Annotated in this window: 50 protein-coding genes and 2 pseudogenes (2 of these 52 cut by a window edge); 33 read left to right on the plus strand and 19 right to left on the minus strand. The window is 65.7% G+C overall.

Going from position 1 to position 57671, the window contains the following annotated elements; genetic code table 11:
- From QW881_RS24795 to QW881_RS24810, 4 genes are all read left to right on the plus strand, one after another.
- On the plus strand, window positions 1-555 hold the 3' end of the coding sequence (locus tag QW881_RS24795) for a DUF1800 family protein (RefSeq protein WP_315757343.1). It extends 966 nt beyond the left edge of the window; the window shows 555 of its 1521 coding nt (coding positions 967-1521); its start codon lies off the left edge, out of view; it ends in the stop codon at window positions 553-555.
- Entirely contained in the window at window positions 552-1775 is a 1224-nt protein-coding gene (locus QW881_RS24800; protein ID WP_315757342.1) for a DUF1501 domain-containing protein, read from the plus strand. Before QW881_RS24795 ends, QW881_RS24800 begins: the two co-directional genes overlap by 4 nt.
- A 137-nt stretch (window positions 1776-1912) precedes the next feature.
- Entirely contained in the window at window positions 1913-2233 is a 321-nt protein-coding gene (locus tag QW881_RS24805; protein ID WP_315733939.1) for an antibiotic biosynthesis monooxygenase, read from the plus strand.
- A gap of 565 nt (window positions 2234-2798) precedes the next feature.
- Window positions 2799-4781: an AI-2E family transporter gene (locus QW881_RS24810; protein ID WP_315757341.1), complete on the plus strand. Its 1983-nt coding sequence runs from the start codon at window positions 2799-2801 to the stop codon at window positions 4779-4781.
- Between the two features lie 161 nt (window positions 4782-4942).
- On the opposite strand, the gene QW881_RS24815 is transcribed toward QW881_RS24810, so the two are convergent.
- The 4 genes from QW881_RS24815 to QW881_RS24830 form a co-directional block, all read right to left on the minus strand.
- Window positions 4943-5404, minus strand: coding sequence for a GNAT family N-acetyltransferase (locus QW881_RS24815; RefSeq protein WP_315757340.1), 462 nt, complete (start codon window positions 5402-5404; stop codon window positions 4943-4945).
- A gap of 61 nt (window positions 5405-5465) precedes the next feature.
- Window positions 5466-5660, minus strand: a complete 195-nt coding sequence (locus QW881_RS24820; protein WP_315757339.1) for a hypothetical protein — start codon at window positions 5658-5660, stop codon at window positions 5466-5468.
- A gap of 513 nt (window positions 5661-6173) precedes the next feature.
- Window positions 6174-6824, minus strand: a complete 651-nt coding sequence (locus QW881_RS24825) for a glutathione S-transferase family protein (protein ID WP_315714112.1) — start codon at window positions 6822-6824, stop codon at window positions 6174-6176.
- A gap of 193 nt (window positions 6825-7017) precedes the next feature.
- Window positions 7018-8250, minus strand: a complete 1233-nt coding sequence (locus QW881_RS24830) for a glycosyltransferase family 87 protein (protein WP_316159083.1) — start codon at window positions 8248-8250, stop codon at window positions 7018-7020.
- Between the two features lie 191 nt (window positions 8251-8441).
- Between QW881_RS24830 and QW881_RS24835 the strand changes: the two genes are divergently transcribed.
- The 8 genes from QW881_RS24835 (at window position 8442) to QW881_RS24870 (ending at window position 17225) form a co-directional block, all read left to right on the plus strand.
- The gene (locus QW881_RS24835) at window positions 8442-9644 is read left to right on the plus strand and encodes a pyridoxal phosphate-dependent aminotransferase (RefSeq protein ID WP_316159082.1); all 1203 of its coding nucleotides are present in this window, start codon (window positions 8442-8444) and stop codon (window positions 9642-9644) included.
- Window positions 9645-9764: 120 nt separating this feature from the next.
- Entirely contained in the window at window positions 9765-10289 is a 525-nt protein-coding gene (locus QW881_RS24840) for a DUF992 domain-containing protein (RefSeq protein WP_315733932.1), read from the plus strand.
- A gap of 181 nt (window positions 10290-10470) precedes the next feature.
- Complete coding sequence (locus QW881_RS24845) at window positions 10471-10944, plus strand: DUF992 domain-containing protein (RefSeq protein WP_315757336.1); 474 nt, start codon at window positions 10471-10473, stop codon at window positions 10942-10944.
- 176 nt (window positions 10945-11120) lie between these two features.
- On the plus strand, window positions 11121-13169 hold the full coding sequence (locus tag QW881_RS24850) for an elongation factor G (RefSeq protein ID WP_315757335.1): 2049 nt from the start codon (window positions 11121-11123) through the stop codon (window positions 13167-13169).
- Between the two features lie 205 nt (window positions 13170-13374).
- Window positions 13375-13677 (plus strand): helix-turn-helix transcriptional regulator, encoded by a 303-nt coding sequence (locus tag QW881_RS24855; protein WP_315757334.1) that lies wholly within the window; start codon window positions 13375-13377, stop codon window positions 13675-13677.
- 93 nt (window positions 13678-13770) lie between these two features.
- Window positions 13771-15534 (plus strand): SulP family inorganic anion transporter, encoded by a 1764-nt coding sequence (locus QW881_RS24860; RefSeq protein WP_315733928.1) that lies wholly within the window; start codon window positions 13771-13773, stop codon window positions 15532-15534.
- 126 nt (window positions 15535-15660) lie between these two features.
- Window positions 15661-16503 (plus strand): shikimate dehydrogenase, encoded by an 843-nt coding sequence (locus QW881_RS24865; RefSeq protein ID WP_316159081.1) that lies wholly within the window; start codon window positions 15661-15663, stop codon window positions 16501-16503.
- A gap of 143 nt (window positions 16504-16646) precedes the next feature.
- On the plus strand, window positions 16647-17225 hold the full coding sequence (locus QW881_RS24870; protein WP_316159090.1) for a hypothetical protein: 579 nt from the start codon (window positions 16647-16649) through the stop codon (window positions 17223-17225).
- A gap of 281 nt (window positions 17226-17506) precedes the next feature.
- On the opposite strand, the gene QW881_RS24875 is transcribed toward QW881_RS24870, so the two are convergent.
- Window positions 17507-18643 (minus strand): alpha-hydroxy acid oxidase, encoded by a 1137-nt coding sequence (locus tag QW881_RS24875; RefSeq protein WP_316159080.1) that lies wholly within the window; start codon window positions 18641-18643, stop codon window positions 17507-17509.
- Between the two features lie 403 nt (window positions 18644-19046).
- Here QW881_RS24875 and glmM point away from each other — a divergent pair, with 403 nt between their 5' ends.
- From glmM to QW881_RS24895, 4 genes are all read left to right on the plus strand, one after another.
- Window positions 19047-20399 carry a phosphoglucosamine mutase gene (glmM, locus tag QW881_RS24880; RefSeq protein ID WP_315733925.1) on the plus strand — a complete coding sequence of 451 codons (1353 nt, stop codon included), beginning with the start codon at window positions 19047-19049 and terminating at the stop codon, window positions 20397-20399.
- Window positions 20400-20995: 596 nt separating this feature from the next.
- Entirely contained in the window at window positions 20996-21841 is an 846-nt protein-coding gene (locus QW881_RS24885) for an outer membrane protein (RefSeq protein ID WP_315757330.1), read from the plus strand.
- A 190-nt stretch (window positions 21842-22031) separates the two neighbouring features.
- Window positions 22032-22859: an outer membrane protein gene (locus QW881_RS24890; protein ID WP_315733923.1), complete on the plus strand. Its 828-nt coding sequence runs from the start codon at window positions 22032-22034 to the stop codon at window positions 22857-22859.
- Between the two features lie 28 nt (window positions 22860-22887).
- Complete coding sequence (locus QW881_RS24895) at window positions 22888-23343, plus strand: GNAT family N-acetyltransferase (RefSeq protein WP_315757329.1); 456 nt, start codon at window positions 22888-22890, stop codon at window positions 23341-23343.
- Window positions 23344-23348: 5 nt separating this feature from the next.
- On the opposite strand, the gene QW881_RS24900 is transcribed toward QW881_RS24895, so the two are convergent.
- Complete coding sequence (locus QW881_RS24900; protein WP_315757328.1) at window positions 23349-24200, minus strand: amidohydrolase family protein; 852 nt, start codon at window positions 24198-24200, stop codon at window positions 23349-23351.
- Window positions 24197-25183 carry an aldo/keto reductase gene (locus QW881_RS24905; RefSeq protein WP_315757327.1) on the minus strand — a complete coding sequence of 329 codons (987 nt, stop codon included), beginning with the start codon at window positions 25181-25183 and terminating at the stop codon, window positions 24197-24199. Before QW881_RS24905 ends, QW881_RS24900 begins: the two co-directional genes overlap by 4 nt.
- A 105-nt stretch (window positions 25184-25288) precedes the next feature.
- Here QW881_RS24905 and QW881_RS24910 point away from each other — a divergent pair, with 105 nt between their 5' ends.
- From QW881_RS24910 to QW881_RS24935, 6 genes are all read left to right on the plus strand, one after another.
- Complete coding sequence (locus tag QW881_RS24910; protein WP_316159079.1) at window positions 25289-25579, plus strand: hypothetical protein; 291 nt, start codon at window positions 25289-25291, stop codon at window positions 25577-25579.
- A gap of 144 nt (window positions 25580-25723) precedes the next feature.
- On the plus strand, window positions 25724-26896 hold the full coding sequence (locus QW881_RS24915) for a phosphoserine transaminase (RefSeq protein WP_316159078.1): 1173 nt from the start codon (window positions 25724-25726) through the stop codon (window positions 26894-26896).
- Window positions 26897-27111: 215 nt separating this feature from the next.
- Entirely contained in the window at window positions 27112-28701 is a 1590-nt protein-coding gene (gene serA, locus QW881_RS24920) for a phosphoglycerate dehydrogenase (RefSeq protein ID WP_316159077.1), read from the plus strand.
- Between the two features lie 433 nt (window positions 28702-29134).
- On the plus strand, window positions 29135-30796 hold the full coding sequence (locus QW881_RS24925) for a mucoidy inhibitor MuiA family protein (protein ID WP_316159089.1): 1662 nt from the start codon (window positions 29135-29137) through the stop codon (window positions 30794-30796).
- A gap of 134 nt (window positions 30797-30930) precedes the next feature.
- Window positions 30931-32787, plus strand: coding sequence for an ATP-dependent zinc metalloprotease FtsH (gene ftsH, locus QW881_RS24930; protein ID WP_316159076.1), 1857 nt, complete (start codon window positions 30931-30933; stop codon window positions 32785-32787).
- Window positions 32788-32904: 117 nt separating this feature from the next.
- Window positions 32905-34590, plus strand: coding sequence for a methyl-accepting chemotaxis protein (locus QW881_RS24935; RefSeq protein WP_315771877.1), 1686 nt, complete (start codon window positions 32905-32907; stop codon window positions 34588-34590).
- 72 nt (window positions 34591-34662) lie between these two features.
- Here QW881_RS24935 and QW881_RS24940 read toward each other — a convergent pair whose 3' ends face one another.
- Together QW881_RS24940 and QW881_RS24945 are read right to left on the minus strand one after the other, a co-directional pair.
- Complete coding sequence (locus tag QW881_RS24940; RefSeq protein WP_316159075.1) at window positions 34663-36018, minus strand: esterase-like activity of phytase family protein; 1356 nt, start codon at window positions 36016-36018, stop codon at window positions 34663-34665.
- 122 nt (window positions 36019-36140) lie between these two features.
- The gene (locus QW881_RS24945) at window positions 36141-37091 is read right to left on the minus strand and encodes a DMT family transporter (RefSeq protein ID WP_316159074.1); all 951 of its coding nucleotides are present in this window, start codon (window positions 37089-37091) and stop codon (window positions 36141-36143) included.
- A 199-nt stretch (window positions 37092-37290) separates the two neighbouring features.
- Between QW881_RS24945 and QW881_RS24950 the strand changes: the two genes are divergently transcribed.
- On the plus strand, window positions 37291-37896 hold the full coding sequence (locus QW881_RS24950; RefSeq protein WP_316159073.1) for a TetR/AcrR family transcriptional regulator: 606 nt from the start codon (window positions 37291-37293) through the stop codon (window positions 37894-37896).
- Window positions 37897-37938: 42 nt separating this feature from the next.
- Window positions 37939-38718, plus strand: a complete 780-nt coding sequence (locus tag QW881_RS24955) for a sulfite exporter TauE/SafE family protein (RefSeq protein WP_316159088.1) — start codon at window positions 37939-37941, stop codon at window positions 38716-38718.
- Between the two features lie 24 nt (window positions 38719-38742).
- On the opposite strand, the gene QW881_RS24960 is transcribed toward QW881_RS24955, so the two are convergent.
- Both QW881_RS24960 and mgtA read right to left on the minus strand, forming a co-directional pair.
- On the minus strand, window positions 38743-39672 hold the full coding sequence (locus tag QW881_RS24960) for a DMT family transporter (protein ID WP_315733912.1): 930 nt from the start codon (window positions 39670-39672) through the stop codon (window positions 38743-38745).
- Window positions 39673-39817: 145 nt separating this feature from the next.
- Window positions 39818-42376, minus strand: coding sequence for a magnesium-translocating P-type ATPase (mgtA, locus tag QW881_RS24965; protein ID WP_316159072.1), 2559 nt, complete (start codon window positions 42374-42376; stop codon window positions 39818-39820).
- Between the two features lie 130 nt (window positions 42377-42506).
- Between mgtA and QW881_RS24970 the strand changes: the two are divergent.
- The 6 genes and pseudogenes from QW881_RS24970 to QW881_RS24995 all read left to right on the plus strand — a co-directional run.
- Window positions 42507-42614, plus strand: a pseudogene (locus tag QW881_RS24970) (FtsX-like permease family protein); the annotation flags it as partial.
- Window positions 42613-43065, plus strand: a pseudogene (locus tag QW881_RS24975) (ABC transporter ATP-binding protein); the annotation flags it as partial. The pseudogenes QW881_RS24970 and QW881_RS24975, both read left to right, overlap by 2 nt.
- A gap of 347 nt (window positions 43066-43412) precedes the next feature.
- On the plus strand, window positions 43413-44705 hold the full coding sequence (locus tag QW881_RS24980) for an adenylosuccinate synthase (RefSeq protein ID WP_315733910.1): 1293 nt from the start codon (window positions 43413-43415) through the stop codon (window positions 44703-44705).
- A 36-nt stretch (window positions 44706-44741) separates the two neighbouring features.
- Window positions 44742-46385 carry a hypothetical protein gene (locus tag QW881_RS24985; RefSeq protein WP_315757318.1) on the plus strand — a complete coding sequence of 548 codons (1644 nt, stop codon included), beginning with the start codon at window positions 44742-44744 and terminating at the stop codon, window positions 46383-46385.
- A 54-nt stretch (window positions 46386-46439) separates the two neighbouring features.
- Complete coding sequence (locus tag QW881_RS24990) at window positions 46440-46886, plus strand: DUF5413 family protein (protein ID WP_315757317.1); 447 nt, start codon at window positions 46440-46442, stop codon at window positions 46884-46886.
- A 48-nt stretch (window positions 46887-46934) separates the two neighbouring features.
- The gene (locus QW881_RS24995) at window positions 46935-47486 is read left to right on the plus strand and encodes a DUF4112 domain-containing protein (protein WP_409999005.1); all 552 of its coding nucleotides are present in this window, start codon (window positions 46935-46937) and stop codon (window positions 47484-47486) included.
- 100 nt (window positions 47487-47586) lie between these two features.
- Here QW881_RS24995 and QW881_RS25000 read toward each other — a convergent pair whose 3' ends face one another.
- The 3 genes from QW881_RS25000 to msrA form a co-directional block, all read right to left on the minus strand.
- Complete coding sequence (locus tag QW881_RS25000) at window positions 47587-47871, minus strand: hypothetical protein (RefSeq protein ID WP_315733902.1); 285 nt, start codon at window positions 47869-47871, stop codon at window positions 47587-47589.
- A 396-nt stretch (window positions 47872-48267) separates the two neighbouring features.
- Window positions 48268-48678: a peptide-methionine (R)-S-oxide reductase MsrB gene (gene msrB / locus QW881_RS25005; protein ID WP_315757315.1), complete on the minus strand. Its 411-nt coding sequence runs from the start codon at window positions 48676-48678 to the stop codon at window positions 48268-48270.
- A 95-nt stretch (window positions 48679-48773) separates the two neighbouring features.
- Window positions 48774-49487 (minus strand): peptide-methionine (S)-S-oxide reductase MsrA, encoded by a 714-nt coding sequence (gene msrA / locus QW881_RS25010; RefSeq protein WP_409999004.1) that lies wholly within the window; start codon window positions 49485-49487, stop codon window positions 48774-48776.
- 217 nt (window positions 49488-49704) lie between these two features.
- Between msrA and QW881_RS25015 the strand changes: the two genes are divergently transcribed.
- From QW881_RS25015 to QW881_RS25025, 3 genes are all read left to right on the plus strand, one after another.
- A complete protein-coding gene (locus tag QW881_RS25015; RefSeq protein ID WP_315715219.1) occupies window positions 49705-51081 on the plus strand; it encodes an IS30 family transposase in 1377 nt (458 codons plus the stop codon).
- A gap of 775 nt (window positions 51082-51856) precedes the next feature.
- The gene (locus QW881_RS25020) at window positions 51857-52114 is read left to right on the plus strand and encodes a hypothetical protein (protein ID WP_315733898.1); all 258 of its coding nucleotides are present in this window, start codon (window positions 51857-51859) and stop codon (window positions 52112-52114) included.
- Between the two features lie 177 nt (window positions 52115-52291).
- Window positions 52292-52543 (plus strand): hypothetical protein, encoded by a 252-nt coding sequence (locus QW881_RS25025; RefSeq protein WP_315757314.1) that lies wholly within the window; start codon window positions 52292-52294, stop codon window positions 52541-52543.
- 10 nt (window positions 52544-52553) lie between these two features.
- On the opposite strand, the gene ppk2 is transcribed toward QW881_RS25025, so the two are convergent.
- The 5 genes from ppk2 to napA all read right to left on the minus strand — a co-directional run.
- Window positions 52554-53681 carry a polyphosphate kinase 2 gene (gene ppk2 / locus QW881_RS25030; RefSeq protein ID WP_315757313.1) on the minus strand — a complete coding sequence of 376 codons (1128 nt, stop codon included), beginning with the start codon at window positions 53679-53681 and terminating at the stop codon, window positions 52554-52556.
- A 146-nt stretch (window positions 53682-53827) separates the two neighbouring features.
- A complete protein-coding gene (locus tag QW881_RS25035) occupies window positions 53828-54937 on the minus strand; it encodes an ATP-dependent RecD-like DNA helicase (protein WP_315733892.1) in 1110 nt (369 codons plus the stop codon).
- A gap of 264 nt (window positions 54938-55201) precedes the next feature.
- Window positions 55202-55864: a NapC/NirT family cytochrome c gene (locus QW881_RS25040; RefSeq protein WP_315757312.1), complete on the minus strand. Its 663-nt coding sequence runs from the start codon at window positions 55862-55864 to the stop codon at window positions 55202-55204.
- The gene (locus QW881_RS25045; protein ID WP_315757311.1) at window positions 55861-56331 is read right to left on the minus strand and encodes a nitrate reductase cytochrome c-type subunit; all 471 of its coding nucleotides are present in this window, start codon (window positions 56329-56331) and stop codon (window positions 55861-55863) included. Before QW881_RS25045 ends, QW881_RS25040 begins: the two co-directional genes overlap by 4 nt.
- 5 nt (window positions 56332-56336) lie before the next feature.
- Window positions 56337-57671, minus strand: partial view of a nitrate reductase catalytic subunit NapA gene (napA, locus tag QW881_RS25050; protein WP_315757310.1) — the 3' portion only. The gene runs 1170 nt beyond the window's last position; only the last 1335 of its 2505 coding nucleotides appear in the window; its start codon lies beyond the right edge, outside the window; the stop codon is at window positions 56337-56339.

Raw genomic sequence — 57671 nt, forward strand, 5'->3', positions numbered from 1 at the left:
GACATCGCCCGCCATCCCTCGACGGCGAAGTTCATCGCCACCAGGCTCGCGCGCCATTTCGTCGCCGATGATCCGCCTCCCGCGCTCGTCGCCCGGCTCGAAGCCGTGTTCAAGAAGAGCGATGGCGACCTCAAGGCGCTGACCTTGGCGCTGGTCGACTCCGACGAGGCCTGGTCGGCGCCGCTGACCAAGATCCGTTCGCCCTATGAGTTCCTGGTCGCCGGCGGCCGGCTGCTTGCGCGCGTGCCGGAAGATCCCGGCTTCTATCTCAGTTCCCTGAACACGCTCGGCCAGCCGCTATGGGCGCCCGCAGGACCAAACGGATTTGCTGATACCAACGCGATGTGGGCTGCCCCTGAGGGCATGAAGCTGCGGCTGGACATTTCCGCGCAACTCGCCGCACGTCTCGGCAACAATCTCGATCCGCGTGACCTGCTCGATCTCGTCGCGGGCGATGCGACCTCGACGGAGACGCGGCGCACGATCGAGCGTGCGGAATCGCGCCAGCAGGCGCTGGCGTTGTTGCTGATGTCGCCGGAATTCCAGAGGAGATGACGATGGACCGGATCGCGACCTCGCTGTTGACCTCGCGACGCCATCTGCTGCTGGCAGGCGCGTCCTTTGCGGCCTGGGGCTATCTGCCGAAATTCGCGCGGGCCGCCGGCCAGCGCGACCCGCGGCTGATCGTCGTGATCCTGCGCGGCGCGCTCGATGGCCTCGCCACCGTCGCGCCGGTCGGCGATCCCGACTACGCCGGACTGCATGGCGCGATCGCGCTGACGACGGCGGGACCAAATCCGGCGCTGCCGCTCGATTCGTTCTTTGCGCTGCATCCGTCGATGCCGGAATTCGCGCGAATGTATCGCGACAAGCAGGCTGCCGTGGTTCACGCGGTCGCGACACCGTATCGCGAGCGCTCGCATTTCGATGGTCAGGACGTGCTCGAAAGCGGCTTCGCCGGTCCTGGCCGCGTGCAATCGGGCTGGCTGAACCGCGCAGTCGAGGCTCTGCCGCGCGGCCCCCGCGTCGCGGGCGCGCTCGCGGTCGGTCCGACGTCGCCGCTGGTGCTGCGCGGCGCAGCGCCCACCGTCGGTTGGGCGCCGGTGACGGTGCCGCAGGCCGATGACGACACTGCGATGCGGCTGGTCGACCTCTATGCGCATCGCGATCCCGCGTTGGCGGCTGCGTTGTCGCAAGGGCTCAAGCTCGAGAAGGTCGCGGTCGGTGACGACATGAAGCCGAAGCCGGGCGGCAACCAGATCGCGGCGATGCGCCAGGTCGCGCGCGGCGCGGCGAAGCTGATCGCCGCGGATGATGGTCCGCGCATCGCCGCGCTGGCGTTCGACGGTTGGGACACGCATGCCAATGAAGGTGGTGCGGTCGGTCGGCTGGCGCAGCTCTTGTCGGGTCTCGACGGTGCGCTCGCCGAGTTCGAAAGTGGGCTTGGCCCGTGCTGGCGCGATACGGTCGTGGTGGTCGCAACCGAGTTCGGGCGCACGGCAAGGATCAACGGCACCCAGGGGACCGATCATGGGACCGGGACGATTGCGCTGCTTGCCGGCGGTGCGGTGAAGGGCGGACGGGTGATCGCCGACTGGCCGACGCTGAAGATGGCGAGCCTCTACCAGGGACGCGATCTTGCGCCGACGACGGATCTTCGCGCGGTGTTCAAGGGCGTACTCGCCGATCATCTCGGCATCGGCGAGCACGCGCTTGGCGGCGCGGTGTTTCCGGACAGCGCGGCCGTGAAGCCGATCAAGGGGCTCGTAGCGTAAGGCTCGCTTGCGCCATTTCCTGATCAGGCGTCCTGAAGCCTTCCACATTGCGGCATCAGCGGCCGTCGTCGCAGGCGCATTGCACCGCGAAGTCTGCTACTCCTCGACCTGCGGCATTCATCCCTCAGGAGATCAGCATGTTCATCGCCATGAATCGTTTTCGCGTCGCCAAGGGCTCGGAGGCCGCCTTCGAGCAGGTCTGGCTGTCGCGCGACAGCCATCTCGACAAGGTGCCGGGCTTCGTCGAGTTTCACCTGTTGAAGGGACCGGAAGCCGAGGATCATACGCTCTACGCCTCGCATACGATCTGGGCGTCGAAGACGACGTTCGAGGACTGGACCAAGTCCGAAGCATTCCGCGCCGCGCACCAGCGGGCCGGCGACACCAAGGTGCACTATCTCGGCCCGCCGCAGTTCGAGGGGTTCGAGGTCCGCCAAACGGTGGGCAGCAAGACGTAGGACAAAGCCCACCATCGCGATCCGTGTCCGCGACCCGTCTTGGCTGAGCACGGCCGAGCGGACGCTCGTTTTGCGCTGAAGCGACGCGGCGGCCGACAGGACCCGGACGGCCGCCGGTCGTGCGCCATCGCAAGCTGCTCGCGCCGGGCCAGCCGGTCCGCCGGGCCTGCTGGCGTCAACAAGGACAACGCCATAGCGAAGGTCCGGCTGATTCGAGCAGGTGCGACGGCGCGCCGAAGCTGAGCAGTCGTAGCCGTCGGCAGACGCGCAGGCGACGTCAGGCGCTCTCGGGAACTGGAGCCTCACGAGGCTGTTATCGCGTGTCTGAAACAGGAAGCCGAATGTCCGGCAGGGCGGGCAGCGCCGGCCAGCGCCTTCGGTCGTTCTGTTCTAGCGAGGGCCGGGATGGTTGCTCGGATCGAGACGAACCTTTCGGCATATGACCACCGGCGCCGGCGACATCGTCAGAAGCTTCCCTCCGTTGCAACGCGCCACCTTCGTCGACGTTGACAGCCTGACCGCATGAGCGACGTGCGCCGCCCTTCCTCGTTCGCAGAGAGATTCGATGCTCATCAGACAGCCGCTCAAGGTCCGCACCCCAGAGGAAGTTCTCGGGCTGATCAGCGCGTTGGCCGTCGCCATTTTTGCGGTCATCATCATCGGGCTGCTGTATTTCGGTCGTGATATCCTGGTCCCCGTGGCCCTGGCCATCCTGCTCAGCTTCGTATTGGCGCCACTGGTCGCGCAACTGCAGCGGCTTCGCGCCCCGCGCGGACTGGCCGTCGTCAGCGTGGTCGTTCTCGCGTTCGTCGTGATCTTTACGCTGGGCAGCCTGCTCGCCACCCAGCTCACCCAGCTCGCCAGCGAGTTGCCGAACTATCAATCGACGATGAGCAACAAGATCCAGTCGTTCCGCGACACCAAAGCCGGGAGAGGGACGCTCGAGCGTGCATCGGACATGCTCAAGGATCTGGGTAAGGAACTCGACAAACCGAAAGAGCCGGAAGCGGCTCGGCCGCCGAGCGGACTTCGAACGAATTCCCCAGTCCCTGTGACCCCGATCCCGGTGGAGGTCCGGCAGCCCGATCCTGGAGCGCTGGACAGTCTTCGCACGCTGATTTCGCCGCTCATTCATCCGCTGGCGACGACCGGCATCATCATCATCTTCGTGATCTTCATATTGCTTCAACGCGAGGACCTGCGGAATCGGCTCATCCGCCTTGCGGGCTCATCGGACCTGCAGCGCACCACGGCGGCGCTCGATGATGCGGCTTACAGGCTCAGCCGGCTGTTCCTCACCCAGCTCGCCCTGAACGGCGGGTTCGGCGTCGTGATCGGCGTCGGCTTGTGGTTCATCGGCATCCCCAGCGCCCTCCTTTGGGGAATCCTCGCCGCAGCGCTTCGGTTCGTGCCCTATATCGGCGCCGTCATCGCCGCGGCGTTTCCGCTTGCTCTGGCGGCAGCGGTCGACCCTGGCTGGTCGATGCTGATTTGGACGCTGGCCCTGTTTCTCGTGGTCGAGCCGTTGCTCGGCCACGTCATCGAACCGATGGTCTATGGGCGCAGCACGGGCCTGTCCCCCGTGGCGGTGGTCGTTTCAGCCGCGTTCTGGACCGCGCTGTGGGGCCCAATCGGGTTGGTGCTCGCGACGCCGCTGACGGTCTGCCTGGTCGTCATCGGACGACATGTGGAGCGCCTGGAGTTCCTCGACGTCATGTTCGGTGATCGTCCAGCGCTGTCTCCTCCCGAGATCTTCTACCAGCGCATGCTTGCGAACGATCCGACGGAAGCGGCCGAGAAGGCAGAGGAGTTCTTGAAGGAGCGCTCGTTGATTGCCTATTGCGACGAGGTCGCGGTGAAGGGGCTGCAATTGGCCCAAGCCGACGCCGACCGGGGGGCGCTCGCCTATGATCGCCTTGCAACGATCCGTGACGCCGTCGCCGAGTTGACCGCCGATCTTTCCGATCAGAATGATGGTCCGCTGGCGAAACGCGAGACCACCAGCGATCCGGAGGCGGCATCGGCCGTCGACAGCTCGTCCAGCAGTGGGGCCATCGACACGATACCCATCCTCAGCAAGGACAATCTCGCCGAAGGATGGCGGAGCGAGCAGCCGGTCCTGTGCGTGGCCGGGCGAACCCCGATCGACGAAGCGGCGGCGGTGATTCTCGCGCAACTGTCGTCGGCGCACGGGTTGGGCGCGAAGGTCTCAGGAGCGGAGGCGCTCTCGACGGCGAACGTCATCAAGCTCGAGCCCGCAGGTGTTGCGATTGCCTGCCTGATCTATATCGGCAATTCCGGCGTCGCACATATGCGCTACTCCGTTCGTCGCTTGAAGCGACGGCTCCCCAGAGCAAAAGTGATGTTGGTCTGCTGCGCGGCCGACGTCGATCAGGAGGCCGCGAAGGTGCTGCAAGAAGCCACCAAGGCCGATCTGGTCGCGGCGAGCATGGGCGAGGCTGTCAGAATGTGCATCGAAGCCGCGCAGGCGAAGGCTTCTCAGCTGGCACCATTGGAGCAGCAGGACACGACGACGAACGTGGCGTGAGACGCGCCACGTCCAACGACCAAGGCCAGACAAAAAAATGCGGCCCCGGTCAGAGACGGCGACTGACGGGGACCGCTGAAACGCGTGACCGGTGACGGGGGATGATCAGGCGCTCGATGGAGCGTAGGCCGCCCCCGTGACGGCGGCGTGACACCGCCCGTTCACAGCGCCTTGCGGTAGACGATGAAGCCCGAGCGCTCGGCGATCTTGTCGTAGAGCGCCTGTGCCGTGGTGTTGGTCTCGTGCGTCTGCCAATAGACCCGCGGCGCACCGGCCTGACGCGCTTCGCGGTAGACCGCCTCGATCAGCGCCCGTCCGACGCCCTTGCCGCGGGCGGCCTCGTTCGTGAACAGGTCGTTGAGATAGCAAAGCGGCCCGATCGTGGTGGTGGCGCGATGAAACAGGTAATGCGCCAGGCCGATCAGCTCGCCGCCGCTCTCGGCGACCAGGGCATGCACCGGCTCGTCGGCATCGAAGAAGCGCGACCATGTCATCGCGGTCACCTCGACCGGCAGCGCCGTCGGCCCGGAACGGCCGTAGAAGGCGTTGTAGCCGTCCCAGAGCGGCAGCCAGCGATCATGGTCGTCGCGCGCGATGGCGCGCACAGTGAGTGCTTCGTGCATGAAGGATTCGTCGTCCCTTTGAATCTCGACGGACCTTCGATACGCGCAGCCGCGTTCGCGATCAATCAGGGATGGGCAGCACCGGTTCGGCGGTGGGCGGCCGCATCAGCTCGACGTAGGCCGACCGATCCTCCTCGGTCAGCGGCGAGAGCGAGAGCTCGCCCCGTCGCTCGATCAGGATCAGCAGTGACGCCGCCAGCAGGATCGCGAGTGCCAGGGTCACGGCAACGATTACGACCGTTGATTTCATCGCCATTTTGTGTGCGAGACAATCATCGCCTGTTGTCGCGAAAACCGCGAAGGGTTGTCAAAATGGCTTCCTGCTAAGCGGGCATCGACAAGACGGCGCGAATCGACACCACCGCAATGGTGACGCTGACACCCAATGAGAGCGTGCTGGCCGCGATCGTTGCGACCACGGCGGTGGTCAGGCTGGGCGAAAGGGTGAGCGTTGCGTGGTCGTGAAAGCCGCTGACGGGCGTGCGGAGCCCTCTACGGTGGTTCGACTCCTGCGGCGACGCGCGGCCGCGGACCCAACTGAACTTCGGAACGGAAGCACAACGCCACCGGGACATGAAGTCGAAATCCCTTACCCATACATCCGCGAGCGAATCACTCGCAGAGGTAAATTCTAAGGTCGCGCTGGGCAGGATTGCGGCGGCAAATCAGCAAAAAAGGCAAGAACATGGCGCTCGTGGTATTTGTTCCCGCCTAAACGTGTATTTTCCCCGCTGTTCTACGGGCGGTCGGTAGTCTTACGGTGTGCATGTCACCCGTAGTCGGCGGCGATGCCGGCCGAATCGATCAGCGCCGGCTGCCAGTCCATCGCGACGAAGCCGGGCGTCTGTTCGACGCGGCGCAGCCAGTTGCGGATCTTCGGGAAGGTCGACAGATCGAAGTCGCAGCGATCGGCGACGTGCGTGTAGCCGTAGAGCGCGATGTCGGCGACCGTCAGCTGTTTCGCGGCAAAGTAATCGTTGCTCTTGAGATGATTCTCCATCACCTGGAGCGCGGCATAGCCGCGCTCCATCCAGTCCTCCAGCGCATGGGTCTGCAGGTCGCGCCCGCCCTTGACCAGGAGCAGCCAGAAATAGGCGGCGCCGATGTTCGGCTCGAGCGCATGCTGCTCGAAGAACATCCATTGCAGCGCTTCGGCGCGCTCGATGCGCTGCTCCGGCACCAGCGGCGTGCCGCCGGCGACATACCAGAGGATCGCGTTCGATTCGGCGATGAAGCGGTCCTCGCCGACTTCCAGCAGCGGCACCTGGCCGCTCGGATTCTTGGCGAGAAAATCCGGCGTGCGGCTCTCGCCGCGCAGAATGTCGATCTCGATCGCCTGATAGGGCGCGTTCAGAAGCGCGAGCGCAAGGCGGACCTTGTAGCTGTTGCCTGACCGCTGCATCGAATAGAGCTTGTACATCCGGCCGATTTCGAGTTCGAGGAATCAAGGGTTGGACGCATCGCGCATCCGGACGCCAGATCGTCCCGCAATGCGGCCAGACAATGATGCCGATGAGCGCAGGCTGCAAGTGCCGGCGGATGGAAAAAGTCGAAATGCGCTACTGCACTGCACTCTCGAATAACAACTTTCCAATAGATTCAAACAATCGAGATCACGCTTGTGCGATGCGCGCGTGTCCACCGATCTCGACGGCGCGATCGGTGAGTGCGCGGCGGAGGGTCAGCGCGAACAGGGCCATCAGAATGATGAGGCCCAGCGGTATCGTCGTCAGCCCGGCGACGCTGCGCGAGAGCAGCGGCACGATCCAGGCGGCCGCGAGCACGCTGAGCTCGTAGTCGCGAAAGCCGTTCGCGAGGCCGTGCCGGACGAAGAAAATGATCGCAACCGCAACGACCACGAGGTCGTAGTCGAGCACGTAGGGCGTCGCCAGCAGGCTCGCGCTCGCCAGTGCCGAAGCCTTGAGATCGAACGCAGCCTCGCTCTGCCAGAGCCAGGCAAGTCCGGCCGCGAGCGACAGCGCCAGCAGGCTTTGCAGCGCATAGGCGGACCTGACATCGGCGCCCCAATGGCGCGCGGCGGAGAATACCGACTGGATCTTTTCCCAGCCGGTGCCGCCTTGCTCGAGCACGACGCTCTGTGTGAATGTCATGGACTGGAAGAAGGCGTGCCAGACCTCGTTGCCGAGCGCGGCGAAGCTGATCGCGACCAGCGCGGCCACCGTGGCGGCTGCAGCAGCGATCGTCGGCCAGCGCGTGCCTGCGAGCAGCGCCACGGGAATGAGGACGCCGAATTGCGGCTTGTAGGCGAGCAGGCCGATCAGGATGCCGGCCGCCCACGGCCGGCCGCGCTCCATCAGCAACAGCGCGCCGCCGAGCAGCGCCGCGGTGAAGAATGCGTTCTGGCCGTGACCGATGTTGATTAACACGGCGGGAAAGGCGGTCGCCACCAGCAGGGTCTCGGAACGCGGCAGGATCGCGCGCATGACCGCGAGGTATGCGAGCAGGCTCGACACGACCCAGAGCGCGAGCCCTCCGGCATAGGGCAGCAGGGCGGTGATGGCGGCGATCGCGAAGAAGAAGGGCGGGTAGTGCCAGCCGAAAAACGGCACGTCGCGGCCATCGAACACGGCCTTTTCCATCGCATGCTGCAGCGGCGGATCGTAGGCATCGGCCGCCTTGCCGTGAAGGGTCAGCACGCCTGCCGCATAGACGTTGGAGAAGTCGGTCCCGATCGGCTTGCCGTTGCGGTCGATCAGCCCGTCGGACAGCGCGACCCAGCCCACGATCGCAGCGATCGTGAACGCGAGCAGAATCCAGCTGTAGGACTTGATCCGCGCGGCCGTGAGCCAGTCGCCGGATCGCAGGGCGCACCCGATATCGGTCATTTCGGCCTGAAAATCTGGACAATCGTTCGGGCACGCTAGCGGGGCGGCTTTAACGTTCTCTAAAGTCTTGGGAGCCATGTGCCCAAGCTTCTTGCGATGCCGCGCCGCGGGCCTTAAAAGCAGGCGTTTCCCTGACATGACTGGTCGTGGCCCTGAAGGGGTGATCCACGACGCCTGCATAGGAGCTGATGATGTCCTTTCTCGCCGCTGCGCTCGACCGTGTGAAGCCGTCCGCGACCATCGCGGTCACGGATAAAGCGCGCGTCCTCAAAGCGGCGGGCCGCAACGTCATCGGCCTCGGCGCCGGCGAGCCGGATTTCGACACCCCGGACAACATCAAGGAAGCTGCGATCCAGGCGATCCGGGACGGCAAGACCAAGTATACCGCGGTCGACGGCATCCCCGAGCTGAAGGAAGCCATCATCGGCAAGTTCCAGCGCGAGAACGGCCTCACCTATAAGCCGAACCAGGTGATCGTCGGCGTCGGCGGCAAGCAGGTGCTGTACAATGCGTTGATGGCGACCATCAATCCTGGCGACCAGGTGATCATCCCGGCGCCGTACTGGGTCAGCTATCCGGAAATGGTGGCGCTCGCCGGCGGCGAGCCGGTGCCGGTGGTCTGCACCGCGGCGCATGGCTTCAAGCTGCAGCCGGAGGCGTTGGAGAAGGCGATCACGCCGAAGACCAAGTGGCTGATCCTGTGCTCGCCGTCGAATCCGACCGGCGCGGCCTATACCAAGGCCGAGCTGAAGGCGCTCACCGAGGTGCTGGTCAAGCATCCGCATGTCTGGATCATGACCGACGACATGTACGAGCACCTCGTCTATGACGACTTCGTGTTCACCACGCCGGCGCAGGTCGAGCCGTCGTTGTACGACCGCACGCTGACCGTGAACGGTGTCTCCAAGGCCTATTGCATGACCGGCTGGCGCATCGGCTATGCCGGCGGTCCGGCGCACCTGATCAAGGCGATGGCGACGATCCAGTCGCAGTCGACCTCGAACCCGTGCTCGATCGCGCAATGGGCGGCGGTGGAAGCCTTGAACGGTCCGCAGGACTTCATTCCCGCGAACAACAAGGTGTTCAAGGAGCGCCGCGACCTCGTGGTCTCGATGCTGAATCAGGCGAGCGGCATCGAATGCCCGCGGCCGGAAGGCGCGTTCTACGTCTATCCGTCCTGCGCCGGCACGATCGGCAAGACTGCGCCGTCGGGCAAGGTGATCGACAACGACGAGGCCTTCGTCACCGAGCTCCTGGAGACCGAGGGCGTCGCGGTGGTGCACGGCTCGGCGTTCGGCCTCGGCCCGGCGTTCCGCATCTCCTACGCGACCAAGACCTCCGACCTTGAGGACGCCTGCAAGCGCATCCAGCGCTTCTGCGGCAATCTGAGGTAATCGGGCAACATCCGTCTCGAAACTCCAGAAGCCAAGTTCCAGGCCGAAAGGCGCCATGTTTTGAACATGGCGCCTTTCTCTTGTCGGTCGATAAGTCTGGTGGCGTAGGGTTGGAGTTCGATGCGGCTGCTTCTGCTGTCGATCATGTTGCTTGTGTCGGTTGCTCCGTTCGCGCAAGCCCACGCAAATCGCCCCATGCGCGCCGGTGTGCTCGAGTGCGCGGGACGAAAGACTTCCGGCAAGCTCGTGATGTCCCAGTCACGCCTGCGCTGCGTGTTTCGCAGCCAGGGCCGCCAGCCGGAGCGCTATGTCGCCAAGGTCCGGCGCTACGGCCTCGATGTCGGGCTGACGGATGAGACCAGGATGGCGTGGGCGGTCAGCGCACCGGTCAACGATTTCGGCCGCAGCGAGCTGCGCGGGCGCTACGGCGGATTGTCCGCCAACGCCGCGGCTCTGGTCGGCTTCGGCGGCAGCTTCCTGGTGCGCGACACCGATCGCGCCGCCGCCCTGCAGCCGATCAGCCTGCAGGGGCAGACCGGCCTGAACATCGCTGCCGGAATCACCGAGGTCGAGCTGGTGCCGCTGCTGCCGATCCACCCGAGCCCAAGCCGTTCATCGTCCTATTTCTCGCGCTTCTATCGCTGAGCCGCGGAAGCGTTCGGGCGAACGCGTCGCAGTCGCTGCCTGCGTCGGCGCGCCGGCTCGTGCTGACGGCGCTGCGAATCTGGTGCGACCGTAAGGCTTGTGGCATAGATGTGATCGCCCGCGATCGTGCGTCCGATCGACGGAGCTGCATCACACGTTCATTTCAGCCGGAGTTTTATTCATGCGCTCGACCATCCTCGCCGGGCTCGCTGCTGCGGTCGTCCTCTGCATCGGCGGCGCTGCCCAGGCGCAAGATCGCGTGCGGGTCGGCGTCCTCGAATGCCGCGGTGGCGCCAGCGTCGGCTTCATCGTCGGCTCGGTCACCCATCTCGGCTGCGTGCTGCGCGCCGACGGGCTGCCGGAGGATCGTTACGTCGCGACCATCCGCAAGGTCGGCCTCGATCTCGGCATCACTCAGGAATCGCTGCTGGCCTGGGTGGTCTATGCCCCGGTTGCACGGCTCGGGCCGGGCGATCTCTCCGGCGACTATGCCGGCGCCCAGGGCTCGGCCGCGGTCGGCGTCGGTGTCGGCGGCAACGTGCTGGTCGGCGGTTCCGCCAACTCGATCGCGCTGCAGCCGCTCAGCGTCCAGGGCCAAGTCGGCCTCAGCGTCTCGGCGGGGCTGCAAAGCCTCGAATTGCGCCCGGGTCGGTGATCTTCCCTTTGCCGTGAATAGCCGCTCTTCCCGCCATCGTGCGGGAAGGCGGCGGACTCCCCGCACTGCAGCGACGTTTTTCGCGGGCCCCCTGCTTGCCAAAGCGGCAGCCGAGGCAGAGCATTCGGCTTTGCCGACCCAATCAAGGGCCGAGCTCCACAACGAGGAGGCGGCGAATGGGACAAGACCTGAGAAGTCCCCGCGGTCCACGGTGCATTGCGCTGGTGGGCCCTTTCCAAAGCGGTAAAACCACTCTGTTGGAGGCGATTCTGGCGCGGACGGGCGTAATCCCACGCGCGGGCAGCGTCGACGCCGGCACATCCGTCGGCGATGCCAGCCCGGAGGCGCGTCAGCACAAGATGAGCGTCGCCATGACGGCGGCGACTACGACCTTCATGGGCGACAGCTACACCTTCCTCGATTGTCCCGGCTCGATCGAATTCATCCACGACATGCGCGCGGCGCTGCCGGCGGTCGATGCCGCCGTCGTGGTCTGCGAGGCCGACGAGAAGAAGCTGCCGCAATTGCAGATCATCCTGCGCGAGCTCGAGGAGCTGCGCATCCCGCGCTTCCTGTTCCTCAACAAGATCGACCGCGCCAATGCGCGCATCAGGGAGACGCTTGCCACATTGCAGCCGGCCTCGCGCGTGCCGCTGGTGCTGCGCCAGATTCCGATCTGGAACGGCGAGCTGATCGAGGGCTTCGTCGACCTCGCGCTGGAGCGCGCCTTCATCTATCGCGAGCACAAGGCGTCGGAAGTCGTTGGGCTCGAAGGCGGCGATCTCGACCGCGAGAAGGAGGCGCGCTTCTCGATGCTGGAGAAGCTCGCCGATCACGATGACGCGCTCATGGAGCAACTGCTGGAGGACATCCCGCCGCCGCGCGACGCCGTGTTCGACGATCTCGCGCGCGAATTGCGCGAGGGGCTGATCTGCCCGGTGCTGCTCGGCTCGGCGCTGCGCGAGAACGGCGTGCTGAGGCTGATGAAGGCGCTGCGCCACGAGGCGCCCGGAATCGCCGAGACCGCGCAGCGGCTGGGCGTGAAGGACGCGAAGGAGGCGCTCGGCTACGTCTTCAAGACGTTGCACCTGCAGCATGGCGGCAAGCTGTCATTGACGCGCCTGCTTTCGGGCCATCTCGACGACGGCGCGACGCTGCATGCCGCTTCGGGCGAGGCGGCGCGCGTGTCCGGCATCCTGGCTGCGACCGGCGCCTATGACAGCAAGCGCGCGGGCGCCGAAGCCGGCGACACGGTCGCGCTCGGCAAGCTCGATGCGGTCAAGACCGGAGATACGGTTGCGACCGGCAAGACGGCGCCGCTGCCGCTGGCAAAGGTCGAGGCGTGCCCACCCGTGCTGGCGCTCTCGATCGCCGCCGTGGACCGCAAGGACGACGTCAAGCTCGGCCAGGCCTTGCAGCGGCTCCACGAGGAGGATCCATCGCTGACGATGGTACAGAACCCGCGCACCCACGACACGGTGCTGTGGGGGCAGGGCGAGATGCATCTGCGCGTCGCGCTGGAGCGGTTGCGCGACCGTTTCGGCGTCAACGTGAAATCGCATCAGCCTGCGATCGGCTATCAGGAGACCATCCGCAAGCCGATCACGCAGCGCGGCCGCCACAAGAAGCAGTCCGGCGGTCACGGCCAGTTCGGCGACGTCGTGCTCGACATCAGGCCGCTGCCGCGCGGCGAAGGCTTCCGCTTTGCCGAGAAGGTGGTCGGCGGCGCGGTGCCGCGCAACTACATCCCGGCGGTGGAGGAGGGCGTTGTCGACGCAATGGCCCGCGGCCCCCTGGGCTTTCCGGTGATCGACGTCGAGGTCACGCTGACCGACGGCTCCTATCACAGCGTGGATTCGTCCGACCTCGCGTTCCGCACCGCGGCGCGGGTCGGCGTCGGCGAGGGGCTGCCGCAATGCCAGCCGGTGCTGCTGGAGCCGATTCACACCGTTGAGATCGTCTGCCCCACGGAAGCGACCGCCAGGATCAACGCGATCCTGTCGGCGCGGCGCGGCCAGATCCTGTCGTTCGACACCCGCGACGGCTGGCCGGGCTGGGATTGCGTCCGCGCGATGATGCCGGAGGCCGAGATCGGCGAGCTGATCGTCGAATTGCGCTCGGCCACGGCCGGCGCCGGCAGCTTCACCCGCCAGTTCGACCACATGGCCGAGGTGACGGGCCGCGCCGCCGACCACATCATCGCCTCCCACCGCGACGCCGCCTGAGCCGAACGCTCCGCGCCGAGCAGCACCGGCCCGTCATCCTCTCTCGGGATGGCGGGCCGGATCGCGTCGGGACCTTTGCTCGGGCGCGCAGGGAACAGTGGGCGAGGGCCGGTTCCAGCTTGCCTCCGAAAGCAATTTATGATGTATTTTACATCATTGTCTTTGTCTCAGACATCATTTATGGTGTCTGCTACGTGAGGCCATCGTGATCACGTCGTTCCAGATGCGAGCAGCCCGTGCGCTGCTCGGGATAGATCAGAGAACCTTGGCCGAGCTGGCCGGCGTGTCGCTGCCGACGATCCAGCGGATGGAAGCCTCAACGGGCAACGTCCGCGGCGTGGTGGACTCGCTGACCAAGGTCGTCGATGCGCTCAATCGTGCGGGCGTGGATCTGATCGGTGAGCATTCCCGCAGCGAGAATGGCGGGCGTGGTGTTCGCCTGAAGGACCCGGGGCCGCCCCGCCGCATGGGCCGTCAAACTGACATTGTGCGCGATGACGCGAGCTAGGCTCATCGCGCGGCACGGGGCCCCTGGGCGCTTCGTGTGGGACGCATCGTCGGCTGCGCCGCGGCCCGATGAGGCGACGGGAGCGTGATGGGCATGAGCATCGCAAACGAACACCGTTCGCACGGGCGGGTCGGACATCATGAGCCGACCTTCGCCGAGCTTTATTCCCCCAAACTCCTGACGGTCTTGCGCGAGGGCTACGGCCTCAGCGACTTTCGCGCCGACGCGCTGGCGGGCCTGACGGTGGCGATCGTGGCGCTGCCGCTGTCGATGGCGATCGCGATCGCCTCCGGTGTCTCGCCGGGGCGTGGTCTCTACACCGCCGTGATCGGCGGCTTCCTGGTCTCGCTGCTCGGCGGCAGCCGCTTTCAGATCGGCGGTCCCGCGGGTGCCTTCATCGTGCTGGTCGCTGCGACGGTCGATCGCCAGGGTCTCGATGGCCTGCTGATCGCGACGATGATGTCCGGCGTGATCCTGGTGATCGCAGGATATTTGCGGCTCGGCACCTACATCAAGTTCATTCCCTATCCGGTCACGGTCGGCTTCACCGCGGGCATCGCCGTCATCATCTTTGCCAGCCAGCTGAAGGATCTGTTCGGTATCACGCTTGCGGGCAAGGAACCGGGCGAGCTGCTTCCGAAGCTCACGGCGCTCGCGCATGGCGCGCCGACCGCGAGCATGTCTGCGGTCGTGACGGCCGCGCTGTCGATCGCGATCATCATCGGCCTCAAGCATCTGCGGCCGACCTGGCCCGGCATCCTGATCGCGGTCGTGGTCGCGGCCATTATCACCTTCGCGCTGCAGCTTCCGGTCGAGACCATTGGGACGAAATTCGGCGGTATCCCGCGCGAGCTGCCGGCGCCGGCGTTGCCGGCGTTCTCGCTCGCCAAGGTCCAGGCGGTGTTCCCCGACGCGATCGCCTTCGCACTGCTCGGCGCCATCGAATCGCTGCTGTCGGCCGTCGTCGCCGACGGCATGACCGGCCGTCGCCATCGCTCGAACTGCGAGCTGGTGGCGCAGGGCTTTGCCAATGTCGGCTCGGCGTTGTTCGGCGGCATCTGCGTCACCGGCACCATCGCGCGCACCGCCACCAACGTTCGCGCCGGCGCACGCGGGCCGGTGTCGGGCATGCTGCATTCGCTGTTCCTGCTGGTGTTCATGCTGATCGCGGCTCCGCTCGCGAGCTACATCCCGCTGTCGGCGCTCGCCGCGGTGCTGGTGGTGGTGGCCTGGAACATGGCCGAGAAGCACGAGTTCGCCACCCTGATCCGATCGTCCTGGGGCGATGCCACGGTGTTGCTCGCGACCTTCGGGCTGACGGTCTTCCGCGATCTCACCGAGGGCATCCTGGTCGGCTTTGCGCTCGGCGCCGTGCTGTTCATCAACCGCATGGCGCAGATGACCGGCGTCGAGGACAGCACGCCGCTGGTCGCGCAGGACCGTGCGGATTTCGAGGACGGCGCGCGGGTGCCCTACAATCCCAAGCTCAGCACCGACAAGGACGTGCTGGTCTATCGCATCACCGGGGCGTTCTTCTTCGGCGCCGCCTCGACCGTTGGCACCGTGCTCGACTCGATCGCCGACCGCCGCAAAGCCTTCGTGGTCGACTTCGCCGCCGTGCCGTTCCTGGATTCGACGGCCGCCAACGCCATGAGCCGCGTCGCCGCCAAGGCCAGGCGCCAGGGCATCCGCCTGTTCATCACGGGTGCGTCGCCGACCGTGCGCCGGGCGCTGCTGACCCACGGCGTGCGGCCGCCGCTGGTGCGCTATCGCGAGACAATCGAGCGCGCCGTGGCCGACATCAAGGGCAAGGAGACGGCGCCGGCGGACGTCGCCGATGGGCTCGCCGCGAGCTGACACGCGACCTCAACGCCGCGTCGCCGTTGGGGCCATGGCGCCTCTCGGCCGCTGCGGCGCTTTCCCGGGGGGCGACTGCCGAGCCCCAGCATTGACTCCAGCCGGGGCTTGTCCGATGTCACGGCCATGACCCTCGCCGCCAAACCCCGCGCTGCGTGCCTGATCGGCTGGCCTGCCGCGCATTCGCGCTCGCCTTTGATCCATCATCATTGGCTGCACGAGCTTGGCATTGCCGGCGGCTACACCATAGAGGCGGTGCCGCCGGAAGAGCTGGCGGACTTCGTCATGCATCTCGACCGTCGCGGCTTCGTCGGCGCCAACGTCACGATCCCGCACAAGGAGCGCGTGCTGGAGCTGAGCGAGCCGGACGCGCGTGCCCGCGCCGTCGGCGCGGCCAACACGCTCTGGTACGAGGACCGCATCCTGCGGGCCACCAACACCGACGTCGAAGGCTTCATCGGCAATCTGGATGCCGCCGCCCCAGGCTGGGACCGCACCGACGAGGCGCTGGTGCTCGGCTCCGGCGGCTCGGCGCGGGCCGTCGTGTTCGGCCTGCTCGAGCGCGGCATCGGCCGCGTCCACGTCATCAATCGCACCGCGGCGCGCGCACAAGCCCTGGCTGATCAGTTCGGCAGCCATGTCGTTGCCGAAGGCTGGGACCGCGTCGGCGCGCTGCTGCCGCGCGCGGGCCTGTTCGTGAACACCACCTCGCTCGGCATGCACGGCCAGCCGCCGCTCGAGCTCGACGTCGAGCTGTTGCCGCCGCAGGCTGTCGTCGCCGACATCGTCTACGTGCCGCTGGAGACGCGGTTGCTCGCGGCGGCGCGGGCGAGGGGGCTGCGCACTGCCGATGGGCTCGGCATGCTGCTGCACCAGGCCGTGCGTGGCTTCGAATTGTGGTTCGGCCGCCGTCCGCAGGTCACGCCCGAGTTGCGCGCGCTGGTCGAGGCCGATCTCACAAGGGCTTGAGCGCGGAATAAGCGCAGATGGTCGGCGTCTCATTGATCGAGCGTCCGCGTAGCCCCGCATTGGACGCTGATGATCTTCTCTCGCCCTCGGAGCCCTGCATGTCCGCTCGTCTCGTCCTGATCCGTTCCGTCACTTCACTCGCCATGGTTGCGGCTGTATCCGCGCTCGCCATTGCCCAGCAGGCGCCGGTGCCGACGCGCGTCCGCGGCGCCATCGAAAGCGTCGACGCCGACATGATGACGGTGAAGGCCCGCAGCGGCGAGATCTTCAAGCTGCGCATGGCCGGTGATCTGCGCGTTTCGGGTGTCGTCAAGGCGCAGCTTTCCGACATCAAGCTGGGCTCGTTCATCGGCGCCACCACGGTGCCCGGCCCGGACGGCGCGCCGAAGGTGGTCGAGATCCACATCTTCCCCGAGGACATGCGCGGCACGGGCGAAGGCTCGCGGTCGTGGGACCTGAAGCCGAATTCGAGCATGACCAACGCCACTGTATCCGAAAGCTCGGTCTCGACCGACGGTCACTCGCTGCTCGTCAAATACAAGGGCGGCGAGAAGCGCGTCGACATCGCGCCGGACAGGCCGATCGTCACCTTCGTGCCCGGCGACAAGTCCGAGCTGACGGCCGGCGCGAAGGTGATAGCCACGGTCAAGCAGCTGCTTGACGGCTCGCTCGAGACCAGCCGCGTCAGCGTCGGCCGCGATGGGCTGACGCCGCCGATGTGATCCAGCTCATCTGGAGCGTATGCCGCATCCTGACAAAAGGTGTCGTCCCTGCGAACGCAGGGACTCATAACCCCAGGATGGAGTGTCGGGGCATGCCAGGGTGTCTTAGTCTGAGCAGATGCCCAAACGCACCATGCAGTGGCGCGACCGCCCGAAATAACTGACAGCGGTGGCTATGGGTCCCTGCGTTCGCAGGGACGACAGCTTTTGCTTGGCAAGCGCTTCGGATCATCACGGCGTGAGACCAGCGTCATGCTTTGCCCCAACCGGTTAAGTGTCGATCAATCCGCCAGCACCTTCCGGTCGATCTCGGCCACCGTGTTGACGCCGCACAGGCCCATCGTCGTCAGCAGCTCGTTGCGGATGATGTCGATCGCCTTGGCGACGCCGGCCTGGCCGCCGGCGCCGAGGCCGTAGGCATAGGCGCGGCCGAGCATGCACGACTTGGCGCCGAGCGCGAGCGCGCGCATCACGTCCTGGCCGGAGCGGATGCCGCCGTCGAACATGATCTCGATCTTGTCGCCGACCGCTTCCGCAATGCCGGGCAGCACGTGGATCGAGGACGGTGCGCCGTCGAGCTGGCGGCCGCCATGGTTGGAGACGACAAGCGCCTGCGCGCCGGTCGCGGCCGCGAGCTTGGCGTCCTCGATGTCGTGGATGCCCTTGATGATCAGCTTGCCCGGCCAGATCGAGCGGATCCAGTCGACATCCTTCCAGTTCAGCGAGGTGTCGAACTGCGCTGCGGTCCAGGCCGAGAGCTTGGTGAGATCCTCGGTGTTCTTCACGTGGCCGGCGATGTTGCCGAAGGTGCGGCGCTTGCCCTGCAGCACACCCTGCACCCAGGCCGGCTTGGTGGCGAAGTCGAACAGCTTCGACAGCGTCCATTCCGGCGGCACGCTCATGCCGTTCTTGATGTCCTGGTGGCGCTGGCCGATCACCTGCAGGTCGACGGTCAGGCATAGTGCGCTGCACTTCGCAGCGATCGCGCGCTCGACCAGGGCCTTGATGAAGCCGCGGTCCTTCATGACGTAGAGCTGGAACCAGAACGGCTTCTCGACGCTGCCCGCGATGTCCTCGATCGAGCAGATCGACATCGTGCTCTGCGTGAACGGGATGCCGGCGGCCTGGGCGGCGCGGCAGGCGTGAATCTCGCCGTCGCCGTGCTGCATGCCCAGAAGGCCGACCGGCGCCAGGATCAGCGGCATCGATGACGGCTCGCCAAGGATCGTCGTCGACAGATCGCGCTTGGACACGTCGACCAGGATGCGCTGGCGGAATTTGATCTTCTGCAGATCGTCGCGGTTGGCGCGCAGCGTCTCCTCGGCATAGGAGCCCCGATCGGCGTAGTCGAAGAAGGCTTTGGGTACGCGGCGCTTGTGCAGCAGGCGCAGGTCTTCAATGCAGGTGACGTGTTTCATCGCGCTCTTCGACTCCCCCACCGACGTCTCGTTTCTTGGGCTCGGCAGTCCTCTAGCATCTTTGCGGCGCCTGCCAAATCCAACTTGGGAACCGCCACGGCGGCCGGGCAAGACACGCAAACTGCGAGCGTGCCGCAACAGGACGTCAGCGGCTGCCGGAGCGAGCTCATTCCTGCCGCAGGGGCGCTCCGACGGGTGGCCCTCCGGAGCCGTCAGGTCGAGTGAAAAATTAGCCTTAACAATAACTTACGGAGGTCGTGGCGGTTTCGTGGTAATGATTGATCACATTTTTTGAAGCCATCTTAGCTTTAAGGCGACTATAACCCGCGGGCTGACCGGAGGGGCTTGCCATGTGATTCGCCCCCGCCGGTAACGAAATCCAGAAGCCGTTGCTGGGGGTCATATGAGCCGTAACTATTTCGGGACCGATGGGATTCGTGGCCGCGCCAACGGCCTGATCACGCCGGAACTCGCGCTCAAGGTCGGGCAGGCCGCAGGTCTTCTGTTTCAGCGCGGCGAGCATCGCCACCGGGTGGTGATCGGCAAGGATACCCGCCTGTCCGGCTACATGATCGAATACGCGATGGTGGCCGGCTTCACCTCGGTCGGCATGGACGTGCTGCTGGTCGGCCCGATGCCGACGCCGGCGGTCGCCATGCTCACCAAGTCGATGCGCGCCGATCTCGGCGTCATGATCTCGGCCTCGCACAATCTGTTCGAGGACAACGGCATCAAGCTGTTCGGGCCGCAGGGCTTCAAGCTGTCAGACGATGTCGAGAAGCAGATCGAGCAGCTGCTGGACGAGTCGCTCGACAAGAAGCTGGCGCAGAGCGCGAGCCTCGGCCGCGCCCGCCGCATCGACGGCGTGCACGATCGCTATATCGAATTCGCCAAGCGCACCCTGCCGCGCGACCTCTCGCTCGACGGCCTGCGCGTCGTGGTCGATTGCGCCAATGGTGCGGCCTACAAGGTCGTGCCCGAGGCGCTGTGGGAGCTGGGTGCCGACGTGATCTCGATCGGCGTGGAGCCGGACGGCTTCAACATCAACAAGGAATGCGGCTCGACCTCGCCGGAGGCACTGTGCCGGAAGGTACGGGAAATGCGCGCCGACATCGGCATCGCGCTCGACGGCGACGCGGATCGCGTGATCCTGGTCGACGAGCGCGGCCACATCGTCGATGGCGACCAGCTGCTCGCGGTCATCGCGCAGAGCTGGAAGGAGGACGGCCGCCTGGCGCGCGCCGGTATCGTCGCGACCGTGATGTCCAATCTCGGTCTCGAGCGCTTCCTGCAGGGGCAGGGGCTCGAGCTGGTGCGCACGCCGGTCGGCGACCGCTATGTTCTCGAGCGCATGCTGGCCGACGGCTACAATCTCGGCGGCGAGCAGTCGGGCCATATCATTCTCTCGGACTACGCGACCACGGGGGACGGCTTCGTCGCGGCGCTGCAGGTGCTGGCGACGGTGCAGAGGCTGCGCCGTCCGGTCTCCGAGGTCTGCCATCGCTTCGATCCGCTGCCGCAGATCCTCAAGAACGTCCGCTATCGCAGCGGCAAGCCACTCGACGCGGACGAGGTGAAGTCGGCGATCGACACCGGACAGAAGCGCCTCAACGGCCATGGCCGACTGCTCGTGCGCTCCTCCGGAACCGAGCCGGTGATCCGCGTGATGGGCGAGGGTGACGACCGCGATCTGGTCGAGGAGGTCGTCGACGAGATCGTTGCTGCGGTCGGCAACGCGGCTGCGGCCGCCGCATAATCATCAACCGTCATATTCGGCCCTTGCGGCCTGCCATCATCGTCTGATGGCAGGCCGTTTTGTTGGCAGCTTGTCTTCCTGCGCGCGAGAGCGGTGGGCTCGGGTCTGCCGGCGCGATCCGCAGCTCGTCGTAAAGCGGGCAGGGGCCAGGACAGGGCGATGCATCGATGAAATCGGCCAATCGCGGCGGGCAAGTCTGCCAATCTGTTACGTCGTGCCCGGGCTTGACCCGGGCATCCACGACGTTCCTTCCGAGCGCAACAAGGACGTGGCTGGCCGGGACAGGCCGGCCACGACGATGTGGGAGCAGACGGCACAAAACGCAGATCGCCATATGCGATCGCTCCGTCTGGAGAGAGCGACGTTGACAATTTTAAGTTGAACTAATTAGTTGATGTTTACCACGAGTGCGAGACGGAGATGACGAATTGTTAGGACGTGTTGCGCGGTCGTTAACGGTTCTTGTGCGCTCAGGAAATATCAACCTTAATAATTAGGGTTAAGCGCCGCTTAAGCATTTGGCGCGATTGTACGGTCGTCAGTTGTGATGTGGGGCCGGATTCTCGATCGCCTCACCGGCCAAAGGGACGAAGCCAATGCGTAGCGTTAAGTCTTTGATCGCCGCTGGAGCGGCCTCTCTGTTTTCAACTCTCGCCTTTGCGGCCGACATGCCCATCGCGCCTCCTCCGGTCTACGCGCCGCCGCCGGCGGCCGATTTCGGCGGCTGGTATCTGCGCGGCGACATCGGCTTCAGCAATCAAAAGGTCAAGGACGTTCATTACTCGCGCGAATCCGCCTACACGCCGATGACGTCGTTCAACCAGACCTCGGCGTTCGACACCGCGGGCATCTACGGCGTCGGCGTCGGCTATCGCTTCAACAGCTGGTTCCGCGCCGACGTCACCGGCCAGTATCGCGGCAATTCGAACTTCAAGGCCACCGACCGCTTCAATGCTACGGCGGGCGGCGTGCCCTATAGCGGCATCGACAATTACAGCGGCAGCAAGTCCGAATGGCTGGTGCTCGCCAACGCCTATGTCGATCTCGGCACCTGGTGGTGCGTGACGCCGTTCATCGGCGCTGGTGTCGGCGGTGCGCGGGTGACGGTCTCGAACTTCACCGACACAGGCATCAACAACCTTCCGTTCACGACCACGAGCTTCGCGACGGCGCCGACCTCCTCGAAATGGAATTTCGCCTGGGCGGCCCATGCGGGTCTCGCCTACAACGTCAATCCGAACCTGGTGTTGGAGCTGGCCTACAGCTACGTCGATCTCGGTCAAGGGCAGACCGGCGTCCTGTCCGACTATATCGGCAACACCACCGGCAACGTCTTCAAGTTCAAGGACATCACCTCGCACGACCTGAAGCTCGGCGTGCGCTGGAATTTCGACCAGCCTCCGCCGCCCCCGATGATGCCGCCCTTGATCCGCAAGGGCTGAGCCGAGCGGTCCTTGTCACTGTAAACAATCAAGCGGCGCGGGCGTCCCGCGCCGTTTGGCGTTTCTGATCCCGCTGTTCGAACGCCTCCGCGCTGAAAGAATTTCCGTGCTGAGCGCTGCGACAACGAATGATTAAGGTTAACGCGCGATGATCGGAACAGAGAGTTCAAGTGCTGATTGGAGCGTTGCGATGCGTAGCCTGGTGGTGGCGGTTTCGGTGTGCGGCATGATCTCCGCGGCGCAGGCCGCGGACTTGTCCGACCTTCCGATCCTGCGGGGCGGCCTGACCGAGGGTCTGAACAATTCGCGGGTCAACTGGGACGGCTATTACGTCGGCGTCCAGGGCGGCTACGGCTCGTCCGATGAAAATTTCAACGGCTCGACCAAGAACATCACGGCGGCGGTGCTTGCCAACACGCTGATCGAGAGCCAGATGCAGGTATCGTCGTGGAACCCCAATCTCGGCAAGCAGTCCTCGCGCGCATCTGGCTTCGGCGCCTTCGTCGGCTACAACAGTCAGTGGGACGACGTCGTGCTCGGCGTCGAGGCGAGCTATCTGCATGGCAAGTATGGCGGCATGGCCTCTTCGAGCCGCACGCTTGTCAGCACGGCCGCACTGTCTGACGGCAACTTTCACGCCGTGACCTCGACGCAGTCCTCGCAGATCTCGATCACCGACATGGCAACGATCCGGGGGCGTGCCGGCTATGCAATGGGCTGTTTCCTGCCTTATGGGTTCTTCGGCCTTGCGCTCGGCAATGCAGATCTCGGCCAGTCCGTGACGGTTCAGGATCGAGTCAGCACCACTTTCCTGGGGACCTACACGCCGCTCGCGCCGCTCAGCGCCAACAACATTCAGCACAATCACCTGATCTATGGCTACAGCGCCGGTCTCGGCGTCGACGTCAATCTCGTCGGCGGCCTGTTTGCGCGGGCCGAATACGAATACATCCGCTTCACCTCGACGGTCGACACCAGCATCAACACGGTGCGCGCGGGCCTCGGCTACAAGTTCTGAGCCGTCTGCAAGCCTGTCCTGAAAGCTCATGTCCATCATGATCCGGCCTGCGCAACGCGACGACGTCGGCGCCATTGTCGCCATGCTCGCCGACGATCATCTCGGCCGGGCGCGCGAGCGTGTCGAGCAGCCGTTGCCGCAGTCCTATTACGACGCGTTCGAGGCGATCGTGCGGGATGCGAATATCACCCTGGTCGTCGCCGTGGAGGCGGGCAGGGTGGTCGGCTGCCTGCAACTCTGCATCCTGCCCGGGCTCAGCTCGCAAGGTGCGTCGCGCGCGCTGATCGAAGACGTTCGGGTCGCAACCGACCGCCGCAGCCGCGGCATCGGCGAGCAGCTACTGCAATGGGCGATCGCCGAGGCCCGCAGCCGGCGCTGCAATCTGGTCGAGCTCATGACGCATCAGAGCCGCACCGACGCACAGCGCTTCTATGAGCGGCTCGGCTTCGCCAAGAGCCATTTCGGCATGGTGATGCGGTTCTGATCTAATCAGAGCGGCAGGCGGTAGGCTGCGACGGCGTTCGGGCCGAAGGCCTTGTCGCGGACCTCGGCACCGAGCCGGGTCAGGCAATGCTCGAGCGCCTGCTTGATTTCGCCATAGCTGCCGGCGAGCAGACACACCGGCCAGTCCGAGCCGAAGATCAGCCTGTCGGCGCCGAAGCAGCGTGCGACGTGCGCGACATAGGGAAACAGCCGCCCGGCATCCCAGTCGGTCCAGACGGCTTCCGTCGCCAGCCCCGACACCTTGCACCAGACATTGCCGCAGGCCCCGAGCTCGGCGATGCGATCGGCCCAGTCCTGATCGAACCCGGTTACGATCGGCGGCTTGGCGGCGTGGTCCAGCACGAAGCGTGCTCTTGGAAACGCGCGCACGGTCGCGATCGCCGCCGGCAGCTCGCGCGTGCGCACCAGCAGATCGTAGGTCAGGTCGTGCGCGAACACGATGTCGAGGCCGCGCCTGACATCGCCGCGATAGATCCACGCCGGATCGGCCTCGTCATGGACCTGGTGGCGGACGCCGACCAGCTTGTCGCCGCCGGGCAGGCCGCGCAGCCTGTCGATCGTCGACCCTACCGATGGATCGCTCAGGTCGACCCAGCCGACGACGCCGGCGACGAACGGCGTCGTGTGCGCGATGCGCAGGAATTCCTCGGTCTCGTCGAGCGACGACCGCGTCTGCACCAGGATGCTGGCCTCGAGACCATTCTCGGCGAGCAGCGGAGCAAGGTCGGCAGGACCGAACGGACGGCGGATCGGCGCCAGCGCGTCGCCGGCCATCCACGGATAGTCGGCGCGGCCGGGATCCCAGAAGTGCTGATGCGCATCGATGACGCGGCTCATGACGCCTCTCCCGGCAGCGGTGCGCGCGCATCGATCAGATTGCTGGCGCGCAGGTCGCGCCAGAACGTGTCGGGGATTCGCGCCTGCGCCAACGCGATGTTGTCGGCCGCCTCCTGCGCACTGCGCGCGCCCTGCAGGCCGACGGTGACGGCGGGATGGGCGAGACAGAACTGGATCGCGGCGGCCTTGAGCTCGGTGCCGTGTTGCTTGCACAGGGCGTCGAGCTGGCGCGCGCGGGCCACCAAGGCGGCATCGGCATCTTCGTAGTTGAACTTCGCCGGTCCGTAAGGATTGGCCAGGATGCCGCTGTTGTAGATGCCGCCGAGAATGATGGCGATGTTCTTCGCGCGGCAGATCGGAAACAGCGCCGTCAGCGCGCCCTGGTCGAGCAGCGTGTAGCGGCCCGCCAGGAGAAAGCAGTCGACCGGAACGGCCTCGGCGAAGCGCGTCAGCATCTCCGACTGGTTCATGCCGGCGCCGATCGCCTTGATGCTGCCGTCGTCGCGCAGCCGCTGCAGGGCACGGAAGGCGCCAGCCACGGCTTCGTCATAGTGATCGTCGGGATCATGCACGAGCAGGATGTCGACGCGATCCAGGCCGAGCCGAACCAGGCTCTCCTCGACCGAACGCATCACGCCGTCGTAGGAATAGTCGAACTGCGGCCGCAGCGGCGGCGTGCCCTTGTAGTGCGGATATTCGCCCAAGGCGGCCGGGTCCGGCCGCAACAGCCGGCCGACCTTGGTCGAGATCACGTAGCTGTCGCGCGGCTGATGGCGCAGAAATGCACCGAGCCTCTGCTCGGCGAGGCCGAAGCCGTAGAGCGGCGCGGTGTCGTAGAAGCGCACCCCGCGCGCCCACGCCGCAGCGATCGTGGCTTCGGCATCGCCATCGCTGACCGGATCGAACAGGCCGCCGAGCGGCGCCGTGCCGAGGCCGAGGCGGGTGATGTCGAGCGGGCTCCTCCCGAGGCGGACGCGTTCCATTGTTCTGTCCTTGTTGTTTGGCGCGTGCAGATCGCGTCATTGTGCATGGATGCGTTCGGCGAGACAATGACGTCGCTTGGTGCAGCACAACGAAGAGGAGGGACGATGTCGGCGATCAATCCACTGACGGCCTTCGGTGTCGTGCTGGCGACTGCAGCGACCGATGCGGTTTACGTCATGTTCACTTCGGCGGTCGTTGCCAAGCGGCGAGTGTCAGCGGCGACCTGGAGCTCGATCTGGTACACGCTCTCGTCCTTCGCCGTGATCAGCTACACCGAGAACTGGATCTACGTCGCGTTTGCGGCGGTCGGCTCCTGGATCGGCGCCTATGCCTCGATGACCTTCCTGCATCGTCCGCCGGCTGGTCAGGCACCGGTCGGTGCCGCACCGGAATGAATTGCATTCGCTTGCATGCCAGCACGACTGCGTGAACGCCGACAAGAGGGCGCGAAGTTCCTTGACGCGGAACGACCCTTCCCGTATTCACGCCGGCGGGACACCTCCCCCCAACGGGAGGCTTACTATCTGGAAGGATAGACGATGACTGCAGCGAAGCCTTCGCAGCGGCCTGCCGTGCCGCATTTCTCCTCCGGCCCCTGCGCCAAGCGCCCCGGATGGACCTCCGAAAATCTCAAGGACGCCCCCCTCGGCCGTTCGCACCGCGCGAAGATCGGCAAGGCCAAGCTCAAGCAGGCCATCGAGCTGACGCGCGATGTCCTCGAAGTGCCGGCCGACTACAAGATCGGTATCGTGCCCGCATCCGACACCGGCGCGGTCGAGATGGCGCTATGGTCGCTGCTCGGTGCGCGGCCCGTCACCACGATCGCCTGGGAATCCTTCGGCGAAGGCTGGGTCAGCGACATCGTCAAGGAGCTCAAGCTCAAGGACGTCACCAAGCTGCACGCCGGTTATGGCGAGATCCCCGATCTGTCGAAAGTCGATCCGGCAAGCGACGTGGTCTTCACCTGGAACGGCACCACGTCGGGCGTGCGTGTCCCGAATGCCGACTGGATCAGCGCGAGCCGTGAAGGCCTGACGATCTGCGACGCCACCTCGGCCGCATTCGCGCAAGCCCTCGACTGGCCGAAGCTCGACGTCGTCACCTTCTCCTGGCAGAAGGCGCTTGGCGGCGAGGCCGCGCATGGCATGCTCATCCTCTCGCCGCGCGCGGTGGAGCGTCTCGAGACCTACAAGCCGGCTTGGCCGCTGCCGAAGATCTTCCGCCTCACCAAGGGCGGCAAGCTCAACGCCGGCATTTTCGAGGGCGAGACCATCAACACGCCCTCGATGCTGTGCGTCGAGGACTATCTGGACGCGCTCAACTGGGGCAAGTCGATCGGCGGCCTCAAGGCGCTGATCGCCCGCGCCGACGCCAACACCAAGGTGCTGGCGGACTGGAAGGCGCGGACGCCGTGGATCGATTTTCTCGCCAAGGATCCCGCCATCCGCTCCAACACCTCAGTGTGCCTCAAGGTCGTCGATCCCGCGATCACATCGCTGTCGGCCGATGCCCAGGCGGAGTTCGCGAAGAAGCTGGTGTCGCTGGTCGAGAAGGAGAATGCAGGCTTCGACTTCGCGCATTATCGCGATGCGCCGGCCGGCCTGCGCATCTGGTGCGGCGCCACGGTGGAAGCGAGCGACGTCGCTCTGCTGACGCACTGGATCGACTGGGCATTCGCTGAAGCCAAGGCCGCGCTGCCGAAGGCGGCCTGAGGCGCATCCGTTCTTCGTAGGGTGGGCAAAGGCGCAACACGCCGTGCCCACCATCCATGTCACCTGACAAGAAAGAACGGCGGGCGCGCTCCCGCCTTCGCTTGAAGAGCTACGGTGGGCAAGTCGCTTTGCCCACCCTACGAGCAGACAGCTTTCACCTCATTCCGGCGCCATGCGCCGCCCCTCCGCTAAGGAGGGCGTGAAGGAACATCGTCATGTCCAAACCCAAAGTTCTCATTTCCGATGCGCTGTCGCCGGCTGCCGTGCAGATCTTCAAGGATCGCGGCATCGAGGTCGACTTCCAGCCCAATCTCGGCAAGGACAAGGACAAGCTCGCCGACATCATCGGCGACTATGACGGCCTTGCGATTCGCTCCGCGACCAAGGCCACGGCCAAGATCATCGAGCGCGCCAAGCGGCTCAAGGTGATCGGCCGCGCCGGCATCGGCGTCGACAATGTCGAGATTCCCGCGGCGACCGCCAAGGGCATCATCGTGATGAACACGCCGTTCGGCAATTCGATCACGACCGCCGAGCACGCGATCACGATGATGTTGTCGCTGGCGCGCGAGATCCCGCAGGCCGACGCCTCGACCCAGGCCGGCAAGTGGGAGAAGAACCGCTTCATGGGCGTCGAGATCACCGGCAAGACCCTGGGCGTGATCGGCTGCGGCAATATCGGCTCGATCGTCTGCGACCGTGCGCAGGGCCTGCGCATGAAGGTGATCGGGTTCGACCCGTTCCTCACCGAGGAGCGCGCGCTTGATCTCGGTGTCGAGAAGGTCGAGCTCGAGGAGCTGCTGAAGCGCGCCGACTTCATCACGCTGCACACGCCGCTGACCGACAAGACCCGCAACATCATCGATGCCGCGGCGATCGCCAAGATGAAGCGGGGCGTGCGCATCATCAATTGCGCGCGCGGCGGCCTGATCGACGAGCAGGCGCTGCTCGAGGCCCTCGACAGCAAGCATGTCGCGGGTGCGGCGCTCGACGTGTTCGCCGAGGAGCCGGCGACCAGCAATCCGCTGTTCGGTCATGCCAATGTGATCTGCACGCCGCATCTCGGCGCTTCGACCACGGAAGCGCAGGAGAACGTCGCGCTGCAGATCGCCGAGCAGATGTCGGACTACCTGCTCACCGGCGCGATCTCGAACGCGATCAATTTTCCGTCGATCACCGCGGAAGAAGCGCCCAAGCTGAAGCCGTTCATCGCGCTCGCCGAGAAGCTCGGCTCGTTCGCGGGCCAGCTCACCGAAAGCAGCATCACCAAGATCCAGATCACCTATGAAGGCCACGTCGCGGAGATGAAGACCCGGGCGCTGACCTCGGCGGTGCTGGCCGGGCTGCTGCGGCCGATGCTGGGCGAGGTCAACGTCGTGTCGGCACCGGTCATCGCCAAGGAGCGCGGCATGGTCGTCGACGAGGTGCTGCGCGCCGGCGAGAGCGACTATGAGAGCCTGATCACGGTCGCGGTCACCACCGAGCATCAGGAGCGCGCGGTGTCGGGCACGGTCTACGCCGACGGCAAGCCGCGTCTCGTCGACATCAAGGGCATCCGTGTCGACGCCGAGTTCGGCAAGTCGATGATCTACGTCACCAACGAGGACAAGCCGGGCTTCATCGGCAAGTTCGCAAGCCTCCTGGGCGACGCCAAGATCAACATCGCGACCTTCCATCTTGGCCGCGTGGCGCCGGGCAGCGACGCGATCGCGCTGGTCGAGGTCGACGGTGCGGTGCCGGCCGAGCTGCTCGGCAAGATCCAGGCATTGCCGCAGGTCAAGCAGGCCAAGGCGCTGGCGTTCTGATGACGCGCTGGAGCGCGCGGTGCTTCTTGGTTGAATCGACTTAGCCGCTGGCTCAGTTCACCTCTCCCGCTTGCGGGGGAGGTCGGCGCGAAGCGCCGGGTGGGGGCTCCCTCCACTCGGGCAGCCTCAATCGAGGAGACACCCCCACCCCAGCCCTCCCCCACAAGCGGGAGAGGGAGCGCACATCCTTCGCGGTTCGCAACCAGACCTCAACTCTTCACGCGCTGGGCCAAATTGACCGACCGGAAAGGGCCAGCACGGCACCGTGGCCGTGCTGCCCTTTTCTGTGCTCGTCTGTGCTCGGCGGAATTTCAACGGCAAGCTTTGCGGTCGCGCGATTTGAACCCGCGGACCTCTCGTGGCGTCTAACGCCCCGCAAGGGACCGGCTCATCCGGTTCTCAGGGGCGCTGGAATACGGAGAGATCGATGGCAATGCGAACGACGTGGCTGGTTACGACAACTCTCGTTCTCGGTGCCTCGCTGGCGGCAGCGCCGGGCCATGCGGCAAACCTCGACACGACGTCCACCGTCGATGCCGTCACCGTGTATCCCGACGGCGCGACCGTGACCCGGGTCATCTCGCTCGACCTTCCCGCCGGCGACACGACGGCGATCGCCAAGGACTTCCCGCTCGGACTCGATGCGTCCTCGCTTCGTGTGGAAGGCGAGGCCGGCGCCAAGCTCGTGATCGGCACCGTCGACGCCAAGCCACCGCGTGCGGCGCCGCCGGTCAACCTGCCCGATATTGACAAGCGCATCGAAGCGCTGAAGGACGAGCGCGCCAATCTCGATGGCACGATCGCCGCGGCCCTGGCGCGCAAGAAGTTTGCCGAGCGTTTTGCCGAGGCGTCACCGGCCGGGCTCGGCGAGAAGGGCGAGGCGCGTCCGATCACAGAATGGCGTGCCGCGTTCGCCGCCGTTGCCGACGAGGTTGGACAGGCCGACGCGGCGATCCGTGATGCCGAGCGCAAGCAGCGCGAGATCGATCGCGAGATCGCGCGCCTGCAGGACAATCTCACGACGAAGCCCCCGAGCAAGCTGGAGGTGCGGATCGAATTGTCGGCTGCAGCAGCGACCAAGGCGACGCTCCGCGTGACCTACGCGGTGCGCAGTGCCCGCTGGGTGCCGCTCTATGATGCCCGCCTCGACACCTCGGCGAAGGACCGCAAGCCGGCTTTGGAGCTCGTGCGCCGCGCCGAAATCCAGCAAACCACGGGTGAGGATTGGTCCGATGTCGCGCTTTCGGTCTCGACGGTGCGCACGGGGCGCGGCGGCAGCGCGCCGGAGCTCAGGACGGTGATCGCGCAGTATCCGCCGCCACCGCCGGCGCCTCGGTCAATTAGCGCCCCCGCGGCAGCGCCTGCGGACAAGCGGGTACAGGAGTTCCTCCGCTTCGGAGCGGGAAGCTCAGGAGTCCCTGAGAAGGCCGAGGAGATGCAAACGGTCCCGGAGATCGGCGCCTTCCAGACTGCCTTCCGCCTCCCTGGACGCGTCAGCGTCAACGCCAATGACGGCGCCAAGAGCCTGCGCATCTCGACCGCGACGATCACGCCGGAGCTCATCATTCGCTCCGCGCCGGTCGCGGATCCCACCGCCTATCTCGAGGCGAGCTTCACGCAAGCCGAGGACGCGCCGCTGCTGCCGGGCAAGGTCTCGATCTACCGCGACGGAATGTTCGTCGGTACGAGCAAATTGGCCGCCGCCGGCAAGGATGAGGCCGTCCGCCTCGGCTTCGGGGCCGACGACAAGGTCAAAGTCGAGCGCAGTGTCGTCAAACGGAACGAAGGTTCGGCCGGTCTGATCGTGACGACGGCGAAGATCGACGAGCGCGCCTTCAAGACGACTGTCCGCAACGCGCACGACTTCCCGGTGAAGGTCGCGATCCAGGATCAGCTGCCGGTCAGCGAGAACGAGGAGATCGTGGTCGAGATGCTGCCCGCGACCACGCCGGCGACGTCGACGAACGTGCGCGATCGCCGCGGCGTCGTCGAATGGGTCATCGACGCCAAACCGGGCGAGGCCAAGGATATCGCCTTCGCCTGGCGGGTGCGCTGGCCGAAGGACAAGTCGATCGTGATGCAGCCGTCGGGTTGAAGCGGGGCGTGAGGCCACGGGCCGGCGCCGTTTGATCCATGACAAGCCGCCCGGTCCCGCTCCTGTTATGCGCGTGGGAACCCGTTCGATCACGTCCTGTCCGGCCGTGATCGAACTCGACCGAGAGCGCCGCCATGGAATCCGACCCGAACACCCGCAAGCAGGCCGTCGCCGTCGGCTACATCTTCCTCGCCGGCGTCGGCATGCTGATGCTGCAATGGCTGCTGACGACCTACAACACGGTCGAAACCATTCCCTATAGCCAGTTCGAGCAGCTGATCGAGCAGGGCAAGATCACCGAAGTGGCGGTTGGCCAGGACACGATACAGGGCAAGTTCAAGGACAAGCAGCCGGACGGCAAGACCTCGTTCATCACCACGCGCGTCGATCCGCCGTTGGCGGCGAAGCTTGCCGCGAAGGGCGTGACGGTGACCGGCGTGCCCTCGGGCGGGCTGATTCAGGCGCTGCTGTCCTGGGTCGTGCCGGCGCTGATGTTCTATCTGATCTGGGTGTTCCTCGGCCGCAAGGTGATGGACCGCCAGGGCTTCGGCGGCCTGATGTCGATCGGCAAGTCGCGCGCCAAGGTCTATGTCGAGACCGACACCAAGGTGACCTTCGCCGATGTCGCTGGCGTCGACGAGGCCAAGTTCGAGCTGCAGGAGGTCGTGCAGTTCCTGAAGGATCCGAAGAGCTATGGCCGGCTCGGCGCACACGTGCCCAAGGGCATCCTGCTGGTCGGCCCGCCCGGCACCGGCAAGACCCTGCTCGCGCGCGCCGTCGCGGGCGAAGCGGGTGTGGCGTTCTTCTCCATCTCCGGATCCGAATTCGTCGAGATGTTCGTCGGCGTCGGCGCCGCGCGGGTGCGCGACCTGTTCGAGCAGGCGCGCAAGGCCGCGCCCTGCATCATCTTCATCGACGAGCTCGATGCCCTCGGGCGCAGCCGAAGCGGCGGCGGCCAGTTTGGCGGCTACGACGAGAAGGAGCAGACGCTCAATCAATTGCTGGCGGAGCTCGACGGCTTCGACCCAAGCTCCGGCGTCATCCTGCTCGCCGCGACCAACCGGCCGGAGATCCTCGATCCCGCACTCATGCGCGCTGGCCGCTTCGATCGGCAGGTGCTGGTCGACCGTCCCGACAGGGGCGGGCGGCTGGCCATTCTCAAGGTGCATGTCCGCAAGATCACGGTCGCCGACAGCGTCGATCTCGACAAGGTCGCGGCCCTGACGACCGGCTTCACCGGCGCCGACCTCGCCAACCTGATCAACGAGGCTGCGATAGCGGCGACGCGCCGCAAGGGCCACGAGGTGACGTTCGACGATTTCACGATGGCGATCGAGCGCATCGTCGCCGGTATCGAGAAGAAGAGCCGCGTGCTCAGTCCCGCCGAGCGCCGCCGCGTCGCCTATCACGAGATGGGGCACGCGCTGGTCGCGGCCAATCTCGTCGGCGTCGATCCGGTGCAGAAGGTCTCGATCATTCCGCGCGGCGTCGGCGCGCTCGGCTACACGATGCAGCGCCCGACCGAGGATCGCTTCCTGCTCGCGGTCAGCGAATTGAAGAACCGCATCGCCGTGCTGATGGGCGGACGGGCTTCCGAGCAGTTGATCTTCGACGGCGACGTCTCGACCGGTGCCGCCGACGATCTGCAGCGTGCGACCGAGATCGCGATCGAGATGGTCACCAAATACGGGATGGATGCGACCGTCGGGCAGCGCACATACGCGCCGCGTCCACAGGTCTCGTTCCTGCAGCCACAGGATCAGATCGTGTCGGCGGCGGAGGAGACCGGCCGCGAGATCGATCTCGCCGTGCGGGATCTGATCGCAGACGGCGGCGTCCGCGCTCGCGCGATCCTCGAAAGCCATCGCCCGGACCTCGAGCGTGGCGTCGCGCTCCTGATCGCCAAGGAGACGCTGACCGCCGAGGAGTTTGCGCCGTTGCGGCCGGCCTCCGCTGCGGTCCCGGTCCGGGATGCCGTTGTCTCGAGCTGATCCGGGTTTCTACGGGGGGCGTTTGCAACCGAAATCTAACCATCGCCTGATCAGTTGACCAGCAGCTCACCTTGACAGATCGAGGTCGTCGATCGGGGACCGGGCGGAGTTCGTTACGTGCTGCTGAATAACCTGAAGATCGCCCCCAAGCTCGCCATCGTCGTCGGCGTGGCGATGCTGGGCCTTGCCGCGGCCGGTACGTTTGCCGGCACTCTGATGCAAAAGGAGATGGTCGACGCCCGCATCGAACAGTGCCGGGCGATCGTCGAGACCGCGCGTAACATGGCCATGGGCCTCATCAAGGAGGTCGAAGCCGGCAAGCTGACGAAGGAGGCCGCGCTCGACGAGTTCGTCAATCGCGCGAGAACGATGACCTTCGACAAGGGCATGGGTTATCTGTTCGCCTACACGATGGATGGCAACGTGGTGTTGTCCCAGGATCCGAAGCAGCGTGGCTCGAATGTGATCGATTTCGAGCTCAACGGCCGCAAGCTCGTTGTCGAGCTGCGCGACGGCGTTGCCAAGGACGGCGAAGTCACCTTGCACTACGAATATCTGCGTCCCGGTCAGGAGCAGCCGACCCGCAAGATCTCCTATGCGGTGATGATTCCCGGCTGGAATACGTTCGTGGGCACCGGCGTCTATGTCGACGATCTCGATGCGAAGATGAAGCCCCTGAAATGGCTGATCTGGATGGCCTGCGCGGGCATCGCGGTCATCGCCGGCGGGATCGCCTGGCTGATCAGCCGCAGCATCAGCGTGCCGCTCGATCGTCTCGGCATCCGCATGCGCGAGATCGCCGATGGCCGGCTCGATGGCGAGATTCCCGGTGTCGGCCGCGGCGACGAGATCGGCGGGATGGCTGCCACCGTCCAGATCTTTAAGGACAACGCGCTGCGGATGCGCGAGCTTGAGCAGGCCGAGGCCGCCACCCAGCAGCGCGCGGCCGCCGAGCGGACCGCGGCCATGCAGAACCTTGCCGCCGACTTCGAGCGCAGCGTCAACGGCATCGTCCGCTCGGTGGCGTCGGCGGCCGAGGGCATGCAGCACACCGCGCAATCGATGACCTCGACCGCGAGCGACGCCAGCTCGCGCGCCTCGACCGTCAGCGCCGCCACCCAGAGCGCCAATGACAATGTCGGCACGGTCGCGGCCGCGGCCGAAGAGCTGTCGAGCTCGGTCAATGAGATTTCGCGCCAGGTCGCCCGTTCCAGCGAGATTGCGAGCAAAGCCGTGGGCGATGCGGAGCGCACCAATGCGACCGTTCAGGTGCTGTCGACCGGCGCCGAGAAGATCGGCGAGGTCGTCAAGCTGATCCACTCGATCGCGGCGCAGACCAACCTGCTGGCGCTGAACGCCACCATCGAAGCCGCGCGCGCCGGCGAGTCCGGCAAGGGCTTTGCCGTCGTCGCCTCGGAGGTGAAGGCGCTCGCCAACCAGACGGCGAAGGCGACCGAGGAGATTTCGGCACAGGTCGCGGCGATGCAGACCTCGACCCAGGATGCGGTCACCGCCATCAGCGGCATCACCCAGACCATCGCGCAGATGAGCGAGATCACCAATTCGATCTCGACCTCGATCGCGCAGCAGGGCGACGCGACGCGCGAGATCGCCCGCAACATCCAGTCCGTCGCTGCAGGCTCCAACGAGATCAGCGCCCATATCGGTGGCGTTACCAAGGCGGCGGAAGCGACCGGCATGGCTGCCTCCGAAGTGCTGTCGAGCGCGCGTGAGCTCGACAGCCAGTCGGGCCTGCTGCAGCAGGCCGTCGATGGCTTCATGGCGAAGGTGCGAACGGCCTGATCAGGCCCGGCGCGCCGTTGATCCGGGGCTCTCGGATCAACGGCGGCCGTCAAGTCGTAGGCGTGCCAGCCGTCACTTGGCCTTGAGGAAGTCGCCGACCTCCAGCAGCACGAACTCGTTGTCGTCGGCCTTGTTGGGATCCCGGCTGGACGAGAACGGCAGGTTGTTGTCGTTGCCGACGATGATGTGGGTGTCGTCGACGCGGTCGACATTCTCGATCGTGAAGAACGGGAAGGCGAGCACGCCGTCGTTGAGCGGCTTGCGCGCCTTTTTGTCCGGATCCTTGATCTTCATCAGGTCGATAGAGGCGATCTTGCGGACCGGCTTGCCGACGTTGGCGTCGGACAGTTCGATCTTGTAGACGCGCTTGAACTTGGCGAGATCGGGAAAGCAGTTGTCGCCGCGCGTGCCCTGCGGGCAGGCCTTGTCGCTGGTGCCCTCGCCATTGTCGCGCTCGATGATCAGACCCTGGGTCGGATCGATCATGTTGAAGTCGCCGATCGCGTTGCCGTTCTGCTCGAACACGTACTGCCAATACCGGCCGGTGAACCGCTCCGCCGCGACGTCGAATTCGAGGATGCGCGAGGCTTCCTTGCCGTCGACCTTCTCCCAATCCTTCTTCTCGGCGTCCCACAGCGGGCCTTCGAGCAGGCCGTAGATGAACTTGCCGTCGACCGAGGACGCGAAGCCTTCGTAGCCCTTCGAGCGCCGCAGGTTGACGTTCGCATAGGTCGCGCCTGGCGCGCCCGGCGATTGCACCGCCCAATGGTCGGGCGAGCGCACCGGCTTGCCGTCGGCGACCGTGTCGAACGCGGCCAGCACCTTGCCGGTCCTGTCCGCCTTGATGACGTAGGGACCGAACTCGTCGCCGATCCAGAGATTGTCGCCGATGATCTGGAAGCCCTCGGTATCGAAATCAGCACCGGTCAAATAGCGCTTGGCGGTGTCCTCATGGACGATGCGGAAGGGCACCTTCCTGTCGGGATCATGCAGGAAGATCGTCTCGAGCCGCTCGACCTTGCCGCTGGTCCAGTCGATCTTGTGGTGGTTCAGATAGAGCATCGAGTCGGGCGAGTTGTAGCGCGAGCCCATGCCGTTGTCGGTGAGGACCCAGAACGTGCCGTCGGCCATCTTCTTGATGCCGGAGTGGCCCTGGAGAGGTTGTCCCTTGAACGGGAGCGACACCCCGGTCGGACGCTCATAGGACTTGCCCATCACGCTGCCGATCGCGTCGATGCGCTTGCCGGTGGTGTATTTGCCGGAGGTCTTGAGATCGTTCGGGGCATCGGCCGGCGCCTCGACGAAGGACTCGGCCGGCATCACGGCATGGCCGGAGAGCGTCGCTGGGAATTCGCCTTCGCCCTGGGCGAACGCTGTGCCGGCGCTCAGAACGAACGCGGCAACGGTGGTCAGCAGATATCGATGCATGGGAGGGCCTCCTGGGAGCTTGATCCACGCATCGTTCTGGACAGGAGGCCTGACGCGGCGCTGACATTTCGATGACAGCCGGATGATGCTCCCCGGTCTTCATGAGGCGTCTTGCCGCACGCTCACACCTTGAGCCGGTCACCCGTGCCGGGAGGCCGGATCGGGACCCGCGACGCAATGATCACGCCGGCGATGACCAGCGCATAGCCCATCAGATGGAACGGCCTGAGCTCCTCTCCAAGCAGCAGGATCGCCAGCACCGAGCCGAACAACGGCACGAGGTGCAGGAATGGCGCGGCGCGGTTCGGTCCGATCAGGCTGATGCCGCGATTGAAGAACAAATAGGCCAGCGTCGAGGCGAAGACGACGACGTAGCCGAGCGTCGCGATCGACAGCAGGTCGGGCGTGAGCACGAACCCGGACGAATATTCCCAGACCGCCAGCGGCAGCAGCAGAACGGCACCGAGGGCCGTGCAGGACGAGATCAGCGACAGCTGGTGCACCGCCGGCCGCCGCGTCATGGCGGCGGAATAGAGTCCGAACACCAGCAAGGCGCCGGCGAACATCAGGTCGCCGCGATTGAACTGGATGCCCGCGAGCGCGCCGAGATCGCCGCGCGTCAGGATCACCAGCACGCCGCTCAGCGACATCGCGATGCCTGCGAACTGGGCCAGGCTCAGCCGAACGCCGAACAGCAACAGCGACCACAGCGCCACGAACAGCGGCGTCGACGATTGAATCAGCAGCCCGTTGAGCGCCTGGGTGTATTGCATGGCCCAATAGGACAGCGCGTTGTTGATCGCGAACCCGGTCAGCGCCAGCAGCAGCAGTAGTGGCCAATGCGCGAGCAGCGTTCGCCAGTCGCGCGCCAGGTGCGCGCGTGCGAACGGCCACAGCATCAGGAAGGTCCCGATCCAGCGGATGCACGAAAGCGTCAGGGGCGGCACGTGTCCGGCGACGTAGCGCGCGAGCACGATGTTGCCGGCCCAGAACAGCGAAGCCAGCGTGAGCAGCACATAGGGCTGGTTGTTGAGCCAGGCGAGCGGCGAGATGGGATGATGTGGGGAGGACAAGGACTCGGCTTTTGATGTTCGCCAGACGTTGTGCCCGTAGCGAGCGCAGGACAAGAGCGTGCGATGGAATGCCGCCATGCCAAAACTCATTGCCCCCTTTACAAAACGAATATTCGTTTTGTATGGTTGAGCAAAGGCGTGGATCGGCGGGGGCCGAAGGGTGCAAGCGTCGATTGCGCATGTCGGGAGAAGATTGCGCATGCCGAAATTGAAGCCGGAAACGATGGCGGCACGTCGTGACGAGATCCTGCTGGCTGCCGCGGCCTGTTTCGCCCGACAGGGATTTCACCAGACCACGATCGCTGACGTGATCGCGGAATCCGGTCTCAGCGCAGGTTGCATCTACGGACATTTTGGCGGGAAGGATGAACTGATTCAGGCGATCGGTGAACAGCGCCACGCCCGTGATGCGGCGCTTCTTACGGCCGCGCGGGACAGCTTGGATCCCCTGGATGGATTGCGCGCCATCGCCAGGGCCGCGCTGGCGGATATACAGCAGGAGGATGGTCTGCGCAGCCGGCGCATTGCGCTGCAGCTTTGGGCCGAAGCCCTGCGCGACGACGCCATCCGACAGCAGGTGACCGCCGGCGTGCGCCGGCCGATCGCTCTGATCGCCAAACTCCTGCAAGGCGGTCAGCGGCTCGGCGTGATCGACCGCGCCATCAACCCGCGCAGCATCGCCCGGACGATGGTCGCAATGTTCCAAGGTTTCGTGCTGCAGCGGTTATGGGGCGAGCCGTTCTCGTCATCCGAAGCGATGGCGGCGTTCGAGGCGCTCCTGTCAGGCCTTACGACAAGACGATGACGTTCAATCACAGCGTCGAACAGGAATGGCCAGGTCAAGATGATGAGGGCCGTTGATCTCATTGGTGGCCTCGCCACAGGTCTGATCGGCGGCTTCACGTCGGGGCTGCTCGGAGTCACGCCCGGCGGCGGCTTGGTCGTATTTGGAGTGCTGCTGCTCGGGGCCGAGCAGCACGTTGCGCAGGGACTCTCACTGATAGCGCAGATCCCGCCGACCAGCCTGGCCGGGATCAAGCGCTATTGGGACGGCGGCAGCCGGGTGCCTCTGCCCTTGCTGCTCTGGCTGGGGCTCGGGTTCGTGGTGGGCGGCGCACTCGGCGCGCTAATTGCCAATTGGGCTGCCGCGTCGTTCCTGCAATGGGCTTACGTGGTCTACCTGCTGCTGCTCGACGCCCTGCTGCTGCGACGGTCCTCTGCCAAGGATCGCAGCGAGGCGGCAAAGAGCGCTGCTGACCCGCATGGAACTGCGCTGCTGCTGGTAGGCTGTTCGGCCGGACTGTCGTCCGGTTTTCTCGGTATCGGCGGCGGACTTGCAACCGTGGTTGGCTTGAGTGCGGTGCTCGGTATGGCCCAGCATCGTGCTCAGATGATCAGTCTGGCTCTGACGCTGGTCCCCACGACGATTCCGGCGGCCTGGGTCTATTGGGATCACGGCGCCTTGCCGTCCTGGTCCACGCTGGCCGCTGTGCTCGTCGGACTGGCAGTCGGAACAGATCTTGGCGCCCGCCTTGCTTCCCGCGTGTCGCCGGCGCGGCTCCGGATCCTGCTGATAGGCTTCGTGTCGCTGATGGCACTCTGCATGGCGCTCAAGGCGATGAGATGAGACCTTGGCTGTAGCGTGACCGCCTCACGTCGCCTGTTTTCGCGACGCCACGAACACGCCGGCCAGCACCAGGACGAAGCCGATCACGTGAAAGATCTGCGGCTGCTCGCCGAGGAACACGAAGGCCATGATCGAGCCGAACACCGGGACCACGTGAAAGAACGGCGCGGCGCGATTGGCGCCGATCAGGAGCACGCCGCGATTGAAGCAGAGATAGGCGATCGTCGAAGGAAAGATCGCGACGTAGAGCAGCGACAACAGGTTCTGCGCGTCGAGCGCCATGACCGGTCGCGCGTTGAGTTCCCAGATCAGCAGCGGAATGAGGCTGGCTGCGCCGCAACCGAAGGTGAAGGCGACCATCGACAGGCCGTGGATCTGCGGCCGCTTGATCGTCAGCACCGAGTAGAAGCCGAACACCGCCATCGCGAGCAGGAAGATCAGATCCCCTCTGTTGAAGCTGATGTCGGCCAGCGCGGTGGGGTGACCGCGCGTCAGGATGAGCAGCACGCCCACGAGCGACAGCACGATGCCGATGGCCTGCGCCAGGGTCAGGTGCACGCGCAACAGCAGCATCGACCAAATTGCCACGATCAGCGGACCAGCCGACTGCAGCAGCAGGGTGTTGAGTGCCTGCGTATATTCGAGCGACCAGTATTGCAGCGTGTTGAAGGCACCGATGCCCGTCACGGACAACGCGATCATGATGCCGAGCCGCGACCGGATCGCGGGCCAGTCCTGGCGCAGCTGTTTCCAGGCGAGCGGCAGGATCAGCAGGAAGGCGAGCGACCAGCGCAGGAACGACAATGTCACCGGCGGGATGTGGCCGGCGGCAAGCCGCCCGACGATCGAGTTGCCGGCCCAGCACAGCGCCGTGATGCTGAGCAGCACATAGGGCTGGTTGGCGATCCAGGCGCGCGCGGGCGCGGCGGACGCGGTGGGATCGGCAGCGGACATGCGGCGGAGTTGGCCCCGGTTCGATGCGCCGCGGCGCGCGGCCAGGATGTCCGGCCGCCGTTCCTCCCGGCGCTTTCGACAGACACCAATTGCAGCTGCCTATCAAGAGGGCAGATGCATCGCGACCATGCAGCGATGGTCGTCGTCAAGATCGCGCACGAGCGTGTCCCCGGTGCGGTCTCCGCGGTCCGGATCGCACCGCGAGCGATTTGAGGCCCTCCGCACTGACCAGATAGGCGACGACGAGGCCGGCGATGGCAGCCAAGACGGCGAGGGGCGGTGCAACGAAGCCGAACCATGCGCCGGCCGGTGTGAAGGGCACGACCAGTGCGACGGCGAGCGCAGTGAGCGACGACGCCGTCAGCATCGAATCCGCCCGGTTGCTCCATGGCCGCCCATTGGTCCGGATGATGAAGATGACGAGAATCTGGGTTGCCATCGATTCGAGGAACCATGCAGTGCGGAACTCATCGGGCGTCGCATGGAACAAATACAGCAGCGCGCCGAAGGTGAGAAAGTCGAACAGGGACGACAGGGGCCCCATGATCGCGGCAAAGCGCATGAGCCGCTTCATGTCCCAGCGCTGCGGCCGCGCGGTCGCCTGCCGGCTCACGCGGTCGAACGGAATGCCGAGCTCGGAGAGATCGTAGAGCAGATTGTTGAGCAGGATCTGCGTCGGCAGCATCGGCAGGAACGGAAGCACCATCGATGCGGCGGCCATCGACAGCATGTTGCCGACATTCGAGCTCGCGCCCATTCGGACATACTTCAGGATGTTGGCGAAGGTGCGTCGGCCTTCTTCAACGCCGTTGGCGACGACGTCGAGATCAGAGGCGAGCAGGATGATGTCGGCGGCCGATTGGGCGACGCCGGTGGCGCCTTCGACGGACAGGCCGATGTCGGCGGCCTTCAGCGCCGGCGCATCGTTGATGCCGTCCCCGAGGAAGCCAACGATCTCGCCGGAGGCCTGCAGCGCCTTGACGATGCGCGATTTCTGGTCGGGCGCCAGACGGCCGAACGCATCGGCCGAGTGCACCTGCACCGCGAGCGCGTCGTCGCTGAGCTCGGCGATGTCGCTGCCGGACAGCACGCGATCCGCCTTCAGACCGACCAGGCCGGCCAGCCGCTTGACCACGACGGGATCGTCGCCGGAGAGGATCTTCAGCGCGATGCCGGCGCGGGCAAGCTGCGCGATCGCAGCCGCCGCGGTCGGCTTGGGCGGATCGGCGAACGCGCACAGCCCTTCGAAGATCAGTTCCTGCTCGTCGTCGGTTTCGATCTCGCGCGGCGCGCCGTTCCACGGCCGTGACGCGATCGCGACCGTGCGCAAGCCCTCGCGTGCGAGCGCGTGAACGCGCTCGTACATCTCGGTGCGGCCGTTGTCGTCGAGCGGCGCGAACGTGCCGCCATGCCGCTGCTGCGTGCACAACTCGATTACCGCCTCAGGCGCGCCCTTTACGATCAGGATCCGATCCTGGCCGCGGATCGCCAGCACCGAGCCGAGCCGGCGCGAGAAGTCGAAGGTCTGCTGGCCGCCCAAGGACCATCCCTCGGCCGCATGATTGGCGCCTGCGACGAGCGCGCAATCGAGCGAGCCGCGATCACCGCCGAGTGCGGCCGCGATCGCGCCGAGCTCCGCAGCTCGCGGATGGTCGGTGCCGTCGGGCGCGACGCTGCGGGCGAGCGTGATCTTTGCGGATGTCAGCGTTCCCGTCTTGTCGGTGCACAGCACCGACATCGCGCCGAGATCATGAATCGCCGCGAGCCGCTTCACGATCACCTTGCGCTTGGCCATGCGCAGCGCGCCGCGCGACAGTGTCACCGTCGTGATCATCGGCAGCAGCTCGGGCGTCAATCCGACCGCGAGCGCGACCGAGAACAACAGCGAGTCGAGCACATCGCGTCCGAATACGACGCGAACCGTGAGCACGATCACGACCAGGGCCAGCGTAAGCCGCGCGATGACGAGGCCGAATTCATGCAGGTCGCGTTCGAACGGCGTGCGCGCCTGCCCCTCGGCGAGCGCCGCGGCGGCGGCGCCGAACATCGTGTTCGGTCCAGTGTTGACGACGATGGCGACGGCCTCTCCGGTCTGCGCCACCGAGCCGCGGAACAGCGCATTCGACGTGTCGTTCTCATCGGTCGGAATGCCGGCCTGTTTCGTCACGGGATAGGGCTCTCCCGTGAGCGCCGCCTCGCCGGCCGTGAACGCCTTGCTTTCGATGATCAGCGCATCGGCAGGAACGATGTCGCCCGCGCGTACGCGCAGGATGTCTCCGGGAACGACCGCCTCGACGTCGATCTGGCGATAGGCGCCATCCCGCTTGACCTCGGCCTTCAAGGCGACGGAGCGGCGGAGCTCCTCGGCCGCCTTGACGGCATGTCCCTCCTGAACCGTGTCGAGGCCGATCGACAGCGTCAGGATGAGAACGATGATGGCGCCGCCGATCACGTCTCCCGTCACCATCGAGATGATGCCCGCCACCAGCAGGATCAGCGACAGCGGCTCGAGCAGGCGGCGGAGCACGGCGCGCAACGGACCCACGACGTGCGAGGGCGCATCGGCGTTGTGGCCGTAGCGTTGCAGCCGCTGCTCGGCGTCGCCCGCGCCGAGACCGTTCAGGTCGCAGCCGAGCGTCGCGCCCGCCTGCGCGGGCGACAGGCGCCAAAATTGGTGCGGGCCGGAGGTCGTCTCAGTGCTCACGCGGGCCTGTCCAGGTTGGTGGATGACTGGTCGTGGTCATCATGGCTGATTTGCATGAAGCTCTCTGGGCGGCGGTTGACCTAGCGCAACATCCCGCTGCCGTGATGGCCTCGGTTGCCGCATGTGCCGCATCGCGGCGGTGCTGATCGTCTCGGTGATCCAGCGCTCCAAGGAGATCGGGATCCTGCGTGCGATGGGCACCTCGCGCGGACAGATTCTGCGTGTGCTTCTGCTGCAGTGACACCGAGCTCACCCATCTGCGCGGCCATACCATCCGCTTCATCTCTCAGTCTCATCTCCTGATCCTTGCCTTCACGGCCAAGGAGAACGTGATGATGCCGCTGCTGGTCGATCGCGGCTTCCCGGGCCCCGAGATCGAGGCGCAGGCGTCGACGCTGCTCGACCAGGTCGGGCTGGCGAAATTCGCCGACCATCTCGCGAGCAACATGTCGGGCGGCCAGCAGCAGCGCGTCGCGGTGGCGCGGGCGCTGGCGATGAACCCCGATCTGGTGCTGGCGGACGAGCCGACCGGCAACCTCGACGCCAAGTCGGCCGAGGCGGTCTTTGGCCTGACGCGCGAGGTCAATCGGGAGGTCGGCACGAGCTTCCTGCTCGTCACCCACAACCTTGATCTGGCACGGCGCTGCGATCGCATCATCGAGGTTGTCGACGGCCGCATCCAGAGCTGAGAGCGCGCCGCTTCGATCGTAGATTCGCCGCCGTTCGGGTGCTCAATGGAACCGCCCGGGTCGATGCGCCGCCAGAAGCGTACGGCCGGGTCGCCCGATCCGCAGCCGGGGCGGCATGAAATTTTGGGGCTTATCAAAGGCTTGGTGGCGCTCTTGTGTGCTCCGAAGGCCCGTTCTCGCTTGCCTAGCCCGGCGGCTTCCTTTATCCGGTGGGTCGCCTCGCAAGCGAGCGGTCCCGGCCGCGATTTGGGCTGGGCGCATGGTTGGCCAGGCTGGCCCCTCATCGGAAGCGATTTCGTCCGAACCGATCGTGCTGTTTTGGATCTTGGCAGAGGAAAGAGCTGCGAATGGCTAACGTGGTCGTCGTCGGCGCCCAATGGGGTGACGAGGGGAAGGGCAAGATCGTCGACTGGCTGTCGGAGCAGGCCGACATCGTCGTGCGCTTCCAGGGCGGCCACAATGCCGGCCATACCCTCGTCATCAACGGCGCGACCTACAAGCTGGCGCTGCTGCCGTCCGGCGTGCTGCGCACCGGCAAACTGTCGGTGATCGGCAATGGCGTCGTGTTCGATCCGCAGGCCTTCCTCGACGAGGTCGGCAAGCTCCAGTCGCAGGGCGTCGCCATCAGCCCGGACAATCTGCGCGTTGCCGAGAACGTCACGCTGATCCTGCCGCTGCACCGCGAACTCGACGCGCTGCGCGAGTCCGCGAGCGCGGCGACCGCGATCGGCACCACCCGCCGCGGCATCGGCCCGGCCTATGAGGACAAGGTCGGCCGCCGCGCGATCCGCCTGATGGACCTCGCCGATCTCGATACGCTGCCGCACAAGATCGATCGGCTGCTCGCGCACCACAATGCGCTCCGCCGCGGCCTCGGCCTCGAGCCGATCGACGGCCAGCAGATCCTGCGCGAGCTGACGGCCTTTGCGCCGAAGCTGCTGCCCTATGCGGAGACGGTCTGGCGTCTGCTCGACATCAAGCGCCGCGAAGGCAAGCGGATGTTGTTCGAGGGCGCGCAGGGCGCGCTGCTCGACGTCGATCACGGCACCTATCCCTACGTGACCTCGTCCAACACGGTCGCGGCGCAGGCGGCCACGGGCGCGGGCCTCGGGCCGGGCGCGATCGGCTATGTGCTCGGCCTGTGCAAGGCCTACACGACCCGGGTCGGGCAGGGGCCGTTTCCCACCGAGCAGGACAACGAGACCGGCCGCAAGATCGGCGAGCGTGGCCGCGAATTCGGAACGAATACCGGCCGGCCGCGTCGTTGCGGCTGGTTCGATGCGGTCCTGGTCCGCCAGGCGGTGCGGACCTGCGGCATTAACGGTCTTGCGCTGACCAAGCTGGACATTCTCGATGGTTTCGACACCATCGATGTCTGTACCGGCTACAGGCTGGACGGCAAGGAGATCGATCATTTCCCGGCAGGTGAGGGCGCGCAGGCTCGGGTCGAACCGATCTACGAGACCATCGAAGGCTGGAAGCAGCCGACCGCAAACGCGCGCTCCTGGGCCGATCTGCCGGCACAGGCCATCAAATACGTCCGGCGGATCGAGGAACTGGTGGGTTGCCCGATCGCGCTGCTTTCCACCAGCCCCGAACGCGAGGATACTATTCTGGTCCAGAATCCCTTCGAGGCGTGACGGGACCCGACAGCTGAGCGCGCGAATTGAGTTGATATGGCCGACTACTACCCGCTGATAGCCCGTGCCATTGCCGGATTGGACCCCAACGCTCCCGGGGAAAGCCGGCGTGCGCTTTACGAGCGGGCGCGGGCGGCCTTGATCGCACAGTTGCGCAGCGTCCAGCCGCCGCTGAGCGAATCCGAGATCACGCGCGAGCGGCTGTCGCTCGAGGAGGCCGTGCGCAAGGTCGAGGCGGAAGCGGCCCAGCGCGCCCGCGAGGCACAGCGGGCGTCGAGCGGCGCGGCCCGCCCAGGTGATGCGCTCCGGCGGGCCGGTGCGCGCAATTCGGATGCTCCGGCCTCGCCCGCGGCTCAGCCGGCTCCAGACCAGGCCGCCACGACCGCCCCGCGGCCACGACCGGCGGCCCCGGCCGCTGCCCGGGCCGAGCGGCCGCCGCTCGGCGGCGAGACGGCCGAGCCGCGTCCGGCGCGCAATCCGCGACCGGAAGCGCCGCCGGCTGCCGCTGGTGCACCCGCTGTGCCGCCGCGGCCCCAGCCGCCTCAAACGCCTCCACAGGATGGGGCGGCGCCTCCAGTGCGCGAACGTCCGGCGGCCGCCCGCCGCGGTGCTCAGGACAACGGCAATCCGGCAACGCCGCCCGCCATGCGCGGCTTCCGCGACATCACCGCTGATGTCGACGATCTCGGCAAGGCCACTGCCCAGGCCAACCGTGCGGCGCGCAAGACCTACGCCAACGTTCCGACCACCGATCTCGATCGGCTCGAGGGCGACGACGATGACCGGCCGCCGCTGCCCGAGGCGCCATACTCCTATGACGAGTCGGTCCAGGAGGCCGAGCGCTACGCGCTGCCTGCCACCTCGACCCGCCAGCGCGGCGCCGCGCCGGATCGCGAGGGCAAGAAGAAGTCGGAGCGCAGCGGCTCGACCTTTCCGTTCAAGGCGGCCATCGCCGCAGGGATCGTGCTGATCCTGATCGGCGCCGGAATTCTGTGGGGCCGGCCGCTGGTTGGGATGGTCAATGGCCTGTTCAAATCTTCCTCGACGGTCGAGGCGCCCAAGGACACCGGCACGCCGCTGAGCAAGCCGAAGATCACCGACCGTGTCGGGCAGTCGCCGTCCTCGGACCAGATCGCGCCGGTCGCGCAACGCGTCGTGCTCTATGACGAGGATCCAGCCGATCCGAAGGGCAAGCAATATATCGGCTCGGTGGTCTGGCGCACCGAGCAGATCAAGGCGACGGGGACGCAGAAGGCCGACATCGCCGTGCGCGCCGACATCGAGATTCCCGATCGCAAGTTCAAGATGACGATGTCGTTCCGCCGCAACACCGACACGTCGCTGCCGGCGAGCCACACCGCGGAACTGACCTTCATCTTGCCGCAGGATTTCTCTGGCGGCGGCGTCGGCAACGTGCCGGGGATCCTGATGAAATCCAACGAGCAGGCGCGCGGGACGCCGCTGGCCGGCCTCGCAGTGAAGGTCACCGACGGCTTCTTCCTGGTCGGCCTGTCCAATGTCGACGCCGACCGGACCCGCAACGTGCAGCTCCTGAAGGAGCGCTCCTGGTTCGACGTTCCGCTGGTCTACAGCAATCAGCGCCGGGCCATCATCGCGATCGAGAAGGGCGCGCCGGGCGAGCGCGCCTTCAACGACGCCTTCGCGCTGTGGGGTGACTGAGCAGTCCGCACGCGCCTCGCGCGTTGGGCGAATCGGCGAGGCAGGAGATTGGGCATGAAGCGATATCTCATCTTCGTTGCCGTGGGTCCGGCGCTGGGCGGTTTCGCGCTGCTTCTGGTCACGACCTACATGTCCGGCTATTGGACCAACACCAATCCCGGCGAAGTGGCCAAGCTGTTCAAGGTCTTCGTCACCTCGCTGCAATACAGCTACCTGTTCGGTTTCCTGCCGGCACTGATGATGTGCGCGATCGACGACATCCTGTTCCACGTCAGGCGCATCGGACCGACCCTGCGGATGCTGCTGGTGGGCGGCATCGCCTTCCTGCTCGCCGGCTTCAACTACGCTTCGCACGGCTCCGAATACGGTGCCCTGCAATGGGTCCTTTACGGACTGGTCGGCTTCATTCCCGCGACGGTGTCGTCGTGGCTGGTGCACAAATTCGTCGACGAAACCCCGCCCGAAGCCCCGGCGGCTCAGCCCAGCAAGCACAGCGCGTGACGGCGTGACGCAACTTGCGCCCTGCTGCCGCGTTTCTATGTGATGGGTATGCAAGAGCAGATGACCCCCTCGCCCCGCCGCGCCTCCGGACGCGCCTCGCAGGCACGCTTCAATGCCAATGAGGCGCGCGGACCGATCATCGACCAGGACGGACGTGAGATCCCGCAGGGATCCTTCCAGTCCTCGTTCCATGGCGCCTTCGTCGGCCCGGGCGGCGTGCGCTTCGATTTCAGCACCGCCAATCCATTCGGCAATCTGACCCGTGAGCAGCGCATCGCGCGGCTGGAGGCGGTGGCGAAGCTGCTCGACGTCGCCTTCGTCCTGCCCGGCACCAACATCCGCTATGGCATCGACGGCATCATCGGCCTGATCCCTGTGGTCGGTGACCTCATCGCGACCGCGCTGTCGCTGTGGCTGGTGCGCGAGGCCCGTGCGCTGGGTGCGCCGTGGCACGTCATCACCCGGATGCTCGGCAATGTCGCGGTCGAGGGGGTGATCGGCATGGTGCCGGTGGCGGGCGACGCCTTCGACGTGCTGTTCCGCGCCAATATGCGCAACGCCAAGATCTTGCGGCGGTGGCTCGATACCCAGCCGCGTTGACGCGCCGCGAGACCGGGCCAAAAGCCGCACAAACCGACCCCCATAAAAAAACTGCCCCGCACAAGGCGGGGCAGGGTGTTGGAGAATGGTCTGGCAGCCGTCAGGCTGCATCGGCGTCCGGCGCCTTGTCGACCACCCGGCGCGGCAGCGGGAACGCCTCGCTCTCATACAGGGTGCGGATGCCGTTCTGGTCGAACCGGGCTTCCTCGACCTGCAGGTAGGCGCCATTCAGCGAATCCGCAGGCAACTCCTCCATGGCAAAGCGCACGGCTTCAGCCGCGGTGCCGAACCGCCGATAGGCAAACCCCGCTCGCTTCTTCTTGCGGATGGCGGCGGGAAACAGTTCGGCAGAGGTGTTGAAGTTGAACGGACGCAGTGGACGCATGGTCTGAGACCTCTTCTTGTCGGCTGGAAGCGCTGACGCGAGCTTTCAAAACATTCAGCTTGGCGATGACGCCAGCGATTGCGGGGGTGGAGGGCGGGATTTGCCGCTCCAGGCGGCCCGGCCCTGCATAGTCAGTTACGACCCCTAATATAGGCCGATTTGGCAGAAATGCGAATCCTGCACGCTCACATCGTAAATCCGGCCTGGTTCGGGCCGCGCTGAAATGTCCTCTTTTTTCAATAGTTTAATCGATCTGCAACTTGTGAATGCAGGAGAGCCCGATCTGCACGGCTAAAATCTCACCCCTGACGGCCGGTTTTGGCCGCCCACGCCTCGCCGGCCGCCAGCCCACCGGCCCCATTACCGTCCGTAACGGAACCGGGGCCGATGGTGACGTTAGCGCGGCTTCAACTTCAGGGCCGCGGAATTGATGCAATAGCGCAGGCCGGTCGGCCCCGGACCGTCGGGAAAGACATGGCCGAGATGGCCCGAGCATTTCGAGCACAGCACCTCGGTGCGGACCATGCCGTGGGTATAGTCGGTCTCCTCGTCGACGTGGCTCTCCGTCGCCGGCTGGGTGAAGCTCGGCCAGCCGCAGCCGGAGTCGAATTTGGCGTCGGACTCGAACAGGGTCTGGCCGCAGCCGGCACACACATAGGTCCCGGCGCGATGCTCATGCTCGTATTCGCCCGAGAACGGGCGCTCGGTCGCCTTCTCGCGCAGCACGGCGTACTGCATCGGCGTCAGCTCCTTGCGCCATTCCGCCTCGCTCTTGATGACCTTGTCGTCGGTCTTGGTGTCGCTCATCTTTTTTCCTCCGGCGGACCCAGACTCGTCCGCCCCTGTCATTGCGCTGATCGGCCACCGTCGCGGCCTCAAAGTCGTGGCGACAGGTCGTCGCCTCAGTTCGTCGCTTTGGCCTCGCCGACCAGCGTCGGCTTCTCGATGTAGTTCTCCGCGAAGATCTTCTTCAGGTTCTCGATCTTCGGCAGGTCATTATAGGCAATATAGGGCTGGCTCGGGTGCAGCGTCAGATAGTCCTGGTGATAGGCCTCGGCTGGATAGAATGCCTCGAGCTTGCCGATCTTGGTGACGATCGGCTTGCCGAACACCTTGGCCTTGTCGAGCTGGGCGACATAGGCCTCCGCGACCTTCCTCTGCGCCTCCGAGGTGGTGAAGATCGCCGAGCGATATTGCGGGCCTGAGTCCGGGCCCTGGCGGTTCAACTGGGTCGGATCGTGCACGACCGAAAAGAAGATCTGCAGGATCTTGCCGTAGGAGATCTTCTTCGGGTCGTATTTGATCTGGACCGATTCCGCATGGCCCGTCGTGCCGCTCGACACCGTGCGGTAGTCGGCCGTGGCCTTGGTGCCGCCGGCATAGCCGGACACCGCGCTGACCACGCCCGCCGTGTGCTGGTAGACGCCCTGGACGCCCCAGAAGCAGCCGCCGGCGACCACGGCGGTTTCCAGCCCGTCGGAGGCCGGCTGATCCTGGGCCGGCGGCGGGATCACGACGGCCACCTCGGCGGCGTGCAGCGGCTGCCAGGCCAGGATGCCGGCCGCCATGGCACCGAGCGCGGCTGTCTTGACGAAAAGGGAGCGGGTGAGGCGCATCTTTGGATCCTCGCTAGGGGTGGCTTGTCGTCTCGCCAGCCGGAAACACTGGCCCGGTCCGGCCTCTGCTGCAAGATACGTCGGTGCTCGGCCGGCGTTACGGGGGACGCGACACGACTGCGTGAACGGCCGGGGTGGCGCGAGGCGTGCACAATTGCGCACTGGGCGCCGGGGGTGGATTCAATTGGTCGTCGCAACACTCGATGAGGAGGTTGCGATGGGCATTCGAAAGAAACGGTCAACGCGGGGCAAGCTGGGATCATTGGGGCGCCCACCAGTTGCGGGGCGTGCGGAACAGCAGAAATTTTGGCGTGGGATTGCCGCTGGATTGAACAGCGAGAATGCTGCGCTGGCTGCTGGATTATCGGATGCTGTCGGCCCCCGATTATTTCGAAAAGCGGGCGGCGTGGCACCGGCAATGTTCCGACCTTCAGCGAAGCCGCTCTCCGGACGGCACCTCTCCTTTTCTGAGCGCGAAGAGATTGCGCTGCTGAATGCGCAGCGCCATTCTGTACGAGAGATAGCACGGCGCCTCAATCGGTCTCCCTCGACCATCTCCCGTGAACTCGATCGCAATGCAGCCACGCACGGCGGCAAGATGGCCTATCGGGCGACGGCCGCCCAGTGGCATGCAGATCGATCGGCCCGGCGTCCTAAGCCGAGCAAGCTTGCAAGCAACGCCGCCTTGCGCGCTTATGTTGAAGAGCGGCTTGCAGGGTTTGTCGCGCCTCCAGGCGGCGTTCGGCGGAAGGCCGGTCGTGCGGGCTCTAGCCAGGATCAGGGGTGGACGAAAGCGTGGAGTCCCGAGCAGATTGCCCGGCGCTTGCCGATCGACTTCCCGGATGACGAGGCGATGCGCATCAGCCACGAAGCCATTTACCAGGCGCTTTTTGTTCAGGGCCGAGGAGCGCTGAAACGCGAGTTGTCGTCCTGTTTGCGAACGGGACGTGCGCTGCGCGTGCCCCGAGCGCGTACGCGGAAGCGCAGCAAAGGCTTCATATCGCCGGAGATCATGATCAGTGAGCGTCCGGCCGAAGTCGCGGATCGAGCTGTGCCGGGACATTGGGAAGGAGATCTGATCGTCGGCTCCGCCAGCTCGGCAATCGGCACGCTGGTCGAACGCAGCACGCGGTTTACAATGCTCCTACACCTTCCACGGTTGCCGGGGTTTGACGACGGCCCACGTACGAAGGATGGGCCTGCGCTCTCCGGACACGGAGCTGAAGCGGTACGCGATGCGATCACGCGCACCATCGTCACCTTGCCCAAAGAACTCCGCCGCTCGCTAACCTGGGATCAGGGGACCGAAATGGCTCAACACAGTGACCTCAAGATCGATACAGACCTTCAGATCTACTTCTGCGATCCAAGAAGCCCCTGGCAACGTGGCACGAACGAGAACACGAATGGCCTGCTGCGGCAGTACTTCCCGAAAGGTACCGATCTGAGCGTCTACGATGCTGACGAGATCGCCGCCGTGGCCGCAGCGCTCAATTCCCGACCGAGAAAGACGCTAGGATGGAAAACTCCAGCAGAGGCGCTTGACGAGCTGCTGTCACGAATGAAAACACTTGGTGTTGCGACCACCGCTTGAGCCCGCCGGGAACGACACTGTGAGTTGTGGCGGGAGCGTTCCAGACATGGCGATCTATTCTCGCGGCTCGAATGGCCCGAGGGATGCCGGTTCATCGGCCCTCCGGAAGCGGAGGGCGCAGGGAAGGCCGGACCTCGGCTGAGGCCCGTGGCCCGCCTGCGGAAAAAATGCAGGCGGCAGGTACCACAGGTTCAGCCAGACAGATCCGGCCTTCCCCGCGCGATGGTGTTAACGCTTATACGTGCTCTCCTCGGGGACCGGCTGTCTTGCCCCCGTCGCCGGCGGATCATCACCACCAGCTTGGCCTCAGCGTCGGGAGGCCAGGACCACACGCTTTCGCCGTCCGCGCCATGCCGTTCGTCCGCAGGCGCTTCGCCCGCTGCAACATGTCGCGTCCATCGCATTTCGCTGCCAACGTCCGTGACGATCGCGATACGTCCCCTGCCGTGCAACGAAACGCGGGCATCATAAGCCTGATTTGGGCAAACCGCGAAACGATTTATGTTTTTCAGAAGACCTTGACAGCTTCTGTCGTCGTTGGCCGATTTGCCCGACGGGCCATCTAATCCGCAAGCTCACGATGACATCACACTTCGTCGATCTTCGAACCATGATGTGGTTCAGGTCTCGTGGTCGTGATGCCCGCGCGGCGGAGACGGCGCGAATATTTCGTTCTCTCTGCGGTCAATACAGAGGCGGACGCGTCTCGATCGTCAGACCCCTGGCCAGACATCGAGTGCGCGTTCTCCGCATCTTGAGAACCTGGAGAACAATCATGACATCCTGGAAATCAAAGGCGGCAGCGGTGCTGCTGTCGATGGCGACTGCCGCGCCGGCATCGGCGCAGGGCTGGTTCTACGGCGAGCAGGAGCCGGGGGCGTTTCAGGCGATGTATCCCGATCGCGACGTGCTCAACGGCGGCGCACTGACGCCGGCGGGACGAATGGGCCTGGTGCGCGCCTCCGGCGCGGCGCCCGCGTTTCCGCCGTCCGCTCATCTCCGCCCGTATGATCGGCTGCCGCAGCGGCGATGACGGGTCGCCTGGAAGGCGTCCTACGATCTGCTGCCCGGACAGCGGCTGCAGCGCTACGTCTGAGAGATGGGCGCGATCACGAACGGCCGTCGGCTCGCGCGGTCGTGATTGGGATGCCGCTTTCGCCTGCCTACATCATCGCCTGCGCGAATTGGTGCGCGACAGGGAAGACCAATCATGATCGCATTCAGGAGCCTGGCGGCAGCTCTGCTGATGTCGCCACTGGCGGCCACCGCGGCATCGGCCCAATTCTCCGAGCCGGCGGCCTATGCGGCCATGCATCCCGACCGCGATGTGCTCAATGGCGGCGCGCTGACGCCGGCGGCGCAGGCGGAGCTGGCCCGCCGTGGCACGCCGGCCTTTCCGAATGCAAATGCAGCGATGCCGCCGGCCGATCCCGTGAGGGCGCATCGGCGTCATCGGCGCTGAGCGCGTCGCCTCAGCTCGCGTGCTCCTCGCGCTCGTGGATGACGCTGGCGCGGCCGACGATGAGATCGTCGACCTGCCCGATGCGCGAGACGTCCTTGCCTGCATAGGGCAGGGAGTGCAACACGCAGCGCATCGCGTTCAGCCGCGCGCGCTTCTTGTCGTCGGACTTGATCACGGTCCACGGACAGTCGGCGGTGTCGGTGGAGAAGAACATCGCCTCCTTGGCGCGGGTGTAGTCGTTCCATTTGTCGAGCGAGGCGGTGTCGATCGGCGACAGCTTCCACTGCTTGAGCGGATGCGCCTCGCGCTCCTTGAAGCGGCGGCGCTGCTCCTCGCGGCTGACCGAGAACCAGAACTTGATGAGATGCATGCCGCTGCGCACGAGATTGCGCTCGAACTCCGGCACCTGGCGCAGGAACTCGTCATATTCGGCCTGCGAGCAGAAGCCCATCACGCGTTCGACGCCGGCGCGGTTGTACCATGAGCGATCGAACAGCACGATCTCGCCCGCGGTCGGCAGGTGCTCGACATAGCGCTGAAAATACCATTGGCCGCGCTCGACGTCGCTCGGCTTGTCCAGCGCGACGACGCGGGCGCCGCGCGGATTGAGATGCTCCATGAAGCGCTTGATGGTGCCGCCCTTGCCGGCGGCATCGCGGCCCTCGAACAGCAGCACCAGGCGCTGCCGCGCATCCTTCATCCAGTTCTGCAGCTTGAGCAGCTCGGTCTGCAGGATGAATTTCTGTTCCTCATAGTCCTTGCGGTACATGCGGAATTTGTAGGGGTAGCCGCCCTGGCGCCAGTTGTCGGCGAGCTCGTCGGAGGTGTGACGCTTGTCGGGCTTGGCCTTGCCCTCGATCAGCGCCTTCATCAGCTTGGCATCGTCGGGCGCGGCACCATCCAGCATCGCCTTGACCGGCGCAGAGTTGGCGTCGAGGGCCGGCGGTCCGTTGAGCACGGTCTCGAACGCCGACAGCCCGGTGATCTGCGCGGCCTGCATCTGTTCGTCGACCAGCGACTGCGCGATCGGATCGAGCCTGGCGGCGGACTGCCGGCGCGCGACGCGCGCGGTGGCGGCTGCGCGCTTCATGCGTTGGCCATTGGAGGCCTTGCCCTTCGTGGTCCTGGACTTTGCCATGCGATCCCGCCGCCTGCTGCTGGATTAACAGAGATGTGAATCGATCTCTATCCGCCAAGGACCCTGCGTCAGGTTGACGTGGATCAACCGGCCGCAGGCGGGTACCAGCGAGGCGGGCGAAATCGCCTCGCGCGGTAAAGCCGGCGTTACACCACGATCGACAGCCGCTTCGCGGCCCGTGTGATTCCGGTGTAGAGCCAGCGGGCGCGGCTCTCCTGGAAGGCAAAGCTCTCGTCGAACAGCACCACGTCATCCCATTGCGAGCCCTGTGACTTGTGCACGGTCAGCACGTAGCCGTAGTCGAACTCGTCGTAAGGCTTGCGCTGCTCCCACGGGATGTCCTCGATGCCGCCGCCGAAGCATTCGCCGCGCACCGAGACTTTCGTTACCTTGCGTCCGAGATCCTCGTCGGGCGCGACCCGCATCGTCACGATCTTGGATTTCGAGGTCGCGCGCGACTTCACCCGCCATAGCCCGCCATTGAACAGGCCCTTCTTGCGGTTGTTGCGCAGGCAGACCAGCTTGTCGCCGGCGACGGGGAGGGCGTCCTCGATGTCGAGGCGCTGCCGAAAGCGGTTGTTGTAGGCGCGGCGGGTGGCGTTGCGGCCGACCAGCACCTGGTCGGCCTCCATGACGCGCGACGGATCGAGCTCGCGGCGCTCGACCACCTCGCTCTCGCCGTAGCGGCCGATGTCGAGCGTGTTGCCTTCGCGCACGTCCATCGACATCCGCACGATCGGATCGTCCTTGGCCTGGCGATGCACCTCGGTGAGCATCACGTCGGGCTCGCTCTCGGTGAAGAAGCCGCCGCCCTTGACCGGCGGCAGCTGCGCGGGATCGCCGAGCACCAGCAACGGGCAGTCGAAGGACAGGAGATCACGGCCGAGATCGGCGTCGACCATCGAGCATTCGTCGATGATGATCAGTTTGGCCTTGGACGCCGGCGCGTCGTCCCACAATTCGAAGTTCGGCTGCTCCTCGCCGCTCTCCTGCGCGCGATAGATCAGCGAGTGGATGGTGGAGGCATTGTCGCAGCCCTTGCTGCGCATCACCAGCGCCGCCTTGCCGGTGAAGGCCGCGAACTTGACCTCGCCGTCGACGTCTTCGGCGATGTGGCGGGCCAGCGTGGTCTTGCCGGTTCCGGCATAGCCGAACAGCCGGAACACCTGCGGCGTGCCGTTCTTGCCTGGCTTGGCTTTCAGCCAGTCGCCGACGGCCTTGAGGGCGGAATCCTGATGCGGGGAGAAGGTGGTCATGGCTCAACGAAATGGAGCCGCGCGGCGACTCGGGGACATTCCGTGAACCTAAGGGCTGACGGGGAGAGATCAAGCGCTCGATGTGAATGGGTCCACGCCTCCCCCGCTTGCGGGGGAGGTCGCATCGCATCGGAAGATGCGATGCGGGTGGGGGAACGCTCCGGCGGGTCTGCCCGTGTGGCGCCCCCACCCCAGCCCTCCCCCGCAAGCGGGGGAGGGGCGCAGCGTGCCTGCGGCGATCGCTCGTTCCCCTCCAGAAGAAGCCTACTGCCAGCCCGGGACGCCGCGCATGTCCGGCAGATGGTGCGCGATGCCCTTATGGCAGTCGATGCAGGTCTTCTCGCCGGTGAAGAGGAAGCGCTGGTGCGCTTCGACGGCGCGCGGCGACTGCTTGGTGATGTCCATCGACTGCGCGCTGTGGCAGTTGCGGCATTCGAGCGAATCATTGGCCTTGAAGCGCGCCCATTCGTGCAAGGCCAGCTCCAGCCTGCGGTCGGTGAACTTCTCGCGGGTGTTGATCGAGCCGAACAGATGGCCCCAGACCTCCTTGGAGGCCTGCATCTTGCGCGCGATCTTGTCGGTCCAGTTGTGCGGCACATGGCAGTCCGGGCAGCTGGCGCGCACGCCGGAGCGGTTGGAGAAGTGGATCGTCGACTTCAGCTCGGCGAACACGTTGTCGCGCATCTCGTGACAGCCGGTGCAGAACTTCTCGGTGTTGGTGATCTCCAGCGCCGTGTTGAAGCCGCCCCAGAAGATGACGCCGGCGAGGAAGCCCGCCAGTACCAGCACGCCGAGCCCGAACACGGAGCTCGGCTTCAGCAGCACGTCGATGAGGTCGAGAATGAACTGCCAGGCGCGGCGGACAAGGCCGAGCCGCTTCTCGGGGACGGGCGCTCTGGCGCCCTCCGGGATGTCGGCGCTGCTCATCGCTTGCCACCCGGCCTGTCGTGCGCCAGCAGCGTGTCGATGTCGACGAAGTCGTTGCTGACAGGCGGATTGGCGACGCTCTGCGGCACATGGCACTGGGTGCAGAAGAAGCGGCGCGGTGACACCGAGGCCAGGAACTGGCCGTCGCGATCCATGAAGTGGGTGATCGACAGCATCGGCGCCTTCGACTCCGCCGTGCGCGCCCGGGCGTGGCAGGACAGGCATTTGTTGCCCTGCATGTCGACCTGATAGCCGTCGATGGCATGCGGAATCACCGGCGGCTGCTCCGGATAGTTGCGCACCTCCTTCTCGGCGGTGTTCTTCATCGGCTGCATCGGCGGTGCCGGACCCTCGTCGTTGAGCGGCGCCGGGCCGCGCAGCGAGGACGACACGCTCTGGGCGAGCAGGGCGCTCGATCCGGCCGCAACGCTGGCCGCGATCAGCATGACAGCAATTTTTCTCATCATGATCGTCACACCCGCTCGATGCGCACGGCGCATTTCTTGTAGTCGGTCTGCAGCGAGATCGGATCGGTGGCGTCGAGCGTCACCTTGTTGATCAGCTTCGACTCGTCGAACCACGGCACGAACACGAGCCCGCGCGGCGGCTTGTCGCGGCCGCGGGTCTCGACGCGGGCGCGGATGAAGCCGCGCCGCGAGGCGACCTTGACCTCGTCGCCGCGCCGCAGGTTGGCTTCCTGCGCATCGTCCGGATGCATGAAGCAGACGGCTTCGGGGAAGGCCTTGTAGAGCTCGGGCACGCGGCGCGTCATCGTGCCGGAATGCCAATGCTCGACCACGCGGCCCGTCGACAGCCAGAACGGGTAGTCCTTGTCGGGCGATTCCGCCGGCGGCTCGTAGGGCAAAGCGAAGATGCGAGCCTTGCCGTCGGGGAAGCCGTAGAACTGCACGCCGGTGCCGGCCTTGACGTAAGGATCGGAGCCCTCGCGGAAGCGCCAGCGCGTCTCCTTGCCATCGACCACCGGCCAACGCAGGCCGCGCTCCCGGTGATAGGCCTCGAACGGCGCCAGGTCATGGCCATGGCCGCGGCCGAAGGAGGCGTATTCCTCGAACAGGCCCTTGTGGACGTAGAAGCCGAACGCCTTGGATTCGTCGTTGGCATAGCCCGGCTCGATCTGGTCGAGCGGAAACTTGTCGACCTGGCCGTTCCTGTAGAGCACGTCGAACAGCGTCTTGCCGCGATATTCCGGCTTCTTGGCGATCAGCTCCTCGGGCCAGACCTCCTCGATCTTGAAGCGCCTGGAGAACTCCATCAACTGCCAGAGATCCGAGCGTGCCTCGCCGGGCGCCGACACGAGCTGGTGCCAGAACTGGGTGCGGCGCTCGGCATTGCCATAGGCGCCTTCCTTCTCCACCCACATCGCGGTCGGCAGGATCAGGTCGGCGGCGAGCGCGGTCACCGACGGATAGGCGTCGGAGACGACGATGAAATTGTCGGGGTTGCGGAAGCCCGGATAGGTCTCCTCGTTCGCGTTCGGGCCGGCCTGCAGATTGTTGTTGACCTGTACCCAATAGGCGTTGAGCAGGCCGTCCTTCAGCATCCGGCTCTGCAGCACGGCGTGATAGCCGGGCTTGTCGGGGATCGTGCCCTCCGGCAACTGCCAGATGTCCTCGGCCTTGGTGCGATGCTCCTTGTTGGTGACCACCATGTCGGCGGGCAGGCGGTGCGAAAAGGTGCCGACCTCGCGCGCTGTGCCGCAGGCCGAGGGCTGGCCGGTCAGCGAGAACGGGCTGTTGCCGGGCTCGCTGATCTTTCCCGTCAGGAGATGGATGTTGTAGACGAGGTT

Source organism: Bradyrhizobium sp. SZCCHNS3016 (genome assembly GCF_032484535.1).
In the GTDB taxonomy this organism is placed as follows: Bacteria; Pseudomonadota; Alphaproteobacteria; order Rhizobiales; family Xanthobacteraceae; genus Bradyrhizobium.

Coding starts and splice junctions, on each gene's coding strand:
- QW881_RS24800 (WP_315757342.1), top strand. CDS start 552: ATGACGATGGACCGGATCGCGACCTCGCTGTTGACCTCGCGACGCCAT.
- QW881_RS24805 (WP_315733939.1), top strand. CDS start 1,913: ATGTTCATCGCCATGAATCGTTTTCGCGTCGCCAAGGGCTCGGAGGCC.
- QW881_RS24810 (WP_315757341.1), top strand. CDS start 2,799: ATGCTCATCAGACAGCCGCTCAAGGTCCGCACCCCAGAGGAAGTTCTC.
- QW881_RS24815 (WP_315757340.1), bottom strand. CDS start 5,404: ATGCACGAAGCACTCACTGTGCGCGCCATCGCGCGCGACGACCATGAT.
- QW881_RS24820 (WP_315757339.1), bottom strand. CDS start 5,660: ATGGCGATGAAATCAACGGTCGTAATCGTTGCCGTGACCCTGGCACTC.
- QW881_RS24825 (WP_315714112.1), bottom strand. CDS start 6,824: ATGTACAAGCTCTATTCGATGCAGCGGTCAGGCAACAGCTACAAGGTC.
- QW881_RS24830 (WP_316159083.1), bottom strand. CDS start 8,250: ATGACCGATATCGGGTGCGCCCTGCGATCCGGCGACTGGCTCACGGCC.
- QW881_RS24835 (WP_316159082.1), top strand. CDS start 8,442: ATGTCCTTTCTCGCCGCTGCGCTCGACCGTGTGAAGCCGTCCGCGACC.
- QW881_RS24840 (WP_315733932.1), top strand. CDS start 9,765: ATGCGGCTGCTTCTGCTGTCGATCATGTTGCTTGTGTCGGTTGCTCCG.
- QW881_RS24845 (WP_315757336.1), top strand. CDS start 10,471: ATGCGCTCGACCATCCTCGCCGGGCTCGCTGCTGCGGTCGTCCTCTGC.
- QW881_RS24850 (WP_315757335.1), top strand. CDS start 11,121: ATGGGACAAGACCTGAGAAGTCCCCGCGGTCCACGGTGCATTGCGCTG.
- QW881_RS24860 (WP_315733928.1), top strand. CDS start 13,771: ATGAGCATCGCAAACGAACACCGTTCGCACGGGCGGGTCGGACATCAT.
- QW881_RS24865 (WP_316159081.1), top strand. CDS start 15,661: ATGACCCTCGCCGCCAAACCCCGCGCTGCGTGCCTGATCGGCTGGCCT.
- QW881_RS24870 (WP_316159090.1), top strand. CDS start 16,647: ATGGTTGCGGCTGTATCCGCGCTCGCCATTGCCCAGCAGGCGCCGGTG.
- QW881_RS24875 (WP_316159080.1), bottom strand. CDS start 18,643: ATGAAACACGTCACCTGCATTGAAGACCTGCGCCTGCTGCACAAGCGC.
- glmM (WP_315733925.1), top strand. CDS start 19,047: ATGAGCCGTAACTATTTCGGGACCGATGGGATTCGTGGCCGCGCCAAC.
- QW881_RS24885 (WP_315757330.1), top strand. CDS start 20,996: ATGCGTAGCGTTAAGTCTTTGATCGCCGCTGGAGCGGCCTCTCTGTTT.
- QW881_RS24890 (WP_315733923.1), top strand. CDS start 22,032: ATGCGTAGCCTGGTGGTGGCGGTTTCGGTGTGCGGCATGATCTCCGCG.
- QW881_RS24895 (WP_315757329.1), top strand. CDS start 22,888: ATGTCCATCATGATCCGGCCTGCGCAACGCGACGACGTCGGCGCCATT.
- QW881_RS24900 (WP_315757328.1), bottom strand. CDS start 24,200: ATGAGCCGCGTCATCGATGCGCATCAGCACTTCTGGGATCCCGGCCGC.
- QW881_RS24905 (WP_315757327.1), bottom strand. CDS start 25,183: ATGGAACGCGTCCGCCTCGGGAGGAGCCCGCTCGACATCACCCGCCTC.
- QW881_RS24910 (WP_316159079.1), top strand. CDS start 25,289: ATGTCGGCGATCAATCCACTGACGGCCTTCGGTGTCGTGCTGGCGACT.
- QW881_RS24915 (WP_316159078.1), top strand. CDS start 25,724: ATGACTGCAGCGAAGCCTTCGCAGCGGCCTGCCGTGCCGCATTTCTCC.
- serA (WP_316159077.1), top strand. CDS start 27,112: ATGTCCAAACCCAAAGTTCTCATTTCCGATGCGCTGTCGCCGGCTGCC.
- QW881_RS24925 (WP_316159089.1), top strand. CDS start 29,135: ATGCGAACGACGTGGCTGGTTACGACAACTCTCGTTCTCGGTGCCTCG.
- ftsH (WP_316159076.1), top strand. CDS start 30,931: ATGGAATCCGACCCGAACACCCGCAAGCAGGCCGTCGCCGTCGGCTAC.
- QW881_RS24940 (WP_316159075.1), bottom strand. CDS start 36,018: ATGCATCGATATCTGCTGACCACCGTTGCCGCGTTCGTTCTGAGCGCC.
- QW881_RS24950 (WP_316159073.1), top strand. CDS start 37,291: ATGCCGAAATTGAAGCCGGAAACGATGGCGGCACGTCGTGACGAGATC.
- QW881_RS24955 (WP_316159088.1), top strand. CDS start 37,939: ATGAGGGCCGTTGATCTCATTGGTGGCCTCGCCACAGGTCTGATCGGC.
- QW881_RS24960 (WP_315733912.1), bottom strand. CDS start 39,672: ATGTCCGCTGCCGATCCCACCGCGTCCGCCGCGCCCGCGCGCGCCTGG.
- QW881_RS24980 (WP_315733910.1), top strand. CDS start 43,413: ATGGCTAACGTGGTCGTCGTCGGCGCCCAATGGGGTGACGAGGGGAAG.
- QW881_RS24985 (WP_315757318.1), top strand. CDS start 44,742: ATGGCCGACTACTACCCGCTGATAGCCCGTGCCATTGCCGGATTGGAC.
- QW881_RS24990 (WP_315757317.1), top strand. CDS start 46,440: ATGAAGCGATATCTCATCTTCGTTGCCGTGGGTCCGGCGCTGGGCGGT.
- QW881_RS24995 (WP_409999005.1), top strand. CDS start 46,935: ATGCAAGAGCAGATGACCCCCTCGCCCCGCCGCGCCTCCGGACGCGCC.
- QW881_RS25000 (WP_315733902.1), bottom strand. CDS start 47,871: ATGCGTCCACTGCGTCCGTTCAACTTCAACACCTCTGCCGAACTGTTT.
- msrB (WP_315757315.1), bottom strand. CDS start 48,678: ATGAGCGACACCAAGACCGACGACAAGGTCATCAAGAGCGAGGCGGAA.
- msrA (WP_409999004.1), bottom strand. CDS start 49,487: ATGCGCCTCACCCGCTCCCTTTTCGTCAAGACAGCCGCGCTCGGTGCC.
- QW881_RS25015 (WP_315715219.1), top strand. CDS start 49,705: ATGGGCATTCGAAAGAAACGGTCAACGCGGGGCAAGCTGGGATCATTG.
- QW881_RS25020 (WP_315733898.1), top strand. CDS start 51,857: ATGACATCCTGGAAATCAAAGGCGGCAGCGGTGCTGCTGTCGATGGCG.
- QW881_RS25025 (WP_315757314.1), top strand. CDS start 52,292: ATGATCGCATTCAGGAGCCTGGCGGCAGCTCTGCTGATGTCGCCACTG.
- ppk2 (WP_315757313.1), bottom strand. CDS start 53,681: ATGGCAAAGTCCAGGACCACGAAGGGCAAGGCCTCCAATGGCCAACGC.
- QW881_RS25035 (WP_315733892.1), bottom strand. CDS start 54,937: ATGACCACCTTCTCCCCGCATCAGGATTCCGCCCTCAAGGCCGTCGGC.
- QW881_RS25040 (WP_315757312.1), bottom strand. CDS start 55,864: ATGAGCAGCGCCGACATCCCGGAGGGCGCCAGAGCGCCCGTCCCCGAG.
- QW881_RS25045 (WP_315757311.1), bottom strand. CDS start 56,331: ATGATGAGAAAAATTGCTGTCATGCTGATCGCGGCCAGCGTTGCGGCC.